This window comes from Vreelandella boliviensis LC1 (genome assembly GCF_000236035.1).
In the GTDB taxonomy this organism is placed as follows: Bacteria; Pseudomonadota; Gammaproteobacteria; order Pseudomonadales; family Halomonadaceae; genus Vreelandella; species Vreelandella boliviensis.
The window spans coordinates 1,075,608-1,131,567 of sequence record NZ_JH393258.1; the positions used below are offsets into that span (position 1 = coordinate 1,075,608).

Annotated in this window: 52 protein-coding genes and 3 tRNA genes; 24 read left to right on the plus strand and 31 right to left on the minus strand. The window is 55.5% G+C overall.

The window, feature by feature from the left end; genetic code table 11:
* The 5 genes from KUC_RS14070 to KUC_RS14090 all read left to right on the plus strand — a co-directional run.
* Positions 1-933: MATE family efflux transporter (locus KUC_RS14070; RefSeq protein ID WP_244264806.1), on the plus strand; the 933-nt coding region annotated here is incomplete at its 5' end.
* A gap of 160 nt (positions 934-1,093) precedes the next feature.
* Positions 1,094-2,404 carry a short-chain fatty acid transporter gene (locus KUC_RS14075; RefSeq protein WP_007113887.1) on the plus strand — a complete coding sequence of 437 codons (1,311 nt, stop codon included), beginning with the start codon at positions 1,094-1,096 and terminating at the stop codon, positions 2,402-2,404.
* A gap of 144 nt (positions 2,405-2,548) precedes the next feature.
* Positions 2,549-3,079: an acyl-CoA thioesterase gene (locus KUC_RS14080; RefSeq protein WP_007113888.1), complete on the plus strand. Its 531-nt coding sequence runs from the start codon at positions 2,549-2,551 to the stop codon at positions 3,077-3,079.
* Between the two features lie 24 nt (positions 3,080-3,103).
* A complete protein-coding gene (locus tag KUC_RS14085; RefSeq protein ID WP_007113889.1) occupies positions 3,104-4,108 on the plus strand; it encodes a hypothetical protein in 1,005 nt (334 codons plus the stop codon).
* 66 nt (positions 4,109-4,174) lie between these two features.
* On the plus strand, positions 4,175-4,780 hold the full coding sequence (locus KUC_RS14090; protein ID WP_007113890.1) for a LysE family translocator: 606 nt from the start codon (positions 4,175-4,177) through the stop codon (positions 4,778-4,780).
* Between the two features lie 7 nt (positions 4,781-4,787).
* Here the strand turns inward: KUC_RS14090 and KUC_RS14095 are convergent, their stop codons facing one another.
* Together KUC_RS14095 and KUC_RS14100 are read right to left on the minus strand one after the other, a co-directional pair.
* On the minus strand, positions 4,788-5,159 hold the full coding sequence (locus KUC_RS14095; protein ID WP_040480932.1) for an I78 family peptidase inhibitor: 372 nt from the start codon (positions 5,157-5,159) through the stop codon (positions 4,788-4,790).
* 99 nt (positions 5,160-5,258) lie between these two features.
* Complete coding sequence (locus KUC_RS14100; protein WP_007113892.1) at positions 5,259-5,390, minus strand: entericidin A/B family lipoprotein; 132 nt, start codon at positions 5,388-5,390, stop codon at positions 5,259-5,261.
* Positions 5,391-5,563: 173 nt separating this feature from the next.
* Between KUC_RS14100 and KUC_RS14105 the strand changes: the two genes are divergently transcribed.
* Positions 5,564-5,983: an HIT domain-containing protein gene (locus tag KUC_RS14105; RefSeq protein WP_007113893.1), complete on the plus strand. Its 420-nt coding sequence runs from the start codon at positions 5,564-5,566 to the stop codon at positions 5,981-5,983.
* 8 nt (positions 5,984-5,991) lie between these two features.
* Here the strand turns inward: KUC_RS14105 and KUC_RS14110 are convergent, their stop codons facing one another.
* From KUC_RS14110 to KUC_RS14125, 4 genes are all read right to left on the minus strand, one after another.
* Positions 5,992-7,020 (minus strand): nickel/cobalt transporter, encoded by a 1,029-nt coding sequence (locus KUC_RS14110; RefSeq protein ID WP_007113894.1) that lies wholly within the window; start codon positions 7,018-7,020, stop codon positions 5,992-5,994.
* Between the two features lie 90 nt (positions 7,021-7,110).
* Positions 7,111-7,770 (minus strand): DUF1007 family protein, encoded by a 660-nt coding sequence (locus KUC_RS14115; protein WP_007113895.1) that lies wholly within the window; start codon positions 7,768-7,770, stop codon positions 7,111-7,113.
* Positions 7,767-8,126 (minus strand): hypothetical protein, encoded by a 360-nt coding sequence (locus tag KUC_RS14120; protein ID WP_007113896.1) that lies wholly within the window; start codon positions 8,124-8,126, stop codon positions 7,767-7,769. Before KUC_RS14120 ends, KUC_RS14115 begins: the two co-directional genes overlap by 4 nt.
* On the minus strand, positions 8,123-8,683 hold the full coding sequence (locus KUC_RS14125; protein WP_040480934.1) for a hypothetical protein: 561 nt from the start codon (positions 8,681-8,683) through the stop codon (positions 8,123-8,125). The genes KUC_RS14120 and KUC_RS14125 overlap by 4 nt, the downstream gene beginning before the upstream one ends.
* A gap of 161 nt (positions 8,684-8,844) precedes the next feature.
* On the opposite strand from KUC_RS14125, the gene KUC_RS14130 reads away from it, so the two are divergent.
* A complete protein-coding gene (locus KUC_RS14130; protein WP_007113898.1) occupies positions 8,845-9,978 on the plus strand; it encodes a glycerate kinase in 1,134 nt (377 codons plus the stop codon).
* A gap of 206 nt (positions 9,979-10,184) precedes the next feature.
* Positions 10,185-10,661 carry a Dps family protein gene (locus tag KUC_RS14135; RefSeq protein WP_022522067.1) on the plus strand — a complete coding sequence of 159 codons (477 nt, stop codon included), beginning with the start codon at positions 10,185-10,187 and terminating at the stop codon, positions 10,659-10,661.
* A gap of 63 nt (positions 10,662-10,724) precedes the next feature.
* On the opposite strand, the gene KUC_RS14140 is transcribed toward KUC_RS14135, so the two are convergent.
* Together KUC_RS14140 and KUC_RS14145 are read right to left on the minus strand one after the other, a co-directional pair.
* Positions 10,725-12,191, minus strand: a complete 1,467-nt coding sequence (locus tag KUC_RS14140; protein WP_007113900.1) for an aminoacyl-histidine dipeptidase — start codon at positions 12,189-12,191, stop codon at positions 10,725-10,727.
* A 27-nt stretch (positions 12,192-12,218) separates the two neighbouring features.
* Positions 12,219-14,381, minus strand: coding sequence for a tRNA(Met) cytidine acetyltransferase TmcA (locus tag KUC_RS14145; RefSeq protein ID WP_083825779.1), 2,163 nt, complete (start codon positions 14,379-14,381; stop codon positions 12,219-12,221).
* A gap of 361 nt (positions 14,382-14,742) precedes the next feature.
* Between KUC_RS14145 and dctP the strand changes: the two genes are divergently transcribed.
* From dctP to KUC_RS14165, 4 genes are all read left to right on the plus strand, one after another.
* Positions 14,743-15,846, plus strand: coding sequence for a TRAP transporter substrate-binding protein DctP (dctP, locus tag KUC_RS14150; protein WP_007113902.1), 1,104 nt, complete (start codon positions 14,743-14,745; stop codon positions 15,844-15,846).
* A 63-nt stretch (positions 15,847-15,909) separates the two neighbouring features.
* Entirely contained in the window at positions 15,910-16,413 is a 504-nt protein-coding gene (locus KUC_RS14155) for a TRAP transporter small permease subunit (RefSeq protein WP_007113903.1), read from the plus strand.
* Positions 16,410-17,744 (plus strand): TRAP transporter large permease, encoded by a 1,335-nt coding sequence (locus KUC_RS14160; RefSeq protein WP_007113904.1) that lies wholly within the window; start codon positions 16,410-16,412, stop codon positions 17,742-17,744. The genes KUC_RS14155 and KUC_RS14160 overlap by 4 nt, the downstream gene beginning before the upstream one ends.
* Positions 17,745-17,948: 204 nt before the next feature.
* Entirely contained in the window at positions 17,949-19,634 is a 1,686-nt protein-coding gene (locus tag KUC_RS14165) for an ABC transporter permease (RefSeq protein ID WP_007113905.1), read from the plus strand.
* A 7-nt stretch (positions 19,635-19,641) separates the two neighbouring features.
* On the opposite strand, the gene KUC_RS14170 is transcribed toward KUC_RS14165, so the two are convergent.
* Positions 19,642-20,760 carry an ABC transporter ATP-binding protein gene (locus tag KUC_RS14170; protein WP_007113906.1) on the minus strand — a complete coding sequence of 373 codons (1,119 nt, stop codon included), beginning with the start codon at positions 20,758-20,760 and terminating at the stop codon, positions 19,642-19,644.
* Positions 20,761-20,985: 225 nt separating this feature from the next.
* On the opposite strand from KUC_RS14170, the gene KUC_RS14175 reads away from it, so the two are divergent.
* Positions 20,986-22,014, plus strand: a complete 1,029-nt coding sequence (locus KUC_RS14175; protein ID WP_007113907.1) for a Fe(3+) ABC transporter substrate-binding protein — start codon at positions 20,986-20,988, stop codon at positions 22,012-22,014.
* A gap of 58 nt (positions 22,015-22,072) precedes the next feature.
* On the opposite strand, the gene cydC is transcribed toward KUC_RS14175, so the two are convergent.
* The 6 genes from cydC to polA form a co-directional block, all read right to left on the minus strand.
* Entirely contained in the window at positions 22,073-23,812 is a 1,740-nt protein-coding gene (gene cydC / locus KUC_RS14180) for a thiol reductant ABC exporter subunit CydC (protein WP_007113908.1), read from the minus strand.
* Positions 23,800-25,512 carry a thiol reductant ABC exporter subunit CydD gene (cydD, locus tag KUC_RS14185; RefSeq protein ID WP_007113909.1) on the minus strand — a complete coding sequence of 571 codons (1,713 nt, stop codon included), beginning with the start codon at positions 25,510-25,512 and terminating at the stop codon, positions 23,800-23,802. Before cydD ends, cydC begins: the two co-directional genes overlap by 13 nt.
* Positions 25,496-25,615 (minus strand): cytochrome bd-I oxidase subunit CydX, encoded by a 120-nt coding sequence (gene cydX, locus KUC_RS14190; RefSeq protein ID WP_007113910.1) that lies wholly within the window; start codon positions 25,613-25,615, stop codon positions 25,496-25,498. The genes cydD and cydX overlap by 17 nt, the downstream gene beginning before the upstream one ends.
* A gap of 12 nt (positions 25,616-25,627) precedes the next feature.
* On the minus strand, positions 25,628-26,770 hold the full coding sequence (gene cydB, locus KUC_RS14195; RefSeq protein WP_007113911.1) for a cytochrome d ubiquinol oxidase subunit II: 1,143 nt from the start codon (positions 26,768-26,770) through the stop codon (positions 25,628-25,630).
* The gene (locus KUC_RS14200; RefSeq protein ID WP_040480940.1) at positions 26,767-28,338 is read right to left on the minus strand and encodes a cytochrome ubiquinol oxidase subunit I; all 1,572 of its coding nucleotides are present in this window, start codon (positions 28,336-28,338) and stop codon (positions 26,767-26,769) included. The genes cydB and KUC_RS14200 overlap by 4 nt, the downstream gene beginning before the upstream one ends.
* Positions 28,339-28,683: 345 nt before the next feature.
* Positions 28,684-31,473: a DNA polymerase I gene (gene polA, locus KUC_RS14205; protein WP_040480942.1), complete on the minus strand. Its 2,790-nt coding sequence runs from the start codon at positions 31,471-31,473 to the stop codon at positions 28,684-28,686.
* A 165-nt stretch (positions 31,474-31,638) separates the two neighbouring features.
* Here polA and KUC_RS14210 point away from each other — a divergent pair, with 165 nt between their 5' ends.
* Together KUC_RS14210 and speA are read left to right on the plus strand one after the other, a co-directional pair.
* Positions 31,639-32,598 (plus strand): homoserine kinase, encoded by a 960-nt coding sequence (locus tag KUC_RS14210; protein ID WP_007113914.1) that lies wholly within the window; start codon positions 31,639-31,641, stop codon positions 32,596-32,598.
* A complete protein-coding gene (speA, locus tag KUC_RS14215) occupies positions 32,595-34,511 on the plus strand; it encodes a biosynthetic arginine decarboxylase (protein ID WP_007113915.1) in 1,917 nt (638 codons plus the stop codon). The genes KUC_RS14210 and speA overlap by 4 nt, the downstream gene beginning before the upstream one ends.
* Before the next feature lie 177 nt (positions 34,512-34,688).
* Here speA and KUC_RS14220 read toward each other — a convergent pair whose 3' ends face one another.
* From KUC_RS14220 to KUC_RS14235, 4 genes are all read right to left on the minus strand, one after another.
* The gene (locus KUC_RS14220) at positions 34,689-35,354 is read right to left on the minus strand and encodes a fumarylacetoacetate hydrolase family protein (RefSeq protein ID WP_007113916.1); all 666 of its coding nucleotides are present in this window, start codon (positions 35,352-35,354) and stop codon (positions 34,689-34,691) included.
* A 118-nt stretch (positions 35,355-35,472) separates the two neighbouring features.
* Positions 35,473-36,456, minus strand: a complete 984-nt coding sequence (gene thpD, locus KUC_RS14225) for an ectoine hydroxylase (RefSeq protein WP_040480944.1) — start codon at positions 36,454-36,456, stop codon at positions 35,473-35,475.
* A gap of 250 nt (positions 36,457-36,706) precedes the next feature.
* Positions 36,707-37,516 (minus strand): Crp/Fnr family transcriptional regulator, encoded by an 810-nt coding sequence (locus KUC_RS14230; RefSeq protein ID WP_040480945.1) that lies wholly within the window; start codon positions 37,514-37,516, stop codon positions 36,707-36,709.
* A 422-nt stretch (positions 37,517-37,938) separates the two neighbouring features.
* Complete coding sequence (locus tag KUC_RS14235) at positions 37,939-38,763, minus strand: manganese catalase family protein (protein WP_007113919.1); 825 nt, start codon at positions 38,761-38,763, stop codon at positions 37,939-37,941.
* A gap of 406 nt (positions 38,764-39,169) precedes the next feature.
* Here KUC_RS14235 and KUC_RS14240 point away from each other — a divergent pair, with 406 nt between their 5' ends.
* The gene (locus tag KUC_RS14240) at positions 39,170-39,628 is read left to right on the plus strand and encodes an META domain-containing protein (protein WP_007113921.1); all 459 of its coding nucleotides are present in this window, start codon (positions 39,170-39,172) and stop codon (positions 39,626-39,628) included.
* Positions 39,629-39,852: 224 nt separating this feature from the next.
* On the opposite strand, the gene KUC_RS14245 is transcribed toward KUC_RS14240, so the two are convergent.
* The 7 genes from KUC_RS14245 to KUC_RS14275 all read right to left on the minus strand — a co-directional run bounded on the left by KUC_RS14245 (position 39,853) and on the right by KUC_RS14275 (position 44,731).
* Positions 39,853-39,928 (minus strand) — tRNA-Thr (locus KUC_RS14245).
* Between the two features lie 72 nt (positions 39,929-40,000).
* Positions 40,001-40,075 (minus strand) — tRNA-Gln (locus KUC_RS14250).
* Positions 40,076-40,081: 6 nt separating this feature from the next.
* Positions 40,082-40,157: transfer RNA gene (locus tag KUC_RS14255), tRNA-Phe, on the minus strand.
* Between the two features lie 215 nt (positions 40,158-40,372).
* Positions 40,373-40,648, minus strand: coding sequence for an oxidative damage protection protein (locus tag KUC_RS14260; protein ID WP_040480946.1), 276 nt, complete (start codon positions 40,646-40,648; stop codon positions 40,373-40,375).
* A gap of 59 nt (positions 40,649-40,707) precedes the next feature.
* Positions 40,708-41,802, minus strand: a complete 1,095-nt coding sequence (gene mutY, locus KUC_RS14265; protein WP_007113924.1) for an A/G-specific adenine glycosylase — start codon at positions 41,800-41,802, stop codon at positions 40,708-40,710.
* A 119-nt stretch (positions 41,803-41,921) separates the two neighbouring features.
* Positions 41,922-44,249, minus strand: coding sequence for an AsmA family protein (locus tag KUC_RS14270; protein WP_007113925.1), 2,328 nt, complete (start codon positions 44,247-44,249; stop codon positions 41,922-41,924).
* The gene (locus KUC_RS14275) at positions 44,249-44,731 is read right to left on the minus strand and encodes a GNAT family N-acetyltransferase (protein ID WP_007113926.1); all 483 of its coding nucleotides are present in this window, start codon (positions 44,729-44,731) and stop codon (positions 44,249-44,251) included. The genes KUC_RS14270 and KUC_RS14275 overlap by 1 nt, the downstream gene beginning before the upstream one ends.
* 196 nt (positions 44,732-44,927) lie before the next feature.
* On the opposite strand from KUC_RS14275, the gene hisB reads away from it, so the two are divergent.
* From hisB to KUC_RS14300, 5 genes are all read left to right on the plus strand, one after another.
* A complete protein-coding gene (hisB, locus tag KUC_RS14280; protein WP_007113927.1) occupies positions 44,928-45,521 on the plus strand; it encodes an imidazoleglycerol-phosphate dehydratase HisB in 594 nt (197 codons plus the stop codon).
* Positions 45,522-45,690: 169 nt separating this feature from the next.
* Entirely contained in the window at positions 45,691-46,332 is a 642-nt protein-coding gene (hisH, locus tag KUC_RS14285) for an imidazole glycerol phosphate synthase subunit HisH (RefSeq protein WP_007113928.1), read from the plus strand.
* A gap of 11 nt (positions 46,333-46,343) precedes the next feature.
* Complete coding sequence (gene hisA / locus KUC_RS14290; RefSeq protein ID WP_007113929.1) at positions 46,344-47,090, plus strand: 1-(5-phosphoribosyl)-5-[(5-phosphoribosylamino)methylideneamino]imidazole-4-carboxamide isomerase; 747 nt, start codon at positions 46,344-46,346, stop codon at positions 47,088-47,090.
* The gene (hisF, locus tag KUC_RS14295) at positions 47,087-47,860 is read left to right on the plus strand and encodes an imidazole glycerol phosphate synthase subunit HisF (protein WP_007113930.1); all 774 of its coding nucleotides are present in this window, start codon (positions 47,087-47,089) and stop codon (positions 47,858-47,860) included. The genes hisA and hisF overlap by 4 nt, the downstream gene beginning before the upstream one ends.
* 1 nt (position 47,861) lies before the next feature.
* On the plus strand, positions 47,862-48,395 hold the full coding sequence (locus tag KUC_RS14300) for a hypothetical protein (RefSeq protein ID WP_007113931.1): 534 nt from the start codon (positions 47,862-47,864) through the stop codon (positions 48,393-48,395).
* A gap of 3 nt (positions 48,396-48,398) precedes the next feature.
* On the opposite strand, the gene KUC_RS14305 is transcribed toward KUC_RS14300, so the two are convergent.
* Positions 48,399-49,001, minus strand: coding sequence for a YjaG family protein (locus KUC_RS14305; protein ID WP_040481108.1), 603 nt, complete (start codon positions 48,999-49,001; stop codon positions 48,399-48,401).
* A 123-nt stretch (positions 49,002-49,124) separates the two neighbouring features.
* Here KUC_RS14305 and KUC_RS14310 point away from each other — a divergent pair, with 123 nt between their 5' ends.
* Positions 49,125-49,814, plus strand: a complete 690-nt coding sequence (locus tag KUC_RS14310; protein WP_007113933.1) for a type 1 glutamine amidotransferase — start codon at positions 49,125-49,127, stop codon at positions 49,812-49,814.
* Positions 49,815-49,835: 21 nt separating this feature from the next.
* Here the strand turns inward: KUC_RS14310 and mnmH are convergent, their stop codons facing one another.
* The 4 genes from mnmH to KUC_RS14330 form a co-directional block, all read right to left on the minus strand.
* Entirely contained in the window at positions 49,836-50,936 is a 1,101-nt protein-coding gene (gene mnmH, locus KUC_RS14315) for a tRNA 2-selenouridine(34) synthase MnmH (RefSeq protein WP_007113934.1), read from the minus strand.
* The gene (gene selD / locus KUC_RS14320) at positions 50,933-51,970 is read right to left on the minus strand and encodes a selenide, water dikinase SelD (protein ID WP_007113935.1); all 1,038 of its coding nucleotides are present in this window, start codon (positions 51,968-51,970) and stop codon (positions 50,933-50,935) included. The genes mnmH and selD overlap by 4 nt, the downstream gene beginning before the upstream one ends.
* A 56-nt stretch (positions 51,971-52,026) precedes the next feature.
* Positions 52,027-53,397 (minus strand): DNA repair protein RadA, encoded by a 1,371-nt coding sequence (gene radA / locus KUC_RS14325; RefSeq protein ID WP_040481110.1) that lies wholly within the window; start codon positions 53,395-53,397, stop codon positions 52,027-52,029.
* Positions 53,398-53,564: 167 nt separating this feature from the next.
* Positions 53,565-54,011: a copper resistance protein NlpE N-terminal domain-containing protein gene (locus KUC_RS14330; RefSeq protein WP_007113937.1), complete on the minus strand. Its 447-nt coding sequence runs from the start codon at positions 54,009-54,011 to the stop codon at positions 53,565-53,567.
* A gap of 166 nt (positions 54,012-54,177) precedes the next feature.
* On the opposite strand from KUC_RS14330, the gene hisC reads away from it, so the two are divergent.
* Together hisC and KUC_RS14340 are read left to right on the plus strand one after the other, a co-directional pair.
* Positions 54,178-55,239: a histidinol-phosphate transaminase gene (gene hisC, locus KUC_RS14335; RefSeq protein WP_007113938.1), complete on the plus strand. Its 1,062-nt coding sequence runs from the start codon at positions 54,178-54,180 to the stop codon at positions 55,237-55,239.
* Positions 55,240-55,377: 138 nt separating this feature from the next.
* The gene (locus KUC_RS14340) at positions 55,378-55,848 is read left to right on the plus strand and encodes a hypothetical protein (protein WP_154649794.1); all 471 of its coding nucleotides are present in this window, start codon (positions 55,378-55,380) and stop codon (positions 55,846-55,848) included.
* Positions 55,849-55,960: the final 112 nt, after the last annotated feature.

A 55,960-nucleotide genomic window follows, 5' to 3' on the forward strand; every position in this document is an offset into this window, starting at 1 on the left:
CATATTCGTCTCTGGTCTGCGCCCGCAGTGCTTGCCAACTACGCCATCCTGGGCTGGTTTTTGGGCCAACAGAACTCCCGCGTTACGCTGATGATTCTACTGCTTACCAACGGCGTTAATATCGTGTTGGATTTATGGTTCGTGGTGGGCCTGGGCATGACTAGCAACGGCGTGGCCTGGGCGAGCGTGATCGCCGACTACAGTGCCTTAGCATTTGGCAGCTACCTGGTGCTGCGCCAGCTAGCCCGGCTAGAGGGCCATTTCTTGCGCGAGCGTCTGCTGGCACTCGCAGCCTACACAGCCCTGTTTAACGTTAACGCCAACCTATTTGTGCGCACCCTCGGCCTGCTGTTTGCCATGGCGTTCTTTACCGCCCAGGGCGCCCGCCAGGGCGATACAGTCCTTGCTGCCAACGCAGTACTATTGCAATTTATCATGCTCACCAGTTACGCCCTGGATGGCTTTGCCCACGCTGCCGAGTCACTGATTGGGCGCGCCTATGGTCGCCGGGATTGGCATGAATTCGCCGCCACCGTACGCGCGGCCATGCGCTTTTCATTCTGGACGGCTGGCGCTGCTGCCCTGCTGTTCGCGCTGGGTGGCAATGCGCTGATTGCGCTGCTTACCGGCCTTGAAGAGGTGCGTGCGACCGCGGCACAGTACTTGCCATGGATGGTCGTCATGCCGCTGATTGCGGTATGGAGCTACCTGCTTGATGGGGTGTTTATTGGTACCACCGCTGTACGTGAAATGCGTAACAGTATCTTTATTGGCCTAGCCGCCTATATACCCATTTGGTGGCTAACTCAGGGACTGGGCAATCATGGCCTCTGGCTCGCGTTTATGTTGTTTACGCTGGTGCGCTCGGCTGTGCTGATCGTTTACTACTATTTTCACTACCATCGCCCTTACCGGTTAAACCAATGGCGTTAAACCAGGCGCGATTAACCCCAGTTGCGCTAACGTGAGATTAAGCGGGCAGCTTCAACGTGAAACTTGAACGTGAAAATAGGGGCGTCCCCCCGTATATTAGCTATGCACCTTCACATGCACTCCCTACGCACTTCCTAATAATGAATAAAGAGAGCATCCCATGCTTAAAATGATCTCAAAACCGGCGGTAAAGCTGGTGGAGCGCTATCTCCCCGACCCGTATATTTTTGTTCTACTACTGACGTTAATTGCCGCAGCCGCCGCGATCGCCATTGAGCGACAAACACCGCTGGCGGTGCTGCGTTTCTGGGGCGATGGCTTCTGGGGATTACTGACGTTCTCGATGCAGATGCTGCTGGTGCTGGTCACTGGTTTTATGCTGGCAAGCTCACCGCCGGTAAAACGCATTCTGCAAAAAATCGCCGGTACCGCTAAAACGCCTGGCGGCGCCATTATCCTGGTCACGCTGGTGTCATTGGCAGCCAGTTGGATTAACTGGGGTTTTGGCTTGGTAGTCGGGGCACTCTTTGCCAAAGAGCTGGCACGACTGATCCGCGTTGACTACCGGCTGCTTGTCGCCAGTGCCTACTCCGGTTTTGTGGTGTGGCACGGCGGTTTGGCAGGCTCGATACCGTTAACCATCGCTACCGAAGGGCATTTTTCCGCCGACCAGATTGGTGTTATTGGCACCGGCTCAACAATTTTCGCCTTCTTCAACCTCGCCATCGTGGTCTGCCTGTTTATCGCCATCCCGTTGGTAAACCGCATGATGCTGCCGGATGAGAAGGATAGCGTCTACGTCGACCCCAGCGTGTTGAATGATGAGCCCGAGCCGGTTGGCCGCATTACTCGCCCTGCGGAACGCCTGGAAAACAGTTTAACCCTCGCCCTGCTGGTCGGTGTGCCGGGGCTGCTGTTCTTGCTTGATCACTTCCTGCTACGGGGGGGCGGCTTAAACCTTAACGTCGTTAACTTTATGTTTCTGTTCCTAGCCATTGTGCTACACCGCACGCCACGTAACCTGCTCAATAGCCTGCACGAAGCGATTAAAGGCGGTGCGGGAATTGTCATCCAATTCCCATTTTACGCTGGCATCATGGCCATCATGGTTCAGTCTGGGCTAGCAGAGAGCATGTCCGAGTGGCTGGTTTCCTTTGCCACTGCTAGTACACTGCCGTTCTGGTCATTTATCAGCGCTGGGATTGTCAACCTGTTCGTTCCCTCTGGCGGAGGCCAGTGGGCCGTGCAAGCACCCGTAATGCTACCTGCCGCCGAGGCTCTAGGTGCTGACATTTCACGAGTAGCCATGGCGGTTGCCTGGGGCGATGCCTGGACTAACCTGCTGCAACCCTTCTGGGCGCTGCCGGTACTCGCCATTGCTGGCCTGAAGGCAAAAGATATTATGGGCTTCTGCCTGATTCAGCTTTTTATCACCGGCATTATTATTTCCGTCGGTCTGGTATGGTTTTAAAAAGAGCTTGGTTTTAAAAGAGCCTGGTTTTAAAAGAGATTAGTTTTAAAAAAGCATGGCATTAAAAAACCGCCAATGATTGCCCGCAGCCCAGCATATGGGGGCGGGCAACGGTTTACCCTCATATAACAGCAGGAGCACCGCATGACAGACGCCGAAATCAGCGCGAACGCTGCCCTGCCTGGGCAGCATGAACTCTCCATGACCGTATTAATGACGCCCGATATGGCGAATTTCAGCGGCAAAGTACATGGTGGCGCGATTCTTAAAAAGCTCGATGAAGTCGCTTTTGCTTGCGCTAGCCGCTATTCGGGCCACTATGTGGTGACACTGTCGGTGGATCAGGTGCTGTTTAAACAACCGATTCATGTCGGCGAGCTGGTCACTTTTCTAGCCAGCGTCAATCATGTTGGCCGCTCGTCGATGGAAGTGGGCATTAAGGTCGTGGCTGAAGATATTCGCAATAAGCTGATCCGCCATACCAACAGTTGCTACCTCACCATGGTCGCGGTGGACACTGATGGTAAACCCGCCAGCGTACCGCCACTCAATTTAGCAACGCCGCTGCAGAAACTACGTTTTGAAAAGGCGGCTTTACGCAAGAAGCTACGCAAACAGGCAGAAAGAGAGGAACTGCTGACCCAGCAGCAGCATCACCAGTCCCAGGCCTATTAAAAGACCCAGCGACAAGGAGTTCGTATGCCCGCCAGGGAACGCTACCCGCACCTGCCTAAATCGGTTGAATATGCCCATATTGGTTGGGATTTATTCATTCTGACGCTGGTGGTGATTAACCTCGCGCTGCTGTTGTTTGATTCGCTGTTTCTGCTTGGCCCTATTAACCAGGGCATCGCCAACCTCGCGCCCGGTTTTCATACCTTCTACGATGACGTGATTCATAGCCGCTTCATCACCATCGACTTGGTATTTGTCAGCTTTTTTATCGCCGATGTACTGCTAGGCTGGTCAATCGCGATTGCCGAGCGGCGCTACCACCGCTGGTTCTTTTACCCCTTCGTGCACTGGTATGACGTCCTAGGCTGTATTCCCTTGGCGGGTTTCCGCCTACTGCGTATTTTACGCGTCGTCTCGTTAATCAACCGACTGCATCGCCTTGGCCTTATTGATGTTACCCGCTGGTACATCTATCAATTTGTGGCCAAGTATTACGACATTCTGCTTGAGGAGCTTTCTGACCGTATCGCTTTGCGGCTGTTGGGCAATGTGCAGCAGCAGATCCGCGCCAGCGACTCGCTGACCGAGCGCGTCATTGAACGTGTGATAATGCCGCGCAAGTCTCAGCTGATTAGTGAGATTGCTCAGCGGTTGGAAAGCACTATCGGTAAAGCTTATCAGCACAATCGCCAATCCATTATGGCGGCGATCAGCGATTTAGTTAGCCGTACGCTACGAGAAAGCCCCGAGATTCAGCGCCTTAACCGTCTGCCCATGGGGCAGCAAGCCACCAGCGCGATGGAAGCATCGCTCAGCAGTGTTGCCCAACGGCTAGTCGACGAGTTGCTGCTAGGCATTCATTCGGATGAGTTTAGGCAGTTAGTGGAGCGCACCGCAGACAGCGGCTTCGACACCTGGCTGACGGTTGACGAAGGCAGCAACCGAGTCACCGAGCAGGTGCTGTACGACGTTCTCGAAATGCTTAAAGACCAAGTGCGGCACCAGGGCTGGAAAGACCGCTATGAATAGCCATGACGCATTCTAAACCTGAATGCCACCAAAACGATCAACCTTATACGGTATAGATACAATAAAATGAACAGCGAATGGTTAATCCTCGGCCCGGCCGCGCTCTATATGATGTCGATGACGCTTACCCCTGGGCCGAACAACGTTATGCTGACCGCCTCTGGTGCTAACTTCGGCTTTAAGCGTACGCTGCCGCATATGTGGGGGATTTTGGGCGGCTGCTTTTTGCTATTTGCGGGCATAGCGCTGGGCTTGGGCGTGCTGTTTGAACGCTACCCAGCGATTCAAACCGCGTTGCGCTGGGTCGGCAGCGCCTACTTGCTCTATTTGGCATGGAAAATTGCCAGCGCGCCGCCGCCCAATCTTAACGCCCAAGCCCATAACGTACCGTTTACATTTTGGCAGGCAGCGGCGTTTCAGTTCGCCAATCCTAAAGCGTGGGTAATGGGCCTAGCGTTGATGGCAGGCTTTCTTCCCGAAAGTGGCCAACCAGTATTTAATGCACTGTTACTTGCAGGCTTTGCTGAGATGGTGGCACTGCCCTGCATTGCGCTATGGGCCGCCTTTGGTAGTGCGATTGGGCAGTGGATCAAAACGGATGCCGCATGGCGGGCGTTCAACATCACCATGGGCATATTGACCGCCGCCTGCGTTGTACTGATCTTAGGATGACAGTACGTTAGCCGCAGCGCAGCGCTTCAATGCCATCTTGATCATCAAGATGAATATTCAAGCGATCTGGGCGGTGATCCATGGTAGCCATATCGCCAGGCCGCAGCACACGCACTTGTTGAACACCGCTATCGCTTTTTAACTGCGAAAAGCCAGCCGCATCGAAAGGTTCACCGATAGCGTATTGAATAGCGTCTAGATCACAGCTGGCAGCCTGCTCATCACTTGAACCATTTGCCGCTACCGTTGGCGGCGGTGGCGCTGCGTCCACGTCGTCGTTGGCTGGGGAAATCGGCATTTGCGAACTAACGCAGGCTGCTAGCAACATTGCACAAGCGCTAACAGCAGCGAGCTTAGCCAGAGTAATACGGGGTTTCATCCGTGAATCTCCAAAGGGCAGATTATGAAATACACACGCTACTCGCCACCGGGCCGGGTAAATGCCCAGTCCGGTGAAGAGTACCATTGCTAGTGCAGCTTAACTGGCTGCATCCTGGACGGCTTTACCCCCCTCTTGCACATCCTGGCCTGCGCCAGCGATGGTATTGCAACCCGTTAGTACACCCGCTGTCATCAGCAGCATAAAGCTCATGGCCAATAATTTTTTCATTTTCCGTTCTCCTTAACGCGTTATTCAACATCGGGAAACTCCGTTGGCAACTTAATTTGCCACTGGGGAGTTTTTTCAGGGTAACAGCGTTTTGGCAATCGCGCTCACTTTCCCTATGTCACTGCGCGGCTGCTATGCTAACAATCATCTAACCACTGTCTGGAGCCTGACATTTGATTAATTTCGAACTAGATGAACGCCTTGCCGCCGATACCTTCCCCATTGCAGACCTCCCACTAAGCCGCGTTCTGCTAATGAACGACGCACGTTATCCCTGGGTGATTCTAGTACCTCGCCACGCTTCTATCAGTGAAGTGTTTGAGCTTTCTGAAAATGATCAGCAGCAACTTTGGCAGGAGGCCACCCAGTTAGGCGACACAATGAAAGCAGCGCTGGGTGGAGACAAAGTTAATATTGCCGCGTTAGGCAATGTGGTTAGCCAGTTGCATGTGCACGTGGTAATTCGTCGGCACAGCGATGCAACCTGGCCTGCCCCTGTTTGGGGCATCGGTTCACCTGAACCCTACGATCTGGATGGCCAGGCGCAGTTACGCGACCAACTGCTAGCACTTATCGATGGACTGAATGGGTAGCCTAACCACTACCCCGTTAAAGGATGGCCTTGCCGCGCAGGCGGTTCGTTGAGAAGTGGCCCACTCGCGGGCTGGGCGACACCCGCGACGCTAAGTGAAATACCCAGTACGACAATCAGCGCTCCACCGACTAAGGCCACCCAGCCGGTGGTTTTTTGCACACTCCGCTGGCTGTGCTGCTTGGATAAGCGCCTCTGCGCCCAGCCACGGGCAAAAATGCTCGCCAGGGCGAGCGCTGATACGGTTATCCCAGTGCCGATCGACATGGCCACTACCGATGCCACCCCCACCTCAAACTGACCAAGCAAGCTGGCCGCCCCCAGCATTAGCACTGCCCCACTGCAGGGGCGCATGCCAATGGCGCCGACCGTCATCATCGCTGTCCGCCAATCTAACGCCTGATGCGGTTCAATATGGTGAGCACCTCCGCAACAGTGGCTGTGGTCATGACCATGGCTATGTTCACGGTCTTGATTATGTTCATGGCCTGGGCTGTGCGAATGAGCCGCTCGCTCGGACTGGTAGGCTCGCCGCAATTGCTTGACGGCTCGCCAGCATAGCCACGCCCCTAACGCCGCCACCAGCAGAAAGCTAGCCTGCTCCACCCAGGCAACACTGCCCATGGCCTGCCGGGTTATCCAGCCTAGGCCGTAAACCAGCACAACGACCAGCACAATTGCGGTCACACCTTGCAGTAAGGAGGCGGCAAAAGAGAGCCCCAAGGCACGCTTTACCGCACCACCATGGGTGGCTAAGTAGGTCGCCAGGACGGCTTTACCATGCCCCGGCCCAGCAGCATGAAACACGCCGTAGGCGAAGCTAATGCTGAGCAGGCTCACCCATGTCGCCATGGTGGGGGTACGTGACAGTTCGGTAATCGCCAATGTCAGCGAACGGTGCAGATCACGCTGCCAACCAAGCAGCTGATAGCTCACGCTCTGAAATCCGCCTTGCCAAGCGATGATAAGTACTACTGCGACCAGCAGCAGACCCAGCATTAACCCTAAATGTCGTTTAAACGGCCGTGTTAATGACATCTTACCGCCCCACTGCAAAATTGTTACAAAGTAACATAAAAAAATTTATAGTCGATAGGTTGAGCGTGACAAGCACGCTTTAAATAGCAGCTAGCGGCAATCAACTTGGCCAGTTTCAGCAAAATAGCGTCCCAAGCCTGGTTCACCACTCTCATCCTTATCGAGTAGCGCCGCTTGCATCACCATTTCAGGATCTGGATCAGCAGGGAGGATAGCCAACTCACAGTCCGGCTCGCCGTGCAGTATCAGTGCATCATCCTGGGGCTGGCCACCCTCCTCCTCGTGCACCACTTCGATGTAGTAGGTGGGGTCAAACACCTGGTAAGTCAGCAAAACGTCTGTCAGCGGCTGAGGTGTTGCCAGCGGCAAAATGAACATAAAAGTTAGCCGCCCATCGTGCTCCATGGCGGTATACTCGCTTACCTCGCCTAGCGCCTGGCGCTCACCATTAATACTCACTTCGGTTAAGTAGTGATGCGCCGCGAGGTTATCGCGAATCTCCTTGCCTAGTTGATCCAGGCCTTCCTCTAGACTGGCATCTTCCACCTGCTGCAGCTCTTCAAAAACCACCAGACTGTAGAAAGGATCCATCCGCCAGGTTTGATGCAGGCCACTCACCACGCCCTGATCATCGGTGATGACCCTTACACTCAGATCGATCCAGCCGTGAGGGTGGGCACGAGCCTCGGGGCTGACCAGCAGACTACTCATGGTCAACAAAACGGCTACTACGCTACCTGCCCACTTCATGGCGCGACCCCCAGCTTATGCTGCAAGGCGACCAGCCAAGGGTCGAGTAAATAGGGCGGCAGTGGCTGGCTCCCCCTCAACGCCGACACCCGCACGCGGCTGCCACTGCCCTCTTCGCTCACCTGCAGCTGCAGCCGGTACTCCGGCCAGCGGGCCAGCGATGCTTCCGCCCGCCCCAGCGATAGATCCGCATGGCGAACCACATACCCCTGTTCCACCATCAGCTCGACGGCTTCGCGAAAGGTCTCTTCTGATGAAGTGCTATAAGCCAACTCACGGGGCTCCAAAGGCGTGGTCGTTGCACAGCCGGCTAATCCCCCCAATAGCCCGATTAACAACCAGTGGCGAATTTTCATAACGGCCTCCCGGTTGCAGGTATCGTTTGTGCAAAGCTGGTTTGAAAGCGCTGACAGAAATCGTTATTGCTGGCACTGTAGGATTCACGCAGATCACCCCAGTGATCGAAGCGACGTATATCGCGGGATATGCGTATATGCGCGTCGTCCACCAATAGCGACACACGCTCCACCTCCAATGGCTGCTGGCCCACACCACCACCAAAGCCAATTCCACCAACACCAAAACCGACGCCGGAACCACCACGACCTATGCCCAAACCACCAAACAGGCGCATTCCACGCCCATAGCGGTAGGCATCATCGTAAGGATCATAATAGCCGTGTAACGCTCGTTCGCGGCTGGCGCTGATCAAGCCCAAGGTGGTATCAGTAGAATTCAGGGTAAACCCCCATTCGGTAAGCACCTCAACACTGGCTTCTAGCGCCCGCTCATGGGTTACAGGGAAATAGCACGAGGCCGCAGGCGCTGGTTCAGCTTGCGGCAGACGATCAGGAACTACTTGGCAGCCAGCAAGCGCTAGCAGACAGGTTAAGCTTATCGGTATCGACTTCATGTTAGATCCTCTAACGGACGAGGCCACTGGTTTGGCGCAGGCTAGCGCGCTAAGCTCGCCAAAGCTGGTCATATTTAATGACGACGTATTTAAGACACTGTATTTAAGACACTGTATTTAAGACACTGTCTTGATGCGAATGTTTTGCGGAGATCCTGCTAATGAATGTTTTGCTTTGCCCCGACAGCTTCAAAGATGCGCTGAGCGCCCAAGACGCCGCGGCCGCCATGGCGCGGGGAGTGCGGTGTGCCGCACCTGAGGCATACGTTCAGGTATGCCCTTTAGCTGACGGTGGCGAAGGCAGTTTAGACGCACTGATCGCCGCCACCGGCGCCGAACGTCGCCAGCTAAATGTTCAAGACGCCCTGGGGCGCCCCCGCCAAGCAGCCTGGGGCTGGTTGAGTGACCAGCGTACCGCGTTTATTGAGCTGGCAGAAGCCAGCGGTTTACAGCACCTAGGAGCCGATGAGCGCAATGCACTGCACACCTCCACCTTTGGGGTGGGCGAACTGCTGCTGGCGGCGCTGGATCAAGGCGCTGAAAAAGCGCTGTTACTGCTCGGCGGTAGCGCTACCAATGATGGCGGTGCCGGCATGCTGCAGGCCCTGGGCGCGCGCTTTTTAGATCAAAATGACCAACTGCTTCCCCCAGGCGGCGCAGCACTTAACCATCTGGCTAGTTTAGACCTCGAGGGGCTAGACCCGCGGTTAGCCAAGCTCACCCTAGAAGCCGCCGTTGATGTGGACAACCCGCTGCTGGGCGAACGCGGTGCCAGCGCGGTATTTGGCCCGCAGAAAGGCGCATCACCTGAAGAAGTCGAGCAGTTGGATCGTGCGCTTGGTCATTTCGCCGATATCAGCGCTCATGCATTAGGCGATGATTACCGAACGCTGCCGGGCGCAGGGGCGGCAGGTGGTATGGGGTTTGCGGCCAAGGCATTTTTAAATGCCACCTTGAAACCCGGCATCGAGATGATTATGCAGCAAGCTGACATGGCTACGCTCTTGGCCCGCGCTGATTTGGTGATTACCGGCGAAGGCCGTTTGGATGGGCAGAGCCTTGCGGGCAAAACGCCAATTGGTGTTTCCCGTGCCGCCAAGCGTCTTCACAAACCGGTCATTGTGCTGGCAGGCAGCCTAGGCAATGGCTGGCAAGCCTGCTTTGACGAAGGCGTAACAGCGGCGCTTGCTTTAGCGGATGGCCCCATGACCTTAAGCGACGCGCTACCGCGCACCGCTGAACTACTGGAAGCGCGCTGCGAAAGCCTGCTGCGGCTGTGGGTGCATAGACCCTAAAAAAACATGCAAACCTTGAAAAAAACTCCTGCCGCCTGCATTTAATGAGTTAGCAAAGGGTAACGGCAGTGACTTAATGTCGAAGCACTATGGCTGCGATGCAAAAAACTTGTTTTGCATCGCCCTTAAGACACCCTATTCTGGAAGCACGCATCAACCGCCGCATACTGTGGCATAAACACTGCGGCATAAAGAGGAAGCAGGATATGACGGATACCAATAGCATTGGCCTACACGAAGGTAGCGCTAGTCAACTCGCTGAAAAACTCAACCACCTGCTGGCTAATTACCAAATTTTCTACATGAACGTGCGCGGCTACCACTGGAACGTGCGCGGTAACGATTTTTTTGAGCTGCACGCCAAGTTTGAAGAGTTCTACACCGACCTGCTGACCAAAGTAGACGAGGTTGCCGAGCGTATTCTGACCCTGGGCCACAAACCGGTACACGCTTACAGCGACTATGTAACGCTATCGCGCATTCAGGAAGACAAAGACGTTCACGACGGCAACACCTGCGTCAAAGGCGTGCTCAAAGGGTACCAAACGATCATTGAGCTGCAGCGTGAGCTGCTGTCGCTTGCCTCTGACGCCGACGATGAAGGCACCGCGGCGCAAGCCGGTGACTACATCCGCGAACAGGAAAAAACTATCTGGATGCTCAACGCCTATTTAAGCAAATAAGCGTCATCTCGTGAGCTAACAACGGCACCGTCTAGGTGCCGTTTTTGTATGCGCGAGGGAGGGTTAGCGCTGATCGGCAAGATCCTCGATCAACGCCCGCAGCAGCGACCAGAACTCTTCCACCGAGGCTAACTCGACCCGCTCATCCGGTGAGTGGGCGCCGCGAATCAGTGGCCCAAAGGAGATCATATCCAGTTGCGGGTATTTGCTGCCAAGAATGCCGCACTCAAGCCCCGCGTGGATGACTTTCACCTCCGGCTCGCGCCCCAGCAGCGCCGCATGGCGGGCTTTGAAGGTCGCCAACAGTGAACCATCAGGGTTAGGCGCCCAGCCCGGGTAGCCGTTTTCCACTTTTACCCGCGCACCGATCAACCCAAACAGCGCTTTAAAGCGATCCGCCATGGCGACCACCGCACTGTCGTGCAATGAGCGTACCAGGGCACAGAGGTGCAGCCGCCCATTTTCCAGGCTTAGCACGCCCAGATTATTGGAGGTTTCTACCACCCCTGGCACATCGGCGCTCATCCGCTCGACCCCACAGGGGGCGGCGTGAAGTGCGGCCAGCAGCATTACGCTTGCATCCAGGGTTAGTGGCTCCGCAGTAGGCGCCGCTGCCAAACGCTGGGCGCTGATACTAAGGCCACTATCACCACTGCCCAGCTCTGTTAACAGAATCTTTTCCAGCCCGGCGATAGCCACCATGGCGGCATCGACTTCATCGGCGGGCAGCGCCACCTGGGCAAAAGCCTCCCGGGGGATTGCATTGCGCAAGGTGCCGCCGTGATAGCTAATCAAGCGCGCATCAAACGCCTCAAGGGCGCGCAGCACTCTGACCAACAACCGGTTGGCGTTCGCCAGCGGTTTATGGATATCCGCGCCGGAGTGGCCACCCTTCAGGCCGGTCAAGGCGATCTCAACAATCCGCTCGTGATCACCGACAGCGGCACTGGGCAGTTGTGCATCCACTTCAACGTCAGCCCCGCCCGCGCAGCCAATATAGACCTGCCCCCGATCCTCGCTGTCCAGGTTGAGCAGTAGCGAACCTTCTAACCAATTCTCTGCTAGATTCAACGCGCCACCCATGGAAGTCTCCTCTTCCAGGGTGAACAATGCTTCCAGGGGCCCGTGGCGTAAATCAGGGTCTTCTAAAACAGCCAGAATCGCCGCCACACCCATCCCATTATCGGCGCCCAAGGTAGTGCCATCGGCGTGCAGCCAGCCGTCGGCTACATAGGTAGCGATCGAATCGCGGGTGAAGTCGTGGGCGTGACCGCTATTGGCCTGGGCGACCATATCCAGGTGACCCTGAAGCACCACACCGGGCGCCTGTTCGCAGCCGGGGGATGCCGATTTACGTAGACGTAAATTACCGAAGGTATCGCGGTCATGGGCGAGCCCTTGGGCATCGGCCCAGCTTTCGAGGGTGGCGACGAGTGCCGCCTCATGCCCAGAGGGGCGCGGCGTATTACAAAGCGTTCGAAAGTGGCGCCAAACTAATGAGGGGGCCAGCGCGTCAAGATGTGCGTTCATAAAGACTCTTCGTTATCGGTAACCAACCTACTTTACCTCAATGAGGCTATTGACAGCGAGGCGTAGGGCTTTCACCGCGTCATTGTGGGCATTCGCCAGGGCACTATTTTGAAATGCCCAGGCAGATAACTGTTGATGCGCCTGCTGTTGTGGCTCAGTTAAAGCGCGGTGGCTGGCTTCGCGGGCTAAGGCTTGCAAAGCCGGGCGGGCAAGAGAGGGGGCGCGATGGGCGGTCGCTACGTCCTCAACATCCTGCCACTCACGGTCGCTCAGCGAAATGCTCGGCACTTGACCGAGCAGCAATACCAGCACAGCAGCGGGTAGCGCCTTCAGCTCAAAGGCCAGCAGGCCAGGGAGTGCCGCCTGGAAGCGCTCACTGAGATCAGTAAGCACCGCCTCGCCCTCTGAATTCAGCGCTTTGGCCACCATGACGGCAAACTCACCGGTGGATGTCTCCCGGGTAATCCCTAAGCGTACCGGCGTAAAACCCAGCGTCAGCCAAAATCGTAGCAACGACGCTTCAGCGCCGAAGGTCGCGCCATATAGTGCAGTACCTTGCTGCTTGGCGGCGGCCATATCCTCGTGCAGCAGCGTTTGCCCCAAGCCTTGACGACGACGCTCGGGGTGAGTCGCGATACGCACCACCCGCCGCCAGCGGGCGGTCAGCGCCTCGCGGCTGCCGGAGTGGGTCGCCAACGATTGCGCCAACAAATGCCCCTGAGGGCGACGCTCACCACAAGCGACTTGGTCGGCAAGGGATGCCTCAAAGCCCCCCTCTTCGCGAGTGACTAACACCGCTTGAGGCTCGCTTGCCTGCTCAATCATGCGTAGCTGAGTACCTGGGCTATCAAGTAGTTGGCGCAGATCGTTGGGAGAGGTGCGGTAGTGCGACTGCACCAGCAGCCCAAACAGCTTCTCCAACGCGTCGTCTTGCTGGGCAAGCCAAGCACGATCTAGCACCTTAGTTGTCAATGCATTGCCATCCCGCTGAGCAATTGGTAGCGGCGCTTTTAGCAACAGCAGTTGATTAACCAGGGCTTCCAGCGGGTCGCCACTGTGCCAGCGGATGGGCGTGTTAAGCGTTAGCGCTTTCCACTGGGGTGTCAGCCGATCAAGAGTTGCACGAAAGCGCAGCGCGAACCCACGCCCGGAGCCCTCATAGCCGTGCACCGTGGTGGCGAAAGCAATACGCGGAAAGGCGGCGAGCCACTGCCCCAGCAGCGCCGCGGGAATCGCCGCCGCTTCATCGACCATTAAATAGCTACCATCTCCGCCCTGCTGCCCAGCATTGATCTGCTCGGTTAAGCCATCCGGGGGTAAAAAAACCAGCTCGCTGCCCTGGGCCAGTACAAACTGGCCTGGCGCGACCCGTCGGCCATCCGGGCAAAGCGCCGCTACCCGCTCGAACACGCTTTCCACTGCACTCAGCCGCGGCGCGGTGAGCACTACTCGCTGAGCTTTGTTCGCTAGCAAGCGTGCACAGGCAATACCCAGCGCGGCGCTTTTGCCGCGCCCTCTATCGGCGGTTATTACCAGCGGGCGACGTCGCTTTAAGCCAACCAGCTGCTTCACCACGTAGGCTTGATCTGAGGTCAGACAATCGCTGTCCCCACTTCCGGTATCGTCTACCTTGCGCAAAGGCAGGCGCGGCAGATGCAGCGTCTGGTCAGCGCGCCAGCGCACTACGTCAGGTGACGCATGCAACTGACGCGCTAAGCGCGCCAAAAAATGACAGTTCATATCGGACCAGTGCCAGGGGTGGTCAGCACAACGAGCGTAATCTAGGTCCGGCGACTCTCCCCATGGCTGCGGTGTGAGCAGTACCAGTAAGCCACCGGCGGTGATTGTTCCCGTCAGTGCCCCGAACGCTTCAGGATCAAACCCAGTGCCGTGGGTGTCGAGCACTACCAACTGGTGTTCTGCACCCAGACGCGTGCGCGCCTTGCGTGGAGAGAGATATTCCTCTCCCACCCACAGCGGTGCCTGCCAGGGGTGGGCTTGCCATAGAGCCTGCGCTAGGGTTTGGCAATGCTGGGCATCGCCGCTTAGCCAAACCAGCTGGCGCCAGCGGCGAAGGGCTAAACGCTGTGCATGATGGACTAACGCTGCCACTCTTCGCGTTTGCTGTTTGTTCTCTAGTACATGGGCATTTAGCAAATAATTTCCTACTCCAGCGCGACTGCTTCCCATCACGTTACCCTATTAAGGGTGTAGGTGTGCCGCCGAGCGTCTTATGGCGAGCTTTCTGCTTACAACTTTGGTTGAATAATTTAACTACTTTCAACGTTTTCAAGCTACTTAACAACTTACCTTGATGCTCAATAACTTCCATAACTCATTGTTTTAAATACATATACAAAATCTACTTATAAAAACATGAGGATCAAACCTCTTACATTACTGATATTGCACCGCAGCGGGGTTGATGTGCTAATTTAGCTCTGAAGCGCAGATATCCTTGTTTACGTAAACGTAATCTAGCAGCGCTGCACTTTCCTGACTTCAGGTAACCAACACTAATAACGCCACACGCCAAACCAGGAAATACATCATGAAAAAAATGACCAAATTTGCCCTCACTGGCCTCGCCGCTGGCATTGCCTTTGCTACGTTAACGACCACCGCACAAGCACAAGAAGAGTGGACAATGACCACTACCTGGCCGGAGAACCTTGATCTAATCAAGATTGACCAGCACTGGGTGGAACTGGTCAATAAGCTGGCGGGCGAAGAGCTACAAATCAATTTCCGCGCCGGTGGCACGCTAATGCCCGGCACCGAAGTATTTGACGCCACTGAAACGGGCAGCATTGAAGCCGCAGGTGACTGGCCCGGCTATTGGGCAGGCCTGAACCCCGCCTTCTCGCCACTGGCCACCACGACCAGCCTGTTTAATGGCGTTGACTACCTCAACTGGATTCAGCAGTGGGGCGGCCGCGAGCTGTACGAAGAGATTTATGGCCAGTTCAACATGGTTTATCTCCCCTACGGCATTACCAACAATGAGTCCGGCTTTATGGGCCGCACCCCGATTGAGAGCATTGCCGATTTAGATGGCAAGCGTCTACGTCTGTCGGGCCGCGACCAGGGCCGCGTGCTTGAAGAGCTGGGCGGTTCCCAGGTCACTCTGGCAGGCGGTGAAGTCTACCAAGCCATTGAGCGCGGCGTTATCGATGCGGGTGAGTTCTCGACCCCGGGCGTTGATTTTAACGCCGGTTTTGCCGAAGTGGCTGACTACTGGGCAACGCCAGGTTGGCACCAGTCGGCCAGCGTATTCGGTGTCATGATCAATAAAGACGCCTGGGACGCTCTCTCAGAAGAGACCCAAGAGACCCTGCGTATTGCAGCAGACGCCACTATGGCCTGGTCACTGTCCTGGTCAGAGCGCCAGTCCACCGAAGCCACCCAGAAGTTCATTGACGCGGGTGTCACGATCAACCAATTCTCTGAAGAGGACTTGGCGCGCATCCAGGAAGTCACCAATGAAGTTATTCTGCGCGGTGCTTGCGAAGCCCCCGACCACGCCAAAGTCTACCAATCCATGATTGCCTATCTTGAGCACTACGCGGTCTGGCGCGATGTTTCCGCCCCCTACAACATGAGTCGCGTGATGGATAACCTGCCCTCGCTGGAAGAGATCGAAGCCTGCCTGTAAGGCGCTTCAGTGCCGCCTCGGTTTTACCGAGGCGGTTTTTTGTGCTGACCGCGGAGATCTTCCATGAATGCGATTGCCAAGGCGATCGATGCCATCAATGAAGCTTTTGGGCGCATCATCGCTCCATTGATTGCCATCATTACCCTGATTGTTCTTTATGACATTGCGTCACGCTTTCTGTTTGGGCGCCCCAGCGACTGGGCATTTGACGTCACCAAAATGCTGTTTGGCGCCCACTTCATGTTGATGGCGGCCTATGGACTCAAACACCACGCCCACGTGGAAGTAGATGTGCTAAAGCGCTTGCTATCGCGCAGGAAGCAAGCCGCGCTTGAAGTACTTGGTTATCTAATTTTCTTTGTCCCCTTTATCTGGATGCTGATCACCCTGGGGTGGAGCTTCTTTGAACGCGCGTGGAGCCGCGGTGAAACCACGTACGGCATGGTTTCAATCCCGGTCTACCCGATTAAAGGGGTGATTGTGGTCGCCGCTATCCTGATTCTGCTGCAGGCAATTGCCATTGTGCTGCGCGCCATCATGCAGCTTCGCGAGGAGACATCAGCATGAACCTAAGTCCTGAATTACTCACGCTGGTGATGTTTGGCGGCCTGATGGTGGGGCTGTTTATGGGCCACCCGCTGGCGTTTGTGCTGGGCGGTGTAGCGGTGATCGGCGCCTTTATTGGCCCTGGTGAGCGCATACTCGGCACCCTGATCAATAATATTTTCGGTAACGCCATGGACAACTATGTACTGGTGGCAATACCGCTGTTTATCTTAATGGCAAGGTTCTTAAACGACTCGGGCGTTACCGAGAAGATGTTTGACGCCATGCGCTTACTACTGGCGAACCTGCGCGGTGGCTTGGCGCTTACCGTGGTGATCGTCTCGGTACTGCTAGCGGCCACTACCGGCATTGTCGGCGCCTCAATTGCGGTGATGGGCATGATTGCCCTGGTACCGATGCTCAAGTACGGCTACAACAAAGAACTTAGCGCCGGGGTCATCATGGCAAGCGGCTGTTTGGGCATCTTGATTCCGCCCAGCATCATGCTAATACTAATGGCCAGCTACTCACCAGTTTCAGTGGGCGCACTGTTTGCGGGCGCACTAGTACCTGGCTTGCTGCTCGGCATGATGTATGCGCTCTACGTTTTGATTATCTGCTATATCAAACCCCACTACGGTCCCAAAGTACCTGCTGAAGAGCGCGCTGAAGTCAGTACTAAACAACTTCTTATCATGTTGGCGAAGTACGTGCTTCCACCCATGTCGTTGATTCTTGGCGTGCTGGGCGCGCTATTTACCGGCGTGGCCACAGCCACCGAGGCGTCAGCCATCGGCGTATTTATCGCCTTTATTCTGTTTATGATTTTTGGTGATCGCAAAATCAGCACCTGCTTCTGGACGATGATAGAAGCGGGTAAAACCACCACCATGGTCATGCTCGTATTGGTGGGGGCTACTGCCTTTACCGGCGTGTTCTCACGCGGTGGCGGTATGACCGTGATCAGCGAGCTGGTGCTGGCCATGCCTGGCGGCACCGTTGGGGCTCTGATCCTGATGCTGTTCCTGGTGTTTATTCTGGGCATGTTCCTGGATTGGACGGGCATTGTCTTGCTGAGCTTCCCAATCATGCTGCCCATCGTCGAAACTATGGGCGTGGATATGCTTTGGTTCGTGGTGATGGTGGCGGTGGTACTGCAGACATCGTTCCTGACCCCGCCTTTTGGCTATGCGCTGTTCTACTTGAAAGGCGTTGCACCGCCCGGGGTTGAAATCGTCCATCTTTACAAAGCAGTAGTACCCTTCGTCGCGTTGATTCTACTCGCGTGTGCGCTCATGGCGCTCTTCCCCTGGCTGATTACCGGCCTACCAAGCATGCTGCTGGGTTCCTAGGCCTTCCTCCCAAAACTTAAAGCTTAACGTCCAATCATTATGGCCCGCCCCGGCGGGCTTTTTTTGTATTAACGACTGGTTTACAAAGCTGCAGCAACGCTGCGCCAATGCTACTATTCACACCCGTCAGTATTTCGCATTCAGTGTGCTGCGCTACTTTCCGGCTTTCCAATACTGCTTTCCGTCAATGCAAGGAGTGTTCGCTTGTTCAAATCCGGCTATCGCGGGCTATACGCTTTCTCCTCTTCGCTTAGCCGTCGCGCTACCCCCTGGTCGATTGCACTGATCGCAGTGGCGTTCGTGGTGGCGCTGCCGGTGCTGGTGGTATTTGCCCATATCGCGATGCCCACCGATGGCGTTTGGCAACACCTGGCCAGCACCGTACTGAGCCGCTATTTAAACAATACCTTCTGGCTGGTCGTGAGCGTAGGACTGGGCACGCTGATCATCGGTACCGGGACGGCCTGGCTGGTCGTCATGTGCCGCTTTCCCGGCAAACGGCTATTCGAGTGGGCGCTACTGCTGCCGTTGGCAGTACCCACCTACGTTATTGCCTACGCCTATACTGATTTTTTGCAGTTTGCCGGGCCGTTACAAAGCCTGCTACGCGAGACATTTGGCTGGGGGTATGGCGACTACTACTTTCCCAACATTCGCTCCCTGGGCGGCGCCGCTACGGTGATTACCCTGGTGCTTTACCCCTACGTTTACCTGCTGGCCCGCGCTTCATTTCTTGAGCAATCGGTATGTGTGCTGGATGTAGGCCGTACGCTAGGGCGTGGCCCTTGGAAACTGTTTGCCAGCGTCGCCGTGCCGCTGGCACGCCCGGCGCTAGTAGGCGGGGTGTCGCTGGTATTGATGGAAACACTTAACGAGTTCGGCGCCGTTCAGTTCTTTGGCGTGGATACCTTTACTACCGGCATCTACCGCACCTGGTTTGGCATGGGCGAACAGGTAGCGGCGGCGCAGTTGGCGGCGTGCCTGCTCACCTTCGTGATTGTATTAGTGCTACTGGAGCGCTGGTCGCGGGGCAAGCGCCGCTATTTCCATACCACCAATCGCTATCAGCAACTGCCCGAATACGTGCTGCACGGCTGGCGCGCTGCGGCAGCAACGCTGGTCTGTCTGGTGCCGGTGCTGGTGGGCTTTTTACTGCCCAGCGGTATTCTGCTCAATTTAGCACTGCAGGGGGGCGATTCGCTGTGGGGCACGCGCTTTATCGGCTACGCCTGGAACAGCTTGGGGCTGGCAACTGTGGCTGCACTGATCGCCGTGGGCTTGGCGGTGGTGCTGAGCTACGGCGTACGCATGCACGATACGACCTTTGCACGGGTGGCTTCCCGGGTCGCCTCTATGGGCTATGCGATTCCGGGCTCGGTGGTTGCGGTGGGTATTCTGATTCCGTTTGCCTGGTTGGATAACGCCCTGAATACCTGGCTCAACAATCACTATGGCTACATTATCGGTCTAGTCTTCAGCGGGTCGGCGTTTATCTTGCTGTACGCCTACGTGGTGCGCTTTTTAGCCGTTTCGTTCAACGCGGTGGAAGCCAGTCTGGGCAAGGTCACCCCCAGTATGGATGCCGCGTCGCGCACCCTGGGGCAAACTGCGGGGGGCACGCTGCGCCATATTCACACACCGATGATGCGCAGCAGCCTTCTGGCGGCAGGGATTTTAGTCTTCGTTGACGTCATGAAGGAGCTGCCCGCAACGATAATTCTGCGCCCCTTCAACTTCGACACCTTGGCGGTGCGGGCGCATAATCTGGCCTCTGATGAACGCCTGGCCGAAGCCTCCACATCGTCGCTGGCCATTGTGGTGGTGGGCATCCTGCCGGTTATTCTGCTTAGCATGGCCATGCGCCGCTCACGTCCTGGCGCTCAGCCCTGATGAAGCATTAAGCCGTGAGCGGGAAAACAAACACTTGGGAAAGGTCGAGGTGAATATCCACCGGCTGGCCCTCCGCAGGTAAAAATACCCCAGGTACGCGAGCGTGTAGGTGGGCCTCAAGGCCGTTTTCGCCATGGGCACACAGGTGTAGCAGGCTGGTGCGCCCCAGCAGCTTCGCCATTACCACATGGCTATGGCCGTGTTCACCAGTAGGTAGATCACGCTCAACAATGCGCAGCGCCTCAGGGCGAATCATTACCTGGGCGTCGCTGCCTTCCGCCAGCCCACCGGCAGGCACCCGCCCCACTGGTGTGCTAACCGAGCCATTATGCACTTTGCCCTGCAGCTCATTAACGTCACCAAAAAAGGTCACTACAAAGGGGTCTTGAGGTGCGCAATAAAGCTCTCGCGGCGTTCCCGTTTGCACGATCCGCCCGTCGCGCATCAGCGCGATACGATCCGCCATAAACATGGCTTCTTCGGGGTCATGGGTCACCAACAGCGTCGCCGCGCCGACTTTTTTTAGCACGTGCAGCGTATCGTCGCGGATACGATCGCGCAGACGCGCATCCAGGCTTGAGAACGGTTCATCCAACAACATTAAGCGCGGCGCTGGCGCCAGCGCACGCGCCAGAGCCACCCGCTGCTGCTGCCCCCCCGAGAGCATGTGCGGGTAAACATCGATATACGCGGCCATACCCAGTTGCTCAAGCAATAGTGCCGCCCGCTCCCGACGCTCGCGAGAGGCTAAATGTTTAAGCCCAAAGGTGACATTTTCCAGAACAGTTAGGTGGGGAAAAAGCGCCGAATCCTGAAATGCCAGCCCAACATTACGCTTTTCCGGCGGCACGTGGCGCTGGCCCCGTCCTGCAATATATATATCTTCCAAGGAAACACTGCCCTCTTGCAGCACTTCAAGGCCCGCAGCAATACGCAACAGCGTTGTTTTGCCACAACCTGAGGGGCCCAACAGGCAAACCACCTCTCCTGGGGCAACGCTTAAATCCACCCCTTTCACTACCTGATGGCCATCATAAGCATGGCATACATTGTGCAGGGTTAACGCCGACGGGCCAGGCGCTGCCTCAGCTAACCTTTTTTCAGTTACCTTTAAAGTTGCTGTCATAAATCCCCACTTTGCAGCTGGGCAAACTGCCCGACAAACGACTAAACGCGGATTGAGTACATTTGAAAGTTATTTGCATTGTATTTTTTATTGCAATGAGATGCACGTTTAGTGTCTTTCGTTGAATGCGGTTGGTTAGCATTCAACTTGACCTCAACGCGAAGAAACGCTTGAATACACACCGGTGATAATGCAACTTATTATCAAACCTAAAGGGAGATATTTATGATGACAAAAGCACGCCTAACGCTATCAGTCGCCGCTATTCTGGCGGGCTCCGCCGTTGCTAGCAGCGCACTGGCCAACGAACTTAATCTATACTCCGCTCGTCACTACGACTCTGATGAAAGCCTCTATGATGCTTTCACCGAAGAAACCGGTATCGAGGTCAACATACTTGAAGGTGACTCCGACCAGCTGATCGAGCGTATTCAGCGCGAAGGCGTAGCAAGCCCTGCCGATGTCATGATGACCGTCGACGCGGGCCGCCTATGGCGCGCAGAAGATGAAGGCATCTTCCAAAGCGTTGAGTCAGACGTTCTCAACGAGCGCCTGCCGGAGGCCATGCGCCATCCTGACGGCCTGTGGTTCGGCTTTAGCCAGCGCGCCCGCGCGATTTATTACAACCGCGAAAACTTCGACCCAAGCCAGATCGAAAGCTACGAAGATCTTGCTGACCCGCAGTTTGAAGGCAAGGTGTGCATTCGCTCTTCCAACAATATTTACAACCAGTCACTGCTGGCCTCGATGATTGAGCACCACGGCGAAGAGGGTGCCGAAGAGTGGGCCCAGGGCGTGGTTAATAACATGGCGCGCGATCCGGAAGGCGGCGATACCGACCAGATTCGCGGCGTTGCCAGCGGCGAGTGCGAAATCGGTGTAGCGAACCACTACTACTACGTGCGCCTGCTAAAATCCGACGACGACGCGGATCGTGAAGCGGCGCGTAAAGTGGGTATTATTTTCCCCAACCAGAATGACCGCGGCACTCACGTCAACGTTGGCGGCGCCGGTGTGGTAGAAGGTGCGCCTAACCGCGACAACGCCGTTCGCTTCCTAGAGTATCTGGCTTCAGACACCGCCCAGGAAATCTTTGCCTCCGGCAACAACGAGTTCCCGGTGGTTGAAGGCATCAAGAAAGACCCGGTGCTGGAATCCTGGGGCGACTTCAAAAAAGACGACGTCAACATTAGCATTCTGGGTGAAAATAACCCCGAAGCGATCCGCATTTTTGATCGCGTCGGCTGGCGTTAAGTGATTTAACGCGTAACGCGCACTGAAACCCCCGCAGCATAGCTGTGGGGGTTTTGCGTTATAGCGCGTCTAAACAGGCGGGCACTGGCGGGGATTGCCGGAGTCGGCCATCTTCCTGCATATGTAGGTTTCGCACCCGATTGTCAGGCAGTTCTAACGGCACGTGGCTGACAATCACCACGATTCCATCCCCGGCACGGTGCACCAGGCTGGCGACCACTTGGCGCCGAGTCGTCGCGTCCAGCCCGGCTAACGGTTCGTCAAGCAGCAGAATGGGGCGCTGTGCCAGCAGCACCCGCGCCAGGGAGATACGCCGCGCCTGCCCACCGGAAACGGCGGCGCCATACTCACCCAGAGGCGTCTCCAGCCCCTGGGGTAAGCCGCGGGCCCACGCGCCCAGCGCCAAGTCATCAAGAATGCTCCATAGCGCGCTATCGCTGGCATCGCGCTTGCCGAGGCGCAGGTTTTCCGCCAGGCTCATATCAAACAAATCCCACTGCTGCGGCAGATAGCCAACGATATTCTGCGGTGACCACTGCTCAATGGGGCGCCCGTTAACAGCATACTCCCCGCCAAGCGGCAGCAACTCGCCGGCCAACACCTGTAACAGGGTCGATTTCCCACACCCCGACGGGCCATGCAAACAGGCTATTTCGCCGCTCTTCAACGCCAGGTTAATCGCCTGTGGCCCCACCAATGCGCCGGGCAGGCGTGCCGTTAATTGGCTGGCGGTAAGCTGCCAGGCGAGCGGGGCGGCTTGAGCTTCCACGCCGGTGGCTTGCGCCTTTGGCGCTCCTTCCGTCAGGGCATTGAGGCGATCCCGTGCGGCAAGGCTCGCCCCCAAGGCTAGAAAGCTACTGGTCAGCGGTGCCAAAATCTCCCCTAATGCCAGGATCGCCAAGACCGCGGCTAATAGCATCGGCACCGTCAGGCTTGCCGCTAACAGACCTTCTGCCTGCCATAACACGCCCACAATGGCGCCTCCCAAGGCTACCTGCTGCAACGCGGAGGTTAGGCTGGCAAGCAGCTGCTGGCGCTCCTGGTGAGCCAGATAGTCGGCATCGTGATTTTTCACGCTTTGCGCCATCTCCGCCCACCGTCCCCACAGTACCAACGAGGTAATCGCCGCCAAAGGCTCAATCAGCGCCACCCGGCGACGCTCGGCAAGCTCGGCACTCTGGCGTGCATGACCAATACCGCGCCATAACGCCAGTAACGGCAGCCCCAGCCAGGCGACCATTAACCCCGGCACGGCGGCCCACAGCAGAGTTTCACTCAACCAGTAAAGGCCAGCCATAACGACCACCACCATGAGTCCGGCCCAGCCCCAGGGCAGCAGCGCCCGCAACACCACCTGATCAAGCTGGTCAATATCGCTAACCAGTCGGTGCATGGTGCTGGCCGTACCGTGGTGCGATGAACGGAAAGTCGCCTGCAAAGGCTTGTTGCCTAAGGCCATAAACAGGCGGCAACGCAGGTCTTTTAATAGCCCCAGGGCGGCATCATGGGAGGCCAGGCGTTCTCCATAGCGCCCGGCCGTGCGCACAATGGCACACAGACGAATCAACGCCGCGGGACGAAAGTAGTCGAAGCCGAAGGCGCTCGCTGTCACCGTCCCAGCCACCGCTGCGGCGGTAATAAACCAGCCCGAGATCGCCAGCAAGCCAACAACGGCCAGCAGCGTGGCGGCACCCAGCAAGAACGCCAGCGACCAACCACCGCGACGCAGCAGCAGTAAATCGCGTAGCCGGATGGTGGGCGGCTGTTGCGTGGAGGAGGTCTTGTTTAGCCGCAGCATGCCATGGCCTCTTGTGATGACAACACGATGTGCCGATCGACCCACTCCAGCCCCGCCGACTCGTGACTGACGATGATCACGCTACGCCCTCGGCTAAGCTGCCCGATCAATGTATTGAGTTGCCGGGCGGCATCCGGATCAAGATGCGCCGTGGGCTCATCGAACAGCCATAGTGCTGCATCACGCAGCAGCAACTGCGCCAACCCCAAGCGCTGTAGCTGGCCCCCGGAAAGTCCCTGCCCGCGCTCGCCTAACGGCGTGGCAAGCCCATTGCCACGCACCAGAATTGGCCAAAGGCCGACCAGGGTCAGCACCTCAATAAGCTCTGCATCAGATTTGCCTGGGGCCGCCAAGCGCAGATTCGCCGCAATGCTGCCGGACTGTATTGGTGGCTGCTGACTAAGGTAACCAAGCTGGCCTTGCCAGGCGTCGCGGGGCCAGTGGGAAAGTTCACAGCCCTTCGCCTTCAGGCTGCCCTGGTAGGCGGTAAATCCCAGCAGCGCTTGTAACAGGCTCGATTTGCCCGCCCCACTCTCGCCCTGCACCAATAGCCGTTCGCCCTCGGCCAGCGTCAGGTTAAGCGGCGCCAGCCGCAGCCGCCCGCCCTCACCACTAACGCTTAACTCGCGGCATTCAACAGCGAACAACTCACCGCTTAGCGCTGGGGAAATCGACGCCCCTTGGGGCTGCCAAGTGTCCGCTTCCAGCAGCGGCGACAACGCCTGCATGGCGCCTATCGCTTCGGCGCGGGCATGATAATCGCTGCCCAATTGACGCAGCGGCGCATAGAACTCGGGCGCCAGCAGCAAAATAAACAGCGCCCCCTGATACGGCACCGGAACGTCTGCTTTCGCCCAGGGCAATAGGCCAAGCAAGCCCAAGCCAAGATAGAGCGCCACCAGGGCAATCGCCAGCGCGGCAAAAAACTCCAGCACCGCGCTGGATAGAAAGGCAAGCCGTAACACCCGCATGGTACGCCCACGGTAGGCGTCGCTTGCCTGGGCGACCTTGGCCTCCGCCTGGTCGGTCGCCCCCATGCGCTGCAGCGTCGCCATCCCTCGAACCAAGTCGAGAAAGCGGCCACCCATTCGCGCCAGCGCCGTGAACTGCCGCTGACTAGCCCCAGCAGCGGCACGGCCCACGAGGATCATAAACAGCGGCACCAAGGGTGCGGTCATGAGCATTAATCCCGCGGCTAACGGGCTATGCACCGCCACCACCACGGCGATCAGGCAGGGCACTAAAACCGCCAGCAGGCTCTGTACCCGATAGCGACTAATGTAACCGTCCAGGGCGTCCACCTGCTCCAGCACCTGAGTTGCCAAGGCGCCATCACTGCCAAATTGGCGCCTAATCGGCCCAAGGCGGCCAAGCTGCGTTAATAACTGGCCGCGTAAGGCGACACGGGCATGCCGACTGGCTTGGCGAGACAACCCTTCGCGGCCAGCGTGTAAAAAAGGGCATAGCACCATGCAAACTGCCAGCCCCGCTAGCCAGGCTGACGGGTGACCCAGCGACGCCCGACCCTGCCAGAGCAGTAACCAGTGATGGAAAAGCGCCGCCAGCAGCCAACTCTGGGCTATCAGCAATACCGCGCCGACCAGCGCGAGCAGTGTGGCGCCCCGCAACCACCAGCGTTGCGGGGCTAGGCAGCGATTTAGCCGCTGCCCTGGGTCAATAGCGTCAGTCGCTCCGCTCATGCTCTGCTTCGCCTTCATAGCCATTCACTTCAAGCCGCATGGCGATAAGAACAGTGACGACAGACGCCAGCGTGACACCCAAAATCCAGGCGAAATACCACATAGGATAATTTCCTCAATAAAGTGCTTTGTCGTTATCACGAATAAACTGCTCATTTAGGCGACCGCGCATGACCCAATAACTCCAGGCGGTATACAGCAATATCAACGGTACGAAGATACACACCACCACGAACATGATCTTGAGCGTCAGCTCACTCGCCGTAGCATCCCACATGGTCAGGCTATGGTTTGGGTTCAGCGTCGACGGCATCACGAAGGGGAACATCGTCACGCCGGTGGTGACCACCACCATGGCCATGGCGACAGCTGAACTGGTAAATGCCAGCGCATGCCGCCCCAGTTTCATGGTCAAGGCGCAGAGCACAAAGCCCAACACACCCAGTATGGGCAGTAGCCATAACAGCGGGAAGCGGCTGTAGTTGGTCATCCAACTGCCTGCACTGACGGCGACGATCTTGCCAGTAGTATCGTTGTAGCCCTGGGTGTCGATCACGCTGGTCACCTGGTAGCCATCAATGCCCCATAGCAGCCAGACCCCGCCCAGCACGAACAGTGCCGCGCACACCAATGCGGTGAGGCTGCCGATGGCCGCACTCCGCCGGCGTAGCTCGCCCTCGGTTTTGAGCTGCAGCCAAGCCGCTCCGTGGGTGACAAACATCAGCAGGCTCAACAGCCCGGCCAACAGCGCAAACGGATTCAATAGCCCCAGTAAGCCGCCCTGATACTCCAAACGCAGATAGTCGTCGAACTGGAACGGCACGCCCTGCAGAAGGTTGCCGAAGGCAACGCCAAAGATCAGTGCGGGAACGGCGGAGCCGATCGTCAACCCCCAGTCCCAGCGACTGCGCCAGGTGGGGTTATCCAACTTGGAGCGGTAATCAAACGCCAGGGGGCGTAGGAACAGCGCGAACAGCGTCAGCATCAAGGCGAAATAGAAGCCATTGAAAGCTGTTGCGTAAACCGGCGGCCAGGCAGCAAACAGTGCGCCCCCGGCGGTCACCAGCCAGACCTGGTTGCCGTCCCAGTGAGGCGCCATGGAGTTGATCATCACCCGACGTTCAAGATCGTTGCGGCCAACGACCTTAAGCAAGGTGCCAACGCCCATATCAAACCCATCGGTGACCGCGAAGCCGATCAACAACACGCCGATCAGTACCCACCAGACAAACCTAAGTGTTTCGTAGTCCATCATCATACCTCCCGTGACGGGGTGGAAATTGGGTAGCCGGACTCGGTGTCATCCTCCAGGTAACCGCTACCGGAAGGCCCCTTGCGAGCAAAGTGCTGCATCAACCACATTTCGATGATGACGAAGGTGGTGTAGAGGACGCCAATGGCAATCAGGGTAGTGAGTACCTGCTCGGCAGTTAGACTGGAGATAGCCAGGTGCACCGGTAGAATCTCGCCGATGGCCCACGGCTGACGGCCATACTCGGCCACGAACCAGCCCGCTTCACAGGCGATCCAGGGCAGCGGCAGGCTGAACAGCGCAAAGCGCAGTAACCACGGCGACTTCTCTGGCTGACGGCGCACGCTATGCCAGAGGGCCAGCGCAAACAGCAGCAGCATGCTAAACCCAGCGGCTACCATGGCCCGGAAAGACCAGAACAGCGGCCAAACCTTGGGAATCGACGCCTCGACGGCCTGGTTAATCTCGGCGGCCGTCGCATTGGCCACATCGTCGCTATAAGCGCTAAGCAGCAGCCCATAGCCGAGATCGCTACGCACCTCCTCGAACCGGGTCTGATCCCCTTCGCCCGCTTCACCGCTGCGCAGGCGCTGCATAAGGGCATAGGCTTCCTGGCCGTTGACGATGCGTTCGCGGTGCTCTTGCTTAAGCTCGCGGATCCCCATCACTTCGGTATCCAGCGAGCGCGTAGCGATCAAGCCCATTACGCCAGGTATCTTGATGGCTAGGTCGGTGCGCTGCTCGCTTTCGTTGGGCAGCCCAAACAGGGTAAAGGCGGCCGGGGCGGGATGGGTTTGCCATTCGGCCTCGATGGCGGCCAGTTTGACCTTTTGGACGTCTCCCAGCTCATAACCAGACTCGTCGCCCAGAACAATCACCGACAGCACACTGGCCAAGCCAAAGGCAGACGCAATCGCGAAGCTGCGCCGGGCAAAGGCGATCTCGCGGCCCTTGAGCAGGTACCAGCTTGAAATCGCCAGCACGAACACCGCGCCGGTGACGTAGCCCGCCGACACGGTATGCACGAATTTGACTTGGGCAACGGGGTTGAGCAGCACTTCAGCAAAACTGGTCAACTCCATACGCATGGTGGCCAGGTTGAGCTCCGACCCTACGGGATGCTGCATCCAGCCATTGGCCACCAGAATCCATAGGGCCGACATATTGGTCGCCAACGCCATGAACCAGGTAACCGCCAGATGTTTCTCTTTTGACAGGCGATCCCAGCCGAAAAAGAACAGCCCGACCAGGGTCGACTCAAGGAAGAACGCCATCAAAGCTTCTATCGCCAGGGGCGCGCCAAAAATATCGCCGACATAATGAGAGTAGTACGACCAGTTAGTTCCGAACTGAAACTCCATGGCGATGCCGGTAGTTACCCCCAGCGCGAAGTTAATACCGAATAGCTTGCCCCAGAACTTGGTCATCTGACGATAAATGGTCTTGCCGGTCATCACATAGACCGTCTCCATAATCGCCAGCAGTATTGACAGCCCTAACGTCAACGGCACAAACAGGAAATGCACCATCGCCGTAAAAGCGAACTGCAACCTGGATAATTCCACAATGTCCATGAGTGACTCCCGATGGATAGCATAAACACACCCCTCGCTCTACCGGGAAGCCACTCATTGGTGCTCACCCAGGCAAAGCGATGGGTATAAGGTTATGCCTCCACCCGAGCCAAAAATTTGATCTCGGTCAATTCCCTATCTATGCATGGTGCGGTTGCGACAATATGCCCTTCACGGCAACCTTGGAACCTGTCGGGCTTGACCGATCGTCGCGAGAAGCACGGATTTCGAGCCAAATTTATCGATCGATTGAGGCGAATAGCGTGCTATTTAACAAAATCGATCGAATAAAGTTGGCCGAAAGGCCGGGATTCGCAGTAGATCAGCGTTAAGTCCGGCAGGCTCCTAGTGCGCTTCATCCCAATTGGCGCCGCTCTCCGCCTCGACGATTAGCGGCACTTTCAGCGCTGCTGCGCCCTGCATGCGCTTCTGCACCTGCTCGATAAACGCATCAACTTGCTTCTCGGCCACCTCAAACACCAGCTCATCGTGTACCTGCATGACCATCAGCGCGTCGAACTCGCCTTCCGCCAGCCACGCATCCACGTCGATCATCGCCTGCTTGATGATATCCGCCGCGGTGCCCTGCATCGGCGCGTTAATGGCGGTGCGCTCGGCGCCTTGGCGGCGGTTACGGTTTTGCGACTGAATTTCCGGCAGGTAAAGCCGCCGCCCTAATACAGTTTCGACAAAGCCATCTTCCGCCGCCTGGGAGCGGATACGCTCCATATAGCGCGCCACGCCGGGGTAGCGGTCGAAGTAGCGGTCAATATAAGTCTGCGCCTGATTACGCTCGATATGCAGTTGACGGGAAAGCCCCCAGGCGCTCATACCGTAGATCAAGCCGAAGTTAATCGCTTTGGCGCTGCGCCGCTGGTCGCCAGAGACCTTCTCAAGCGAGGTGCCAAACACTTCTGCCGCGGTAGCAGTGTGAATATCACGCCCTTCGGCAAAGGCTTCCAGCAGGCCTTTGTCCTCGGAAAGGTGCGCCATAATGCGCAGCTCGATCTGCGAGTAGTCGGCGGCGACAATGCGGTAGCCGGGGCGGGCGATAAACGCCTGGCGAATTTTGCGCCCCTCTTCGGTACGAATGGGGATGTTCTGCAAGTTGGGATCTGACGATGACAGCCGCCCGGTGGCGGTAACCGCCTGATGGTAGCTGGTGTGCACCCGGCCGGTAGCTTTATTGAGCAGCCGCGGCAGCTTGTCGGTGTAGGTGGATTTAAGCTTGGCCAGCCCCCGATGCTGCATGATGACCTTGGGCAGCGGGTAGTCCAGCGCCAGCTCTTCCAGCACGCCTTCCGCGGTAGAGGGCGCGCCCTTGGGCGTTTTCTTAAGCACTGGGATTTTCTGCTCTTCAAACAGAATCTGCCCCAACTGCTTGGGCGAGCCCAGGTTAAATTCCCGCCCGGCGAGTTCAAACGCCTCGCGCTCTAACTCGCCAATGCGCTTTTCTAACTGCTGGCTCTGCTTGTGCAGAAGATCCGCATCCACCGCCACCCCGTTGCGCTCAATGCGCGATAGCACTTTAATCAGCGGCAGTTCGATATTATCCAGCACCTCCGCCAGGCGCCCTTCGTTCTCAACCTGGGGGCGTAGCGTTTGCTGCAGCCGCAGGGTGATATCGACATCTTCACAGGCGTAAGGTGCCGCCTGCTCAAGGGCAATTTGGTTAAAGGTCAGCTGCTTGGCGCCTTTACCGGCAATCTCTTCAAAGGAGATGGTTTTTTCGCCCAGATATTTTAGCGCCAGGGAATCCATATCGTGGCGCGTAGCGGTGGAGTTGAGCACGTAGGAAGCCAGCATGGTGTCGGCAAACGGGCCCGCCACTGAGATGGCATAGTTGGCCAACACCGAAATATCATATTTAAGATTTTGGCCAATCTTGGTCTTGGTCGGGTCTTCCAGCAACGGCTTTAGCGCCGCCAGCACCGCTTTACGATCAAGCTGTTGAGGAGCATCCAGGTAGTCGTGGGCCAGCGGAATATAGGCTGCCTCCCCCGCTTCCAGCGCCAAGCCGACGCCGACGATTTCTGCGTCCATATAGTTGAGGCTGGTGGTTTCCAGATCAAAGCAGTAGCGTTCGGCGTTTTGCAGCCGCGTCAGCCAGCGATCGAAATCTGCCTGTTCGAGGATGACCTGATCTTCGCGGATAGTCGCTTTAACAGAAGCGCCCGAATCCTCGGACTCGCTCACAGCTTCCTCGGCGCTAGCGGGCGCAGGCTCGCCGCCTTTAACGTCATCCACGCCTTCGTCTTTGCCTTCCAGCAGCTCGCCCAGCCACTGGCGGAACTCCATCTCTTTATACAGCGTGACCAACGCTTCGCGATCCGGGTGGGCGATATCCAGATCATCCAGACCCACCGGCAAATCACAGTCGACCTTGATGGTGGCCAGTTGATAGGAGAGAAACGCCTGTTCACGATGCTCTTCCAGCTTCTTGGGCAACGTTTTGGCGCCCCGGAAGGTGAGCGTTTTGACCCGCTCTAAATCGCCATAAATGGTCTCCAAACCGCCGCCCATGCCTTGCAGCAAGCCAATCGCGGTCTTTTCCCCCACGCCGGGTACGCCGGGGATGTTATCGACCTTGTCCCCCATCAGGGCGAGAAAATCGATAATCAGCGCGGGCGGCAGGCCGAATTTCTCTTCCACGCCCGCCTCATCCAGGGTTTCATCCTTCATGGTGTTAACCAGGGTGATATGGGCATTGACCAACTGCGCCATATCCTTATCGCCGGTGGAGATCACCGCGTCGCGGCCCGCCTGGGTGGCGTGGTGGGCCAGGGTGCCAATTACATCGTCGGCTTCCACCCCTTCAATACACAGCAGCGGCAGGCCCAACGCTTTTACGCAGGCGTGCAGCGGCGCAATCTGACTACGCAGATCGTCGGGCATGGGCGGGCGGTGCGCTTTGTAGTCACTGTACATATCATCGCGGAAGGTTTTGCCCGGCGCGTCGAATACCACCGCCATGGGGCTGTCGGGGTAATCCTTAATCAGCCGTTTGAGCATGTTCAACACACCTTTCACGGCACCCGTCGGCTGACCATTGGAGGTCGTTAGCGGCGGCAGCGCGTGGAAGGCACGGTAAAGGTAGGAGGAGCCATCTACGAGGACGATCGGAGCGCGAGCCATAACCAAGTTCCATTATTGAAAAATTGCTAAAATGAGTTGCTACCATGATACCCGCTGCGCAGGCTGCCTGCAGAGTCAAACTCTCCTCTCTTTAACACAACAACGCTGCCAACTAAGCGGCCAAGCCGCTACAATAATGGGCTTAGCAACCTGGGCGAGACTCTCATGGCTGTATTTACCCCGCTTAGCGACGCACAGGTCGCCGCGTTTTTAGAAAAATTTGATGTGGGCAGTTTTGTTTCCCTACAGGGCGTCGCGAACGGCACCGAAAATTCGACATTTTTTGTGACTACCGACCGCCGCGAGCTGGTGTTAACCCTGTTCGAACAGGGCGAGCACGCAGAATTGCCGTTCTTTGTTGAACTGCTGGACTATCTAGACGAGCACCGCTTACCGGTGCCTGGCACGATTCACGACCGCGAAGGTATCGCGCTGCATAGCCTGGAGGGCAAGCCAGCGCTGCTATTCCCGCGCCTGCCTGGGCGTCACCCCGAGGCACCCAATTTAGCCCAGTGCCGTGCCCTGGGCGACACCTTGGGCCGCCTGCATGTGGTGTCAAAGCGCTTTCCAGGGCATCGCCCTAACCCGCGTGATCTGAATTGGCTGCAGGTGATGCACCATAAGGTGTTGAGCTACCTAAGCCCCGCCGATCAAACGTTGATGAAGGACGAAGTCGACGATTTCGAAAGCGCCTTCAGCCAACACGGTGAGCTGCCCCAGGGTGCTCTGCATGGTGATCTTTTCCGCGACAACACCCTGTTCGAAGGGGATCAGCTCGGCGGTATTATCGACTTTTATAATGGTTGCACCGGCGATCTGCTGTTTGATCTGGCGATTGTGATCAACGACTGGGCCTCTAACGAGGATGGCACGCTTAATCTAGAGCGCCACGATACGCTATTAAGCGCTTATCAAGCGCGCCGCCCATTAACCGCGGCTGAACGGGAGCTATGGCCGACCATGCTGCGCATGACGGCGCTGCGCTACTGGCTGTCGCGTCTGCTGGTGGTCTATGTTGATCCACCGGCCCACGATTTGACGCCCCACGACCCGGAGCGTTTCCGGACTATTTTAAACGCGCGCATTGCCCACGGCGCACTGCCGCTGCCTGAGGTGTCTGCATGAGTGTGACGGCAACGACTAGCCCTGCCCTGCGCGCACGGCGCACCTGGAATATCGATCAATGGGGTAGCGGCTACTTCGACGTGGATGACCACGGTCAGGCCCTGGTGCGCCCGCTGGGTAGCGATGCGGAAGGCCCGGCGCTACCGCTTAGCGGCCTGGTTCGCCAACTGCAAGCCGCCGGGCTGCGCCTTCCGGTGCTGGTGCGCTTTAGCGATATTCTTCATGACCGGGTAGAGCAGCTGTGCGGTGCTTTTGATGCCGCCATGAGCGACTGTGACTACCAGGGCGGCTACACCGCGGTTTACCCGATTAAAGTCAATCAGCAGCGCCGTGTGGTCGAGGAAATTCTGGCCACCGCCGAGCGCGGCAGTGGTCGCGTAGGACTGGAAGCGGGCAGCAAGCCAGAACTACTGGCAGTGCTGGCGCTTTCCGACAGCGGCTCCTCGCTCATTGTGTGTAACGGCTATAAAGACCGCGAATACGTGCGTCTGGCGTTGCTAGGGGAGAAGCTGGGCCACAAGGTCTACTTGGTGGTCGAAAAGCTCTCCGAGCTGCAAATGATTTTGGAAGAGGCTCGCGAACTGGACGTTACTCCGCGTATTGGCCTGCGCGCCCGCCTGGCCTCGGTGGGTAAAGGCAAGTGGCAGAATACCGGCGGCGAAAAATCCAAGTTCGGGCTCACCGCCAGCCAGATTCTAGAGGTGGTAGACACACTTCGTCGCGAGGATGCGCTGGAAAGCCTGCAACTGGTCCACTTCCACTTGGGCTCCCAGATCGCCAATATTCGCGATATTCAGCGCGGCCTACGCGAATGCGCACGCTTCTACCAGAACCTGATGCAGTTGGGCGCGCCCATCGACAGCGTGGATGTAGGCGGCGGTCTAGGCATCGACTATGAAGGTACTCGCTCGCGCAGCTTCTGCTCGGCCAACTACTCGATGCGTGAGTACGCACGCAATGTGGTCAGTGCCTTTGCCCAGCTGTGCCAAGAGGCGAACCTGCCGCAGCCTCATCTCATCAGCGAATCAGGCCGCGCGCTAACCGCACACCACGCGGTACTGATCACTAACGTGATTGGTGAAGAGCGTATTGATGACACACCGCCTAAACGACACCCCCAAGAGGACACACAAGTTGAGTTACTGTGGCGGGTGTTCGAGCAACTCGCCACCGCCCAAGAGCCGCGAATGCTGGTGGAAGCTTGGCACGATCTGCTCCAAGCGGTGAGCGAATTGCAGGAGCGCTTTGTGATGGGCTTGAGCGACATTACCGCCCGCGCTGAAGGCGAGCGGGTGTATATGGCCGCCTGCGCGCGGCTGCGCACCCAACTGGATACCCGCAATCGCGCCCACCGCGAGATTATGGACGAGCTAGCGGAAAAGCTTGCCGATAAGCTGTTCGTTAATTTCTCGCTATTTCAATCGGTGCCCGATGTATGGGGCATTCAGCAGATTTTTCCGGTGCTACCGCTAAGCGGGCTGGATCAAGCACCCACTCGACGGGCAGTGATTCAGGATATCACCTGCGACTCCGATGGCCGCATTGACAGCTATGTGGATGGTCAAGGCGTAGAGAGCACCCTGCCGCTGCCCGAATGGGCATCGGACGATGAGCGCTGGTTAGGCTTCTTCCTAGTGGGCGCTTATCAGGAGATACTCGGCGACCTGCACAACCTGTTCGGCGACACCGACTCCGTTGACGCTGCGCTCAATGCAGACGGCGAGTGGACACTTTCTAACCCGTTGGCCGGGGACTCGGTTGCCCAGGTGCTTGCCTACGTCAACTTCAATGCCAATGTGCTCAAGCAAAAGCTCACCGATCAGTTGGCAGCAAGCGGCTTTACGGCTGACGAGCAGGCACGCTTTGCGGCAAGTTTAAGTGAAGGGCTGGAAGGCTACACATATCTTGAATGAGCTATCTCGAACAGCCTATCTCGAACAGCTTGGCTTAAATGGCCTGCCTAGATAGGTTGGCTTAAACAGCCCAAAAAGAAACGCCACCTGCGGTTAACGGGTGGCGTTTCTATTGATAACGATAGCGAATGCTTGTGGCGGGCTATCTGCCTCACTGTTGGTGAGTCAACTATTTAGTTACTCTACGACGCTGGTTTCGACTTCCAAACCACCGGTCAAAGTTAGGCGCAACGATGAACCGCGAACCAGTTCCCCAACGCCAGAAGGCGTACCAGTTAAAATGACATCACCTGGCTCTAGAGTGAAGTGACGGCTCATTTCTGCCACCAGCGTGGGTACAGCAAAGATCATATCGGAACCTTCACCGTGCTGACGTTCTTCCCCATCAATCTCAAGGGTGAAAGCCAGCGCATTCCAGTTGGGCACACGGCTTAGCGGCAGAAACGACGAAAGCGGGCAAGCGCCATCAAAGGCTTTGGCGATTTCCCAAGGGTGCCCCTTCTCTTTTAGCTTCGTCTGTACATCACGCAGGGTTAAATCCATCGCCAACCCAATACCGACAATCGCACGCTCGGCTTCATCCAGGGTGGCATGGGTTAAGGTTTCACCCACTAATAGCGCAAGCTCAACTTCATAATGCACATCGCCGCGGGAGAACGGTGGATCCAACGGTTTTGTCAGATCCACAACGCTGGTTGCTGGCTTAATAAACAGCAACGGCTCAGTGGGAACCGGATTATCCAGCTCTTTCGCATGGTCGGCATAATTACGGCCGATGCAGACAACCTTGCCCAGCGGGTGGGGAAACTCCTGGCCATCGGTAAAATGTGGAACAAAACGCATGGCGGGTATTCTCCTTCTCATTATGCGTGCCGCATTCGCAACGACAGGCGCAACAGTTTACCCCACCTAGACGAAGGTTCCACACCCTTCGGCCATGAATTTGTTTCCCCACTGCAGGTTAGCGATATTGCTGCCCCGGTTGATCAGGGCTATGAGCCAAGAAATCTGGCCGTTGTTTAGCTGCCGCATAAGGTTCTTGGCAACGATTATCCTGACGGTTAAATACGAAAAATACGTTGCTACGCGGGTCAGGCGAAAGGTTGGCGTTCGAGGCATGCAGCGTATTGCAATCGAACAACAGCAGACCACCCGCCTTGCCTTTGGGTGCTTCAATACCGTGTTCATCCACTAGCTCGGCCAGCGCCTCTGGGCTGGGCACGCCCACTTTCTGCGCCTTCAACGAGCTTTTATGGTTATCTTTCGGCGTTTCACCCAGGCAAGGCACAAATTTTTTGTGCGAGCCAGGAATCAACATTAATGGGCCGTTGAACTCGTGGTTCTCGGTTAAGATCAGCGATGCGCTAACCGCATGCATTGCGGGCATGCCGTCTTCCGTGTGCCACGTCTCAAAATCGGAGTGCCAGTTAAAGCCTTGACCTTCAAACCCAGGCTTATAGTTAATCCGCGACTGATGCACGTAAGGGTCATCACCTATGATTTGACGAGCAGCGCCCGCTACGCGCTCATCGCTGGCCAGTTTCCCCAAGCGCTCAGATAGGAAGTGCACCGCAAATAACGAGCGTATTTCCTGGCTCCCTGGTTCTGTGACGCTGATATCTTTATTGAGATATTCATCGTTGCTCATCAGCGCCTTCATTTCATGACGTAGCTCATCAAGCTCTGTGCCTTCAATGACGTTGGGAATAAACAGAAACCCTTTTCGCTCAAACTCATCAAGCTGCGCCTGGCTTAAGGGGCCGGAAAGCTGGCGTCCCTTGACGACCGCATCTTGGCGTGACAGCCAGGTTTTCTCAGGAGTATTGGTTAAGCGCGACGGGTAGGAATCCTGTACCTGTGTGCGCTGAATATTAGGTGCATCGGCCATTTCGCTATATTGCTTATGGGCGGCTACAGAATTTAGCGGGGTGCTTTTGACTGTCATCTAATCCACTCCTTGTATGATTAGGTTTCAGGTCGAAAATATTGCACGTATAAATAATAGAGTACGATTAAAACATCGTGCAGGGAGTAGACTAGACCACTAAAATTTCCCCGCAAGACATGATTAGCCATTTGATGGCGTAGGTTACGTGAAAAAAATTGAAAGGTGGCTCCCATAACTTGGGTTAACTAAAACCTAACTAATTGATTAACTAGTTAATTTACCATCTAAAAACCCGCCTACGAAAAAATCAAACCTGTATCAAATGCCCATAAATTAAGTTTTCATTAAATCCTGTATATTCGGCCAACAGCTCTGGCTGTAACAAATTAATTGAACTTCTAGTCTTTCGAATCATTTTTTTTTGCTCTAATGAGGTCATACACCGGCTGACATGCACGCTAGTAATACCCAATAACTCACCCACTATCTCTTGTTTAATTGGGAGTGAGAATACATTCGAGTCAATCATGTTTTTGAAATTATACCTTGCATACACTTCAAGCAAAAAATGTGCAACTCTCTCTTCTGCTTTATGATGTGTACAGCTTCTTAACCTTTCGATGGTGATATTATCATTAACCAAAATATAAGAAACCACCGCTCTTTTTATATCCGCATATTTTTCACATAAATCATGTAAACTTACAACCGAGACTCTATCTAGCTGACAATCTTGCAATGCCAATATAGCCATATTATGATTATCGAAAAAGCTTTCTCTAATGCCGACGATATCGCCAGGCATATATACATTACAAATACTTTTTCCTCTGCTTTTAACCGAATGGCACAAGCTTACCCAGCCTTTTCTAACCACTAATATTTCCGATCTTTCTTGATATAAAGAATATAACTTTCTATTTTTTTTCAAAACTACGCTTTGAAGCTTAATATCCAACAATCGCTCCAATGCCTCTGATTTAAGATTACAATAACGACTTAAAATATTACCTAAGGTTATAAGCTGGGATAACTCAACATTCACTTCAGACACCTGGGCGTAACGACCTTTCCTTCTTGGAGTTTCGCTTTCTATATCAGCCACATAATTTGTCATTTCTACATTCCTTGTAGCTAAAGAAAAACCGTAAACCTAACTATTAATGTACAATAAAGCCAAGTTTCAGCACTCATATTAGCAGGGAATATAGTCAACATTTAGAAATACTACAAGTTCAATCTTTTCACGCACTTTAAAAATCGCCAAGAATTAAACCAATACTCTATTGGCAGTCAGCCAGGACTCAACCCTCACACTGCCAATAAGTTGGCATCATAAAAAAGCAATAGCCAGAAAAATAGCTCAATAAGATAAAATAAAAACCCTGGCAATAGGCCAGGGCGAAAGATTCACTGTATAGAAAAAATTAAAAAACATAAAACTTACTAAAACAATTGAACACCATTTCATTTTAGAAACTCTTACACGTCTAGCGTGAAAAATGAGCCTTTAAGAAACATTTTAAGTTTAATATGGACCTACATTTGCTCCTTCTGAGCTCCTGAGTTTGGCGGAGCTTTACCTAATGTAGGTTCCTGACCTTCAGGTGAAGGTTGATCCATTACTGAATAATTGCTCTTTCCGTCAAGTGATGGGCCTTCCGCCCAACGGCCTTTCGGGGCTTCTTTATCAAGCAGGGTATTCAAGTAATAGTAAGAGTGCTGCATTGCCTCATGATCTTCTGGGGTTGAATTCGGAATGGGAAGCTGCGCTTGCATGCCACCCAGCTCTTCTATAACGGCCAACCATTGCTGTTGATGGTAGGTATCTCGTGCGATCAGAAACGACAAGAAATCTTTCATGCCATGATCGTCAGTCCAGTTATATAGGCGTGATGCTAGCACCCTGCCCCCCGCTTCAGCAGCCACGTTAGCGAGCATGTCGGCACCAATGTTACCGGTGGCATAGACATGGCTCATATCAAATGGGACACCATTCGCATTAACCGGCATCGCCGAAAGGCCAGAGGATAATAAGTGACGGGGGTTGGCACCGCCCAGTATGGCATTCATAACTGGATCTTTTGCGGTCTCTTCTTGGTATGAGAGGGGCGCTCCTTCAAGGTTAAGCGCGACCGCATGACCGAGCATTTCGATATGCGATAGCTCTTCCGTCGCAGTCGACATCAGCATATCGCGGATACGGTCATCGCCTCGGGCGCCCATCGCTTGGAAGAAATACTGCATTGCAACGCGAATTTCACCTTCAATCCCACCTATCGCCTGCTGAAGCAGCATGGCAAACTGGGGATTAGGCTTATCGACTTTTACCGGATACTGCAGTTTTGCCGAATGATGAAACATTTTAAATTCTCCTTAGCGAGCTACCAGAGAGTCCTTCCACTGGCAGATATTCCATGGTCATCTTTAAGTTTATTAATGGTTTAAAACCACTAAATTCATCACACTTAGATAAATCACCATATAGATCGAACACTAATTAGCATAGCTGACGCCCGCTTTCTATCAAGCCAGCGGAGGCATAAAATAAAATATTTAACTTAGATTAAAATAGTGAAAACGAATTTAATTTAAAAGCAATGAGGTAATTTACCGAAGGATATTATATATGACTGTATTTTTATTCATTAGATTATTACGGAAAAAACTATTGTTAGCATCTTAGAAAGGAGCTATCGATCTGATTCGTAGCAATATTCATATGCTTTATATCATTTAAACTTTCTTCAATCTTATAAGGAATAGAAACTTGAAACGGCTGCTAGCGATATGTGTATTTATCGGTACTCTATTAATAACCACTGGCTACACCTTGGCAGCAATGGATTTCCAAAAGTCCGCTGCATCCCCGGATGAGCCGTTAATCAATACTTACTGGCAGCTGGCGTGGCTTGATGGCGCGCTGGTCGTCACTCATGAGAACTTTCGTGAAGCTCACTTAGTTCTTCATCAAGATACTTTGCGCTTAGCAGGTGCTACCGGCTGCAATACCCTTATGGGCAGCTACCGCGTGGAAAACAAGCGCATAACGTTTGGGCAAGTCGCCAGTACTAAAATGGCCTGCCCAACGGCCCAAATGAAAACAGAGCGAGATTTTCTAGCCGCACTCAAGCAGGTAACAGTATGGAGCGTGGATGGCGCGACGCTTGTATTATCGGGGGAGAATAATAAAACTCTGGTAGTCTTCGAGGCAGTGCATCTTTATTAATAACTTGGCTAGGAAACGTTAACTTTGGGGTTATAAAGATTTGCTGATTAACTGAAGGATATTGAGAAGTAGCAAGTCTGCTGAATAACACGTTATCCACAACCCCATCTAAATAGTAGATGTGGATAACACTATTACTGGATAGGTATTTCAGATACGAAAAAGCCGCCCCTGAGGACGGCTTAATCTAATTCTCTAACATGTTGCTTTTAACCACTTTTTAGTGGTGCCGACACCAGGAGTCGAACCCGGGACCTACTGATTACAAGTCAGTTGCTCTACCAACTGAGCTATGTCGGCGCTACACGTTTTCTTGAGAACATGATTGCGTTGCTGTTAGGCTTTGCAATCAACAAGAAATCTTGTTGGCAATGGCTGGGGTACCAGGATTCGAACCTGGGAATGCCGCTACCAAAAAGCGGTGCCTTACCACTTGGCGATACCCCAGCAGTGTGGTGGCCAGAGACGGAATCGAACCGCCGACACGGGGATTTTCAATCCCCTGCTCTACCAACTGAGCTATCTGGCCGCTGCCAACGGTGCGTATTAAACTAAAAACGCCGCTTTTCGTCAACACCTTTGTGAAACTTTCTTTCGATACCGATGCTTAGGGGGCTTTTTTCCTGCGCCATCTCTGGATCGGCCTTCTATACCCCCATACCTAGAACCACTAATGACAAGCCAGTGGCTCGATCAAACCACCCTATACTCAGAACGGGCAGCCGCTCTCGTTATGCTGGCTATTCATGCCTGCGTAGTCGGCACATAGCCTTCGGCTTGGTCGGTTTCCTGGTTATCAAGGAATCGCTGCATCTGCTCCATGAGGTACGCGCGAGATTCAGGGTCGAGCATGTTGAGGTGCTTCTCATTTATCAGGCGGGTTTGCAGCGCCTGCCAAGCTTCCCAGGCGGGTTTGGAAACGGTGGCCTGAATCTCCTGGCCCTGCTTACCCGGCAAGGGCGGGAATGACAGCGCTTCTAGCTCTTTTTGGTACTTGCGGCAAAAAACGGTATTGCTCATAACGTGCTCCTGGTTCTGCGACTTCATTCAATGATCTCACCCAATCAGCTAGAAAACGCTTAAGCGTGGCCTGGCGTTGGATTGAGGCTAAAGGGCGTTAGCTGGCTGAGCAATGCCTTAACGGGGGCGGCAAGGCCCAGCGCGGGCGGATGATTAACGTCGTACCATACGCCGCTTTCGCGAACACCGCCCAGCCTATCGCAGCTCACCGGCTGCGGGGTAATCTCCAGGCGAAAATGGCTAAAGGTGTGATAAAAACTAGGCGATGTAGTCTCACGCTTTGGATTAACAGCGTTGTCTTCAAGCCAGTCATTGAGTTCACTGTGCTTCTCAAACTGCGGCAGGCTCCATAACCCGCCCCATAAGCCGCTAGGCGGACGCTGTTCCAGCCATACCCGGCCCTCCTGATCGCGCAGCATCAGCATAATCGTTTGCCGGGTGGGCAGCGCCTTTTTGGGCTTGGATTCTGGGTAGCGCTTTGGCTCACCTTGGGCGTAGGCCAAACAGACATCGTTAAACGGACAGCTCAGGCAGTCCGGCTTGCTGCGTTTACATAGCGTGGCGCCAAAATCCATCATCGCCTGGGTGTAATCCGCTAGGCGCTCGGCTGGAGTATAGTACTCTGCCAGCGCCCATAGTTTTCTCTCCACATCTGGCTTACCGGGCCAGCCGAGCAGCGCATGTAGACGAGTGAGCGAGCGCTTTACATTGCCATCTAAAATAGCGGCCCGCTGCCCCGTGCTTTGCGCAATGATAGCGCCAGCGGTGGAGCGGCCAATACCGGGCAAAGCCACTAACGCGTCGATACTTTCCGTCGGCAGCTCGCCATTGTGCTCCGCCAACGCAACCTGGGCAGCTTTGTGCATGTTGCGTGCTCGGGCATAGTAGCCAAGGCCCGTCCAGAGGTGCAACACCTCATCCTGTGGCGCTTTGGCGAGGCTTTCCAGGGTAGGAAAGCGCAACATAAAACGTTCAAAATAGCCTATAACGGTGGCAACCTGGGTTTGCTGCAGCATGATTTCCGACACCCACACGCGGTAGGCGCTACGCGGTGACTGCCACGGCAAGTCGTGACGGCCGTCGCGGTCGAACCAGGCCAGTAGGCGCTTTTGGAATTCGCTTGCCGCCAGCCGCGGCGTGGGCATATCTGCCATGCACGCTCCTTAAACAGAAATGGATATACAACGGTGCCAATAAAAAAAGCGCCGGCGTTTAGGCCGGCGCAGCACTTACTGTTTCGATTAATGCGTCACTTCATATCCTGCATCGATGCTCAGTTAAACAGACCGCGTAGGCCTTCGCGTAGTTTCTGACCAGCGCCTTCGCCAAGGCGTTCATCTAAAGAGTCTCCCAGACGCTCTTCCAGCTCTTCACTAACACGATCCCCCGCTTCGTTTCTCAGCAGGTCAACCACAGCGGTCTGAAACATCTCACGGTCAAAGCGGCACCACTCAGTGCGTTCATCACCAAGATTTCCTTCACAGCGTACGGGCAGAGGCAGTTGCTCCAGGCGCGGATTAACTTCACAGGCCGCATCGGCGGTGTTGACCAAGCGAGCATTAGCACGGGTATCAAAGTTCAAGTTGGCGAGATTGAGTTCGCCTTCTCCACGAACATCAATACCAGGCAGGGTGATCAGCAGGTCGTCACTCTCTACTAAGCCGTTGCTAATTTGGAATGTAGCATCAAAACGCTCAAAACGAGTATCGGTGTGCCAATCCCGCAAAGTGCCCTCACCTTCTAGCTGGGCAACCAGTTCGCACATTTGCTTGGAAATGTTGGTATTTAAAATAGCGCCATCGTTTAAGCGAGCATTAAGCACCCCATTGAGGTTGCCAGTGAGCGCTTCTCGGGTATTACCCTGACTTGTGACATCGCCTGTTAGATTAAAACGCCCGCGCAGTGGTGACGTTTCCCCTTCGCTGATTGCTTCAATCAGCGGTGCCACCTGAACGTTTTTAACGGTCGGCGATAGCGCCCACTCAAGGATGGAATCCGTAGCATCAACCTGGCCGGTAGCGCTGAGCTCGCCCTCGTAGAAGCCTGATTCAAAGGCTGTTAGCCGATGAACACCGTCATTCCCGCGCAGCTGCAAGCGTGGATTATTGAAGGTCAGCTCCGCAAAAATCAGCGTATCGACACTCAAATCGCCCTCAAGCGCCAGCCCGGTGAGTAAAGATCGCGGTACTAATGTATTATTTTCCTGGGCAAAGGCTTTACGCAGCAAGCCCCGGCTAGCCTGCTCAGCGGTGGCCTCACCGGGTAGATAGCGATCAATATCTAGTTGATCACCTGCTAAATCGAACGCCAGGCGTGACCCATCCAGCGCGGCTGTCAGTTCACCTGTAAAGGTGCTGTCATCCACCACCAAAGAGAGGCTAGGTAAAGAGAATTGCTCAGCATTACCTTCAATAGGGCTGGTCATGGCTACATCGCTGAGCGCAGCCTCTCCAGCCGTGGTGAGGGTAACGCCCGCGCGGGCAAGCCAGGGGCGCAGCGTAAATGGGGCAGCGGTTAGCTGGCCACTATAGCGGGGAGCATCGCGCATCTGCTCAATATTAAGATGTCCACTAACCCTTAGACCATCCGGCCCGGTGAGCTGCAGATCCTTGAGCTGGGCCGTTTGTGCCTGCCAATCGCTCTCCAGGCCAAAGGCGAGAGCTAGCGCCAAGCTGCCCTGCCAGTTATCAGCATTGCGCAGCCCCGTCTCAAGCAGCCCCTCTTTAACGGTGAGCTGCTGCTCGCCTATACGGGCAACCAGTTCGGCAGCCTTTAAGCTCAGTTGTTGTGGCTCACTCTCTGAGCTGGACGTCGTTCGGGTAATCAGTGCCATATTCTCCAGGGCGAAAAGCTTATTTGCCAATCCAAGCCGCACGCGTGTTTCGAGATTAATCTCGCTGGTTAGATCTGGAGTACGCTCCAACACTTCGGAATCGAGCCGGTTATGCTTGGTCAGGGTGAACATGGCCTTCAGCGGAAAGGCGCGCAGCGGGTTGACGTTGCTACCCGAGATATTCAGTTGCTGCATGCGCCACAGTGCTTGGGTTTGCGCATCGCGGAAGCGAATATCGGCATTTTTTACTTCAACGCTGGCAATGCTCAAAACCACCGAAAGGCTACCGGCATCGGCGTTAGGGCCGGCACTGGCGGGCGCAAGCACCGTTTCAGCAGCGCCGTCATCGTGTTCAGAAAGACGCTCAAGCAATGGCTCCCAGTTGCCTTCGCCCTCAGCATCGCGCTCTAGGTTAAGCCGCATACCGTCCAGTGTTAGGCCGTCTACGGCAATTTCCCCACGCAGTAGCGGGCCGAATGCCACGCTCACCTCTGCACGGTCAATCGCGGCAAAGGCGGCGCTTTCCTCAGCCTGCTCGGGCAACCAGGCGCGGGCTTTCTCTACGCTAACGCCGATACGTGGGTAGAATGACCAGGTAATGGGGCCTTCCAGCGCCAAGTTGAGCCCGGTTTGTTCCTCCACGACAGCGGTTAAACGGGGCTTAAAGTCCTCTGGATCCAAAAAGGTGGTCACATAGACCACAGCGGCGACCGCAACGATAGCGAGTATGCCAACTGCTGCCAGCAAAATACGTAATAGCTGTTTCATTACCCTTTCCCTTGTGGGTCTAACTCAACAAAATCGCTAGTGGCGGGCACCCCCGCCGCCGGCGTTTCTGGATTGGCCATTGGCCGGTAACCTAGCTTGGAGAGCAACACGCGGTCGGCCAGTGGCAAGGTGGACGTTTCGATGCGCAGTACGCGGCCTTCCTGCTTGGCTTGCTCGCCCAGCAGGGCCATTAAGCGCGAACCGACACCTCGCCGGCGAGTGGTTTTTCGCACGCAGAGTTCAGACAACCACCACGCACGATCTTCTCCCTCCTGAACGGCAACGGCCCCCAGCAGACGATCATTGAAGAGTGCGCAGGCAAAAAAGTGATGGCCTGCAAAATGTTGTGCAATAAATGGCTCAACCGTGGGGGTAGGCATTCGCTCTTGGGGCGCATCCTGATAGATGCGCATAAGATCAAGGCGCACCTGTTCATCAGCTTCCCAACGGGCCTGGTCGACATGATGCAGTGTCACCGGCATGATGAAATCCTCTTCGCCAAAGCAGCCTGGCTGCTATTTCTGCCGCAATTGATTACGGCTACATTTAGCGCATTGTAGCGGATGAGGGCGACGATTCACTATAATGGTCGCTTCGCCACAGGCTGCTCAAACAGTGGTAAGTTGATGAGAGCCACCAGCCGTCCCTCAGAGTGCGCCTCAGCGCAGGAGATGCAACATGTCAGCGCGTATTGCCACGGTTAGCCGTGACACCAACGAAACGCAGATCAAGGTCAGCGTCAACCTCGACGGCGAAGGCCGTCTTAGCTGCCAAACCGGCGTTCCGTTTCTGGATCATATGCTTGATCAAGTTGCCCGCCATGGAATGATCGATCTCGACATCAATGCCACTGGCGACCTGCATATTGACGACCACCATACCGTAGAAGACCTGGGGATTACGCTAGGCCAAGCTTTTTTTAAAGCGATTGGCGATAAACGCGGCATTTACCGCTATGGTCACGCCTATGTGCCTCTTGATGAAGCGCTCTCTCGCGTGGTGATCGACTTTTCCGGACGGCCGGGGCTGTATATGAACGTGGAGTTCACCCGCGACACCATCGGTAGCCTGGACACCCAGCTGTTCTGGGAGTTTTTCCAAGGCTTCGTCAATCACGCTCGAGTGACGCTGCATATCGACAACATTAAAGGCTTTAATGCTCACCACCAGGCGGAAACGATTTTTAAAGCCTTTGGCCGGGCCCTGCGCATGGCCGTAGCGGAAGACCCGCGCATGGAAGGCCAAATGCCCTCCACCAAAGGAAGTTTGTAATGCTGCGCCCCGCCAGCCTGAATTTGTGTACCGTACCAAGCACGGATTCAAGTACTGTCTCAAGTACTGATTTAAGCATTCCCTCAAGTAGCGGCTTAAGTTCTGTTTTAAGGACTATTTTGAGTACTATTTTGAGTACTATTTTAAGCACTATCCCAAGGAGCACTTAATGACCATTGCTGTGATCGACTATGGAATGGGTAATTTACATTCCGTGGCCAAGGCGCTGGAGCATGTGACACATGAGAATGTCGTCATTACCCGCGACCCGCGCCGCATCCTTGGTGCAACGCGTTTAGTGCTGCCTGGCCAAGGGGCCATTCGTGACTGCGTTGGCGAACTTGAACGCACCGAGTTACGCGGGTTGGTGGACGATATTTTAACCCGCCAGGCCAAACCGTTACTGGGGATTTGCGTGGGTCAACAGATGTTGCTGGAGCGCAGCGAAGAGAACGGCGGCGTGGAGTGCCTGGGTTTCTTTAAAGGCACCGTGGATCGCTTTCCTAGCGATATGCGTGACGCTCACGAGCAGCGTTTGAAAGTGCCGCATATGGGCTGGAATGTGGTCGAACAGCATAACAACCATCCTCTGTGGGCAGGTATTGATAACCATGAACACTTCTACTTCGTGCACAGCTATTACGTGAATGCCGTTGAAGATGCGCAAGTATTTGGTACTACCCAATACGGAAAGGTAAGCGCCCACGTGGCTATTGGCCGTGATTCGACCTTCGCAGTACAGTTCCACCCAGAAAAAAGCTCTAGCGCAGGCCTTCGCCTACTTGAAAATTTTGTCACCTGGACGCCCTGAGAGGATTATTTATGTTGGTTATTCCCGCTATTGATCTTAAAGACGGCCAGTGTGTCCGGTTGAAGCAGGGTCGCATGGAAGACGCGACCTCTTACGGCGATGACCCAGTGGCCATGGCGGCCCGCTGGGTAGAGGCAGGTGCCCGGCGCCTTCACTTAGTCGATTTGAACGGCGCCTTTGAAGGCAAACCGGTGAATGGCGACGCTGTCATGGCTATCGCCCGCGCCTACCCCAACCTGCCGATTCAAATTGGTGGCGGCATTCGCAGTGCGGAAACCATCGAGCACTACTTAAGTGCTGGTGTCTCTTACGTCATTATCGGCACCAAAGCGGTAAAAGAGCCTGCTTTTGTGGGTGAGATGTGCCGTGCCTTCCCCGGCCATGTGATTGTTGGGCTTGATGCCAAAGATGGCTATGTCGCCACCGATGGTTGGGCCGAGGTCTCCACGGTTAAAGCCACCGAACTGGCCAAGCGTTTCGCCAACGATGGCGTCGCCAGCATCGTCTATACCGACATTGCTCGCGACGGCATGATGCAAGGCGTCAACGTGGAAGCCACCGCACAATTGGCCCGCGAAGGCGGCTTGCCGGTGATTGCCTCAGGCGGCGTGACCAATCTGGACGATATCAAAGCACTCTGTGAAGTTGCCGATAGCGGCATTTTGGGCGCGATTACTGGCCGAGCGATTTACGAAGGCAGCCTGGATGTCGCCGAAGCACAGCGATTAAGCGACCAACTGACGGGAGGCGATTCATGAGCCTTACCAAACGTATTATCCCTTGCCTGGACGTAGACGCCGGACGCGTGGTCAAAGGCGTTAATTTTATCGGCATTCGCGATGCCGGTGATCCGGTGGAAATTGCCCAGCGCTATAACCAGCAAGGCGCCGACGAGATCACCTTCCTCGATATTACCGCTAGCCACGAAGACCGTGACACTACGGTGGAGATGGTCGAGCGCATTGCTGGCGAAGTATTTATTCCGCTGACCGTCGGCGGCGGGATTCGCAGCTGCGACGACATTCGCACCATGCTTAACGCCGGGGCTGACAAAGTCTCGATCAACACCGCTGCGGTAAACAACCCGGAGTTTGTGCGCGAAGCTGCAGAGCGTTTTGGTAGCCAGTGCATTGTGGTGGCGATTGACGCCAAGCGGGTCTCTGAAGAGGGTGAAACGCCCCGCTGGGAGATTTTTACTCACGGCGGCCGCCGCCCAACAGGCCTAGACGCCGTTGAGTGGGCGAAGAAGATGGTTGAGTTCGGCGCAGGAGAGCTACTGCTCACCAGCATGGATCGCGACGGCACCAAGATTGGCTTTGATTTGGGCGTGACCCATGCAATTTCCGAAGCGGTGAGCGTGCCAGTGATTGCCTCAGGTGGTGTTGGCAATCTGGATCACTTCGTGGATGGAGTGCTCAAAGGTGGCGCCGATGCGGTGCTGGCCGCCAGTATTTTCCACTTTGGCGAATACACCATTCCTGAAGCGAAGCGCTACATGGCTGAGCGCGGTATTGAAATGCGGCTTTAAAATGCCTCTTTTTGACCAGCAACTTAGCCTACTGCGAGTATCCCCATGGATAGGCTGGCTAGCAGGCCTGCTGTTAAGTACGCCTGCTACTGCATTCACGCTACCTGATTGGACACCAGCGTTGGAGTGGGATCATACCCTGGTGCAAACCAGTCTTTATACCCGCCACTTCAGCGCCGATCCAGAACATACCAACCAGCAAGACCTGATTAGTATTGAACTGCATAATCCTAATCGCTGGCTAGCGGGCGCGGCTTGGTTCAAAAACTCCTTTGATCAACCGTCATGGTACTTCTATGCAGGGCGGGAATTTCCTCTTTGGCAAACCGATCAGGGTTTAAACGTGCGCGCCAAGTTAACCGGGGGGCTCCTGCACGGCTACCAGGGTGAGTATCGCGACAAAATTCCTTTCAACCACTTGGAAATAGCCCCGGCAGCACTCCCCAGTATCGGTGTGCAATGGGGCCGGTTTGAATCTGACCTGATTGTGTTTGGCACCGCCGGCATGATGATAACCGCAGGGATGCGCTTTTAGCCGCTACTCCTCAACCTCGTCCAGCGTTAAACCCAGGTTGCTAATGCCGCTATTGCGACCTAATTCGCGCACCTCTTTCAGCGTAGCTTTATCCAGCGGTTCACTAACGGCTTCCAGTACGGCGTCTTGGAAGTCATTTTCGTCGGCCATCAGCGGATGGTCGCGAATCATCAGTGCCAACGCTTGTGCATCGACCTCACCTTCGGTGAGCTCTATAAAGGCGCGTACGCCCGCACGGGATGTGCGGCTAACATCCAGCACAGCCTCTGGTGAATCGCCTTGTAGGGTATCCAGCAGCGCGGAGACCGACACCACCGCATCCAAGGCGCGCCGGGCACCAAAGCTATCATCCTCTTCGGGCGGCTCACACTCGGCTAACTTTTCCGCTTGGCGGGCAAAGTCGATACTGGCATTGGACACATTAAGCCGTTCCCAGACCAAACTCAGTACGGTGCGCAGCGTATGGCTATCGCCCTGGCCTGTGGTTTGCTCATAGAGCACGTAGTTAGGCAGCAAACGTTCGCAAAGCGCCGCCATAAATGCCTGCTGGGCAGGTAGTGGGAGTTCTTGTAATCGTTGGTAAAAGCCCTGGGGGTTCGACACCATACTGATTTCCTGGATCGCTTGACGTGGGATATTGGTGAAAAGTAGTGGGTACGTTATCGTCTCTATACGCTTGGGGCGATCCCCCAGCGCCTTGATGATTGTACGGCCGGCGAGGAGATTACCATGCATATTCATCTGCTACAGCACGGCCCTGACCATGGCCCCGCCCGTTTAACCGACTGGCTAACCAGTATGGGCCATAGTTACACCGTTTTTCATCTCTACGCAGGCGAGCTAACACCCCGCCCAAGCGAATCTGATGCGCTGATTGTACTTGATGGCCCAGAGGCGCTACTCAGCCAATCACCGGCGTGGTTTAAAGCTGAAGATAAACTGATCAACCGCTACCTGGATGGGCAAAAACCGCTGTTGGGTATTGGCCTGGGCGCTCACCGGATAGCCCTGGCGCTGGGCTCAGTGGTGGCTCCAGGTACTTACACTGAAACAGGTTGGCATACGGTCACCCTAGCGCCGGAAAGCTCGCTGGACTTACCCGAAACATTCACCGCTTTTATGTGGCATAGCTACGTCTTCAGCCTACCCGATGATGCGTTTCCCCTAGGTGGTAGCGAAGCAGCACCGTTGCAAGGGTTTGCCTGGGACAAAGGTCGCGTCATCGGCCTGCTGTGCCATTTAGAAGCCACTGTTGCTAGTGTGAAACAGCTGCTAGGCACCGCTGAGTGGCCCAGTGCGCCGCCTTCCGCCGCCCGCTATGTTCAGGACGTGACCCAAATATTAGAAGACCCCAACCGCTTTATTCACCTCGCGCCGCAGCTCGACCGACTGATGACTCAGTGGCTTAAAGCGGCGTAACAGCAGAAAGAGATAAGGCCGTCAGCGGTTCCACTGTCTGGCGGCCTCTAGGCAGCTACCCCAATCGCCCACATGAATTTCCGGCGGCGCAGCGTCGCGCTGCTTCTCTAAGTGGTAGCGGTAGAGCGGGTCGTAGTACTCGGTGAGCAGTGGCGCGAGCCAGGCTTCGTGTGCTTGGGGGTTGCCTTGGGCATGCTCTTTGAATGCCAGCGCCTGTAGCCGCTGTAAGCGCTGAAGACGCGCATTGCCCAAGCGTTTTCCCAAACGGATGAGGGCATTACTTAACTGCGCCTGCATAAATTGCCAGCCTTGATAGGCGCCATGGCAAGCAGCATAGGCCTGCTCCAGATCGATAATATAATCTTGCTGAATCTGAGCAAGGCGCCAATCCAGCGGCATTTCGATACGCACCCGGGGAGCTTGCCGCAGCGCTCGCCAGAAGCTCAAAGGAATATTGGCATTGCCAATCTGACGGGACTCATCTTCAATAACCAGCCCTTCCGTCAGCCCGATTAGCCGCTTGGCCAGCGCATGCTCAAAGTTGATTTGGGTAGCAGGCTCTTCGGGCCTGCGCCCAAAGGCAGAGCCTTTATGACGCGCATAGGCCTCTAGATCGACGCCGTTATCGAGTTGATTAATCAGCGTCGTTTTTGCACACCCAGTCAGTCCCGCGACAACCAGCATCGGCTGAAGCGCTGCCGTATCAATACGATCACACAGCGCTTGACGCATGGCTTTCCAACCACCCTCTAAGCGCGGTCTAGAGATCCCGGCGTCTTCCAACCACTGTTGAGCAATTTGCGAGCGCAGCCCGCCGCGAAAGCAGTAAATCAGCGCATTGGGATGCTCGACTAAATACGCCTGCCACGCTGCGATCCGGGCCTGCTTGACCTCGCCGCTGACCAAGCGTTCGCCTAGCTCAATCGCCGTGGTTTGGCCGTGCTTTTTATAGGCAATGCCAACCTGGTGACGCTCATCATCGACCATTAAAGGCAGATTGACGGCACCAGGCAGTGCGCCCTGGGCAAACTCCACCGGGGCGCGCACATCAATTAACGGCCGTTCTTCTCTGATTAAACTCAATACTGCTGGCGTCGTTGCTGACATCGCGGCTAGTGTCACCCGACCACCTCAATCGAGGCGTTACCTTGGCGCGCTTTCATTACGCCAAATGAGCGCAATGAAAGTCCGAATTCGCGGCCAATGCGCTCAACGTCATCCTCCCAGGCGGGGTCAACGCTCAGTAACAAACCGCCGGAGGTTTGCGGATCGCACAGCCACTGCCAGTGGACATCATCCATAGCGGGCAGACTTTCACCCAGAGCATCACGATTGCGCAGCGTACCGCCGGGCACGGCGCCTTGGCGGCGATAGGACTCTGCCTCGGCTAAGCGCGGCAGACGACGGAAATCAATTTGCGCCATGACGTTACTGGCTTGGCACATTTCAGCAAGGTGACCAGCCAATCCAAAACCGGTGACATCGGTCATGGCGTTCAACCCTTTCACATCGGCAAGCTTCACGCCAATGCTATTGGGCTTGAGCATGGTTTCGCGGGCAAGCCCATGGTGGCCCATTTCCAGCAAGCCGCGCTTCTCTGCCGTGGTTAACATACCCACGCCTAACGGTTTGGTTAAGAACAGCAGATCACCGGGCTTGGCGGTGCTGTTTAACTTGAGTTTGTCTAGGTCGACTAAGCCGTTCACAGCGAGCCCAAAAATCGGCTCGGGAGCATCAATGGAGTGGCCGCCAGCCAGGGCAACGCCTAATTCGCGACATACCGCCTGGGCGCCGGCCATTACGTCCCCCGCGACTTCAGCGCTAAGCTTATCCAGCGGCCAACCGAGAATGCCTAACGCCATTACCGGCGTACCGCCCATGGCGTAAACATCGCTGATGGCATTAGTCGCCGCGATACGTCCAAAATCGAAGGGGTCATCGACAATGGGCATAAAGAAGTCCGTGGTGGCAATCATGCCGCGACCATCGCCCAGATCGTAGACGGCCGCATCTTCGCGCCCCTGATTGCCGACGATAAGCCGCTTATGGCCCGCCGCTGGCCCTGCCTTGGCCAAAATCCCATCCAGCACATCTGGGGCGATTTTGCAGCCACAGCCTGCGCCGTGGCTATATTGAGTCAAGCGAATCGAACTCATCGTGTCTCTCCTTGGCACTTGGGGAATATCATCAGTTTAGCCCAGCATGACGCATACTACAGAGCGTCCAGCGCGTCGCTAAGCTTATCCACGGCAATGACCTCCATACCTTTGGGCGGCTGCTTGGGGGCGTTAGCACGGGGTACAATGGCACGCAGAAAGCCGTGTTTGGCAGCTTCGGCGATGCGCTCCTGGCCGCTGGGCACCGGGCGTATTTCGCCGGAAAGTCCAACCTCACCAAATACCACCAGCTCTTTGGGCAGGGCCCGGTTTTGCAGACTAGAGACCACCGCCAACAGCACTGCCAAATCAGCGCTGGTTTCGAGCACTTTGACACCGCCGACGACGTTTAAAAATACGTCCTGATCGCCGGTAAACAGGCCGCCGTGGCGATTAAGTACCGCTAGCAGCATGGCCAGACGGTTTTGATCCACGCCGACGGCGACTCGGCGAGGATTACCCAGTGCGGACTCATCCACCAGCGCCTGAACCTCGACCAGAATCGGCCGTGTGCCTTCCCAGACGACCATGACCAAGCTACCCGGGGCCTGCTCCTCCTGACGGGAAAGAAAGATCGCGCTGGGATTTTTAACCTCTTTAAGGCCCTGTTCTAGCATAGCAAAAACGCCTAGCTCGTTAACGGCACCAAAACGGTTTTTCTGTCCGCGCAGGGTGCGAAAGCGTGAGTCTGCACCGCCTTCTAATAACAGCGAGGCATCAATCATATGCTCAAGCACTTTAGGGCCAGCCAGTGAACCGTCTTTGGTGACGTGCCCCACCAGCAATAAGACCGTATTAGTCTTCTTGGCGAAGCGCGTCAGCGCCGCGGCTGACTCGCGCACCTGGGCAACGCCGCCAGGCGCAGAGCTGATATCTTCCAGATGCATGGTCTGGATGGAGTCGATCACGAGAATCTCTGGCTTCTCCCGCTCTGACACCGCCAGAATGGTTTCCACGCTTGTCTCGGCCAGCATTTTCAAGCCATTGGTAGGCAGCTGCAGACGGTGGGCACGCATAGCTACCTGGGAGAGCGACTCTTCACCGGTCACATAGAGGATACGCCGCTGCTGGGCCAGCTTACAGGCCGTTTGCAGCAGCAGGGTCGATTTTCCCGCCCCAGGATTGCCACCCAAAAGCACTGCCGAGCCGGGTACAAGCCCGCCGCCCAGTACGCGATCAAACTCCGCGAACGTAGAACTCATACGCGGCACTTCGCTGAGATCCACATTACCCAGATCGATCACTTCGCGGGAGAGATCACCCGTATAGCCAGATCGACCAGGGGCTGCACCGCCACCGGGGCGAGCGCTGGCTAAATGCACTTCACTCAGCGTATTCCACTCTTGGCAACTGCTGCACTGCCCCTGCCATTTACGATATTCGGCGCCGCACTCGGTGCATACAAAGGCGCTTTTGGCTTTGGCCACTGCCATTACACTCCTACTGTTGCTGTCACTAAGTGGCAACATTCGCAAGGCTGCCGCTAGCATTTACTGTCATTAACCGCTTTTGACTGTCGCGTACTTTGTATTCATTAGTGCCAGCAAACACAAAAGGCGGCCAGTGGCCGCCTTTTGTACTACTGGCTAACGCGTTATTGACGCTTTAGCTGCAGCATTTCACCATTCTCAAAGCGGCGACGCTCTGGGTCAATCAACTCCAACGTGCTCTGATCAATACGCATGAAGTAGTAAATCTGACCATCGCCATCTGGCGTCAGCTCGTAAACAGTGGCATCCGGATCAGACGGTGTACCGGTTAACACTTCCCAGTTACCCGCGTAGTTTTCATCCGGGGGGGTTTGAGGATGGTTCCGGTAAGAAGCGTTCAGCGTGAAGGTGCGTTCTTCAACCGCGCTCATCTCTTCACCCACCATCGTGACATCCAGATCTATACCGTCGCAGTTACGGCAAGGTAGCGAGCCCTGATAAGTTGCTTGTGCTGTGGCAGCCTCTTCTTGCTGCTGCTCCATAGGACTGCTTGCACAGCCAGCCAGTAGTGCCAACATAGCCGAACCGGCCAGCAAACTCTTAAGTTGCATAGAGTGTCTCCTTAATCTCGTGTTGGACATCACATTTATTTACGCGCACTTATGACAGCATAACCGCTACAAGGTGCGACGCACACCCCTAGCGATGCGAATGCTTGCGCTTAGTGAGCCTTCAAGCGACCATGGTGTACCTTGCTAGGATAATCAGGTTACCCACATGAGCCAGTACTGGAGTCCGGCCGTACGCGAACTTACACCCTACGTGCCCGGCGAGCAGCCACGCGAGCAGCTTGTTAAGCTCAATACCAATGAAAACCCTTACCCGCCATCACCGGGTGTCGGTGAGGCGCTGCGCGATTACGCGACCGATCATCTACGCCTTTACCCTGACCCTACCTCTAAAGCGCTGCGTGAAGCACTAGCGGAGACGTTTAAGGTAGCGAGTAGCCAAGTGTTCGTCGGTAACGGTTCGGATGAGGTGCTGGCGTTTGCCTTCCAGGCATTTTTCCGTCATGACGCACCACTCGACGTCCCCACGATCACCTATAGCTTCTATCCCGTTTACGCCAATCTTTATGGCGTTGAGCTGCGTAAACATCCGCTTAATAAGCAATGGGAAGTCGATATTGATGCTCTTTCGGCGGATGTTAACCGCAGCGGCATTATCTTTGCCAACCCGAATGCGCCGACGGGCCATGCGCACCCACTTGCGACGATTGAGGCGCTGCTTAAGCGGGTCACGGATCGTGTGGTGCTGGTGGATGAGGCATATGTCGATTTCGGCGCAGAGAGTGCTGTAACGCTGATTGATCGCTACCCTAACCTGCTCGTCACCGGTACGTTTTCTAAATCACGTAGTTTGGCAGGTTTGCGGTTGGGCTATGCGGTGGGCTCTGAGGAATTGATTGATGGCTTGTTGCGGGTAAAAGACTCCTTTAACTCTTATCCAGTAGATAGTTTGGCAAGCTTAGTAGGCATCGCCGCACTGAAAGATGTAGAGCACTTTGAAGCTTGCCGCGAGCATGTTATTACCACTCGTGAGCGTACCCGTCAGCGTCTTGAAGCGCTGGGATTTGAGGTATTGCCTTCTAAGGCTAACTTTGTGCTTGTCCAGCACCAAGACTACGAAGGCGCGCAGTTATTTGCTGGCCTACGCGAGCGTGGCATTCTGGTACGCCATTTTAATACATCGGAACTCAACAACTTCCTACGTATCACCATAGGCACCGATGATGAGATGGATAACCTGATTGAAGCGCTAGAGACGATCTGCGGTTAACTTTTAACCAGCCTTCTACCTGCTTTAGTAGGAGGCTATTTTATCTCGCAACAACGCAACGTCATTGCGAACGCAGCGCAGCAATCTAAGGGGTTGCTTTTAGGTGTCATTGCGAACGCAGCGCAGCAATCTCGGGGGTTGCTTTTAGGTGTCATTGCGAACGCAGCGCAGCAATCTAAGGGGTTGCTTTTAGGTGTCATTGCGAACGCAGCGCAGCAATCTAAGGGGTTGCTTTTAGGTGTCATTGCGAACGCAGCGCAGCAATCTAAGGGGTTGCTTTTAGGTGTCATTGCGAACGCAGCGCAGCAATCTAAGGGGTTGCTTTTAGGTGTCATTGCGAACGCAGCGCAGCAATCTAAGGGGTTGCTTTTAGGTGTCATTGCGAACGCAGCGCAGCAATCTAAGGGGTTGCTTTTAGGTGTCATTGCGAACGCAGCGCAGCAATCTAAGGGGTTGCTTTTAGGTGTCATTGCGAACGCAGCGCAGCAATCTAAGGGGTTGCTTTTAGGTGTCATTGCGAACGCAGCGCAGCAATCTAAGGGGTTGCTTTTAGGTGTCATTGCGAACGCAGCGCAGCAATCTCGGGGTGAACAGCCGCCGCGGGCTTGAGATTGCTTCGTCGCAAGCTCCTCGCAATGACATGCGCGGGCCACAGCCAGTGACTCTCCACGTGTCATTGCGAGCGCAGCGTGGCGATCTCGGGGTTGCTTTTAGGTGTCAT

What these genes read in the sequence shown, in the direction of transcription:
- KUC_RS14270 (WP_007113925.1), bottom strand. Translation starts at nt 44,249, where the DNA reads ATGAAACAGCTATTACGTATTTTGCTGGCAGCAGTTGGCATACTCGCT.
- KUC_RS14100 (WP_007113892.1), bottom strand. Translation starts at nt 5,390, where the DNA reads ATGAAAAAATTATTGGCCATGAGCTTTATGCTGCTGATGACAGCGGGT.
- hisF (WP_007113930.1), top strand. Translation starts at nt 47,087, where the DNA reads ATGAGCCTTACCAAACGTATTATCCCTTGCCTGGACGTAGACGCCGGA.
- hisH (WP_007113928.1), top strand. Translation starts at nt 45,691, where the DNA reads ATGACCATTGCTGTGATCGACTATGGAATGGGTAATTTACATTCCGTG.
- cydB (WP_007113911.1), bottom strand. Translation starts at nt 26,770, where the DNA reads ATGATGATGGACTACGAAACACTTAGGTTTGTCTGGTGGGTACTGATC.
- hisA (WP_007113929.1), top strand. Translation starts at nt 46,344, where the DNA reads ATGTTGGTTATTCCCGCTATTGATCTTAAAGACGGCCAGTGTGTCCGG.
- mutY (WP_007113924.1), bottom strand. Translation starts at nt 41,802, where the DNA reads ATGGCAGATATGCCCACGCCGCGGCTGGCGGCAAGCGAATTCCAAAAG.
- KUC_RS14235 (WP_007113919.1), bottom strand. Translation starts at nt 38,763, where the DNA reads ATGTTTCATCATTCGGCAAAACTGCAGTATCCGGTAAAAGTCGATAAG.
- KUC_RS14135 (WP_022522067.1), top strand. Translation starts at nt 10,185, where the DNA reads ATGACGGATACCAATAGCATTGGCCTACACGAAGGTAGCGCTAGTCAA.
- selD (WP_007113935.1), bottom strand. Translation starts at nt 51,970, where the DNA reads ATGAGTTCGATTCGCTTGACTCAATATAGCCACGGCGCAGGCTGTGGC.
- KUC_RS14080 (WP_007113888.1), top strand. Translation starts at nt 2,549, where the DNA reads ATGACAGACGCCGAAATCAGCGCGAACGCTGCCCTGCCTGGGCAGCAT.
- KUC_RS14260 (WP_040480946.1), bottom strand. Translation starts at nt 40,648, where the DNA reads ATGAGCAATACCGTTTTTTGCCGCAAGTACCAAAAAGAGCTAGAAGCG.
- cydC (WP_007113908.1), bottom strand. Translation starts at nt 23,812, where the DNA reads ATGCTGCGGCTAAACAAGACCTCCTCCACGCAACAGCCGCCCACCATC.
- KUC_RS14140 (WP_007113900.1), bottom strand. Translation starts at nt 12,191, where the DNA reads ATGAACGCACATCTTGACGCGCTGGCCCCCTCATTAGTTTGGCGCCAC.
- KUC_RS14305 (WP_040481108.1), bottom strand. Translation starts at nt 49,001, where the DNA reads ATGGTGTCGAACCCCCAGGGCTTTTACCAACGATTACAAGAACTCCCA.
- KUC_RS14110 (WP_007113894.1), bottom strand. Translation starts at nt 7,020, where the DNA reads ATGTCATTAACACGGCCGTTTAAACGACATTTAGGGTTAATGCTGGGT.
- hisB (WP_007113927.1), top strand. Translation starts at nt 44,928, where the DNA reads ATGTCAGCGCGTATTGCCACGGTTAGCCGTGACACCAACGAAACGCAG.
- cydD (WP_007113909.1), bottom strand. Translation starts at nt 25,512, where the DNA reads ATGAGCGGAGCGACTGACGCTATTGACCCAGGGCAGCGGCTAAATCGC.
- KUC_RS14170 (WP_007113906.1), bottom strand. Translation starts at nt 20,760, where the DNA reads ATGACAGCAACTTTAAAGGTAACTGAAAAAAGGTTAGCTGAGGCAGCG.
- cydX (WP_007113910.1), bottom strand. Translation starts at nt 25,615, where the DNA reads ATGTGGTATTTCGCCTGGATTTTGGGTGTCACGCTGGCGTCTGTCGTC.
- KUC_RS14075 (WP_007113887.1), top strand. Translation starts at nt 1,094, where the DNA reads ATGCTTAAAATGATCTCAAAACCGGCGGTAAAGCTGGTGGAGCGCTAT.
- KUC_RS14220 (WP_007113916.1), bottom strand. Translation starts at nt 35,354, where the DNA reads ATGCGTTTTGTTCCACATTTTACCGATGGCCAGGAGTTTCCCCACCCG.
- KUC_RS14210 (WP_007113914.1), top strand. Translation starts at nt 31,639, where the DNA reads ATGGCTGTATTTACCCCGCTTAGCGACGCACAGGTCGCCGCGTTTTTA.
- thpD (WP_040480944.1), bottom strand. Translation starts at nt 36,456, where the DNA reads ATGACAGTCAAAAGCACCCCGCTAAATTCTGTAGCCGCCCATAAGCAA.
- KUC_RS14090 (WP_007113890.1), top strand. Translation starts at nt 4,175, where the DNA reads ATGAACAGCGAATGGTTAATCCTCGGCCCGGCCGCGCTCTATATGATG.
- KUC_RS14330 (WP_007113937.1), bottom strand. Translation starts at nt 54,011, where the DNA reads ATGCAACTTAAGAGTTTGCTGGCCGGTTCGGCTATGTTGGCACTACTG.
- KUC_RS14085 (WP_007113889.1), top strand. Translation starts at nt 3,104, where the DNA reads ATGCCCGCCAGGGAACGCTACCCGCACCTGCCTAAATCGGTTGAATAT.
- KUC_RS14125 (WP_040480934.1), bottom strand. Translation starts at nt 8,683, where the DNA reads ATGAAGTCGATACCGATAAGCTTAACCTGTCTGCTAGCGCTTGCTGGC.
- KUC_RS14200 (WP_040480940.1), bottom strand. Translation starts at nt 28,338, where the DNA reads ATGGACATTGTGGAATTATCCAGGTTGCAGTTCGCTTTTACGGCGATG.
- KUC_RS14300 (WP_007113931.1), top strand. Translation starts at nt 47,862, where the DNA reads ATGCCTCTTTTTGACCAGCAACTTAGCCTACTGCGAGTATCCCCATGG.
- speA (WP_007113915.1), top strand. Translation starts at nt 32,595, where the DNA reads ATGAGTGTGACGGCAACGACTAGCCCTGCCCTGCGCGCACGGCGCACC.
- KUC_RS14130 (WP_007113898.1), top strand. Translation starts at nt 8,845, where the DNA reads ATGAATGTTTTGCTTTGCCCCGACAGCTTCAAAGATGCGCTGAGCGCC.
- polA (WP_040480942.1), bottom strand. Translation starts at nt 31,473, where the DNA reads ATGGCTCGCGCTCCGATCGTCCTCGTAGATGGCTCCTCCTACCTTTAC.
- KUC_RS14230 (WP_040480945.1), bottom strand. Translation starts at nt 37,516, where the DNA reads ATGACAAATTATGTGGCTGATATAGAAAGCGAAACTCCAAGAAGGAAA.
- KUC_RS14275 (WP_007113926.1), bottom strand. Translation starts at nt 44,731, where the DNA reads ATGCCGGTGACACTGCATCATGTCGACCAGGCCCGTTGGGAAGCTGAT.
- KUC_RS14115 (WP_007113895.1), bottom strand. Translation starts at nt 7,770, where the DNA reads ATGAAGTGGGCAGGTAGCGTAGTAGCCGTTTTGTTGACCATGAGTAGT.
- KUC_RS14095 (WP_040480932.1), bottom strand. Translation starts at nt 5,159, where the DNA reads ATGAAACCCCGTATTACTCTGGCTAAGCTCGCTGCTGTTAGCGCTTGT.
- KUC_RS14155 (WP_007113903.1), top strand. Translation starts at nt 15,910, where the DNA reads ATGAATGCGATTGCCAAGGCGATCGATGCCATCAATGAAGCTTTTGGG.
- KUC_RS14160 (WP_007113904.1), top strand. Translation starts at nt 16,410, where the DNA reads ATGAACCTAAGTCCTGAATTACTCACGCTGGTGATGTTTGGCGGCCTG.
- KUC_RS14310 (WP_007113933.1), top strand. Translation starts at nt 49,125, where the DNA reads ATGCATATTCATCTGCTACAGCACGGCCCTGACCATGGCCCCGCCCGT.
- KUC_RS14120 (WP_007113896.1), bottom strand. Translation starts at nt 8,126, where the DNA reads ATGAAAATTCGCCACTGGTTGTTAATCGGGCTATTGGGGGGATTAGCC.
- dctP (WP_007113902.1), top strand. Translation starts at nt 14,743, where the DNA reads ATGAAAAAAATGACCAAATTTGCCCTCACTGGCCTCGCCGCTGGCATT.
- KUC_RS14175 (WP_007113907.1), top strand. Translation starts at nt 20,986, where the DNA reads ATGATGACAAAAGCACGCCTAACGCTATCAGTCGCCGCTATTCTGGCG.
- hisC (WP_007113938.1), top strand. Translation starts at nt 54,178, where the DNA reads ATGAGCCAGTACTGGAGTCCGGCCGTACGCGAACTTACACCCTACGTG.
- KUC_RS14145 (WP_083825779.1), bottom strand. Translation starts at nt 14,381, where the DNA reads ATGGGAAGCAGTCGCGCTGGAGTAGGAAATTATTTGCTAAATGCCCAT.